Genomic DNA, 57,271 nt, shown 5'->3' with positions numbered 1-57,271 from the left:
GCGATCGCGCGCAGGGCCACCCGCACCTGCCCGGGCTGCAGCGGCGCCTCGGCGTCGGGCACCGGTTCCAGGCGCAGGTTTTCGAACGTGCCGGCGCTGCTGATGCCCAGCCGCCACGGCCCTTCGGCCGGAGGTACCAGGAGACCGTCGACCGCGCGGCTGCCCTGCACCCGCGGGTGGTGATGCGTTCCGCCGCGCACCAACACCTGCGGCTCGCCGAGCGCGAGAATGGCGGCGATCGCCCGATCGTCCAGCGGCGCATCGGTATCCACGAGGACGATCCGGCCGGGATGCTCGGTCTGCGCCGACCGTGCCAGCCCCCACACCGCGGCGCCGGCCAAGTCGGTGACGTCTTCCCCCGGCAATGCCATCGCACCGCGGGTGGCCACCACCAACACGCCGGAGTCATGCTCGGACAACCACGACTGCACGGCGGTCAGCGCCTGATGCGTGCGCTCGTGGGTCTGCGTCACCGGATCATGCTCGGCGGCAAGGGATTCGAACAACCGGTATGACGGCGTATCCCCGGCCGCGGCGGTCGCCGTCGCCGGCGACCAGTTCACCTCGAAGAGCCGGTCCGGGCCCGCACCGGACACCGCCGCGCGCAGCTGCTGCTCGCTGACCGGCCGGGCCGCCATCGCCCGCACCGACAGCACCGGCAACCCCAGACCGTCGGCGAGTTCGATGGAAACCGCCTTGGAAACCGCCTTGGCCGCCGACGTACCGGCCGGCGCGATGCGCGCGCGCACCGCTGACGCGCCCGCCGCGTGCAGCGACACACCCTCCCAGGAGAACGGCAACACGATTTCGTCTGTCCCGCCGGCGATTTGATCGCCTACCACCAGCGCGTGCATCGCCGCGTCCAGCAACGCCGGGTGCACGCCGAACCCGTTGACGCCCCCGGCGGCGTCCGGCAGCCGCACCTCGGCGAACACCTCGTCGCCGCGGACCCAGGCCGCGGTCAGGCCCTGGAACGCGGGGCCGTAGCCGTAGCCGCGCGCCGCCAGCCGTTCGTAGCCCTCGGCCGGGTCGGCCGCGACCGCCCCCGCCGGCGGCCAAACCGACAGGTCCGCCGTCGGCTCGACCGTCCCCTTGCTGAGCGTGCCCTCGGCGTGGCACATCCATCCGGAGCCCGCGTCGTGGCGCGAGAAAATCGACACGCTGCGCCGACCGCCCTCGTCCTCGGCTCCCACCACCACTTGCACGGCGACCGAGCCCGAGCCGGAGTCCTTGGCGGGCAACATCAATGGCGCCTGCAGCGTCAGTTCGTCGACCGTCGAGCAACCGACTTCGTCGCCGGCGCGGATCGCCAACTCGACGAACCCCGCGCCGGGGAATACGGCCGCACCGGACACCGCGTGATCGGCGAGCCAGCCCTGCAGGCCGGCCGACAACCGGCCGGTCAGCAGCACGCCGCCGGAGGACGGCAGCTCGACGACCGCGCTCAGCAGCGGGTGCTCGCTGGTTCCCAGACCCAAGCCCGTGGCGTCGGCCGCGACGCCCTCCCCGGACAGCCAAAACCGGCGTCGGTCAAAGGCGTAGGTCGGCAGCTCCACGAAGCTCGCCCCGTCCAGCGCGCCGCGCCAGTCGACGCTCACTCCCGCGACGAACGCCGTGGCGGCCGAGGTCAGGAACCTCTCGAGGCCGCCGTCGTCGCGGCCCAGCGTGGGCACGACGATCGCGTCACTGATTTGCGGGCTGTCGCCGGCTAAGCAGCTGTTGGCGGTGTCTTCGATCCCGGCGATCAAGGCCGGGTGCGGGCTGGATTCGATGAAGGTTCGGAATCCGTGCTCGCACGCGCTGCGCACCGCCTGGTCGAACTGGACGGTCTGCCGGATGTTGCGATACCAGTAGTCGGCGTCCAATCCCGCAGTGTCGAACCGGTTTCCGGTCACGGTCGAGAAAAACGCGGTGCGGGAGGACCGCGGCTCGATGCCGGCCAACACGTCGGCGAGCTCGCCTCGGATCGCCTCGACCTCGACCGAATGCGACGCATAGTCGACGTCGATCCGCCGGGTGCGCAGCTCCAGGTCGGCGCAGAACCCGACGAGTTCGTCCAGCGCGGCGCCGTCGCCGGACACCACGACGGCCGATCGGCCGTTGACGGCGGCGATGCTGACGCGATTTCCGTAGGGCGCCAACAGTTCCCGCGCCCGCTCGGTGCTGCACGCGATGGACAGCATGCCGCCGGGGCCGGCCAGCGACCTCAGCAGCTTGCTGCGCAACGTGACGATGCGGGCGGCGTCGGCCAGCGACAGCGCACCGGCGACATAGGCCGCAGCGATCTCGCCCTGCGAGTGCCCGATCACCGCGTCGGGACAGACGCCGACCGACTTCCACAGCTCCGCCAGCGACACCATCACCGCAAACAGCACCGGCTGCACCACGTCCACCCGGTCCAGGCCCGGCGCGTCGGGCGCGCCGCGCAGAACGTCGGTCAGCGACCAGTCGACGAACTCGGCGAAGGCCTCCTCGCACGCCTGGATCTGTTGCGCGAATAGCGGTGCGGTGTACAGCAATTCGACGCCCATGCCCAGCCACTGGGAGCCCTGGCCGGGAAAGACAAAGACGGTCTTGCCCGCCGGGGCGGCGGTTCCCCGGATCACCGATACGGGTTCGTCTGCTGCCAGCTCATCCAGCCCGGCCAGCAACCGGTCCCGGTCACCGCCGACAACCACGGCACGATGCTCGAAGTCCGACCGGCCCGCCAGCGTCCACGCCACATCGGCGGCATCGAGATCGGCATGGGCGCGCATGTGCGCCGCCAAGCGGGCGGCCTGAGATTGCAACGCCTTCGCGGACTTTGCCGACACCGCCCACGGCAGCGCCGCCGGCGCCGGGCCGGGCTCGCGTTGCGGGGCCTCGGGCACAGCCTCGACGATCACGTGCGCGTTGGTGCCGCTGATCCCGAACGACGACACGCCCGCTCGGCGCGCGCGGCTCGCCGGCCAGGGCTGGTTCTCGGTGAGCAGCGACACCGCGCCCGCGGACCAATCCACGTGCGGGCTGGGGACATCGACGTGCAGCGTCGCGGGCAGCGTCTCGTGGCGCATCGCCTGCACCATCTTGATCACCCCGGCGACGCCGGCGCCGGCCTGCGTGTGACCCATGTTCGACTTGATCGATCCCAGCCACAGCGGGGCGTCGCGGTCTTGGCCGTACGTGGCCAACAAGGCCTGAGCCTCGATCGGATCACCCAGCGTGGTCCCGGTGCCGTGACCCTCGACGACGTCCACGTCGGCGGCCGAAATCCCGGCATTGGCCAGGGCGGCACGCACCACCCGCTGCTGCGACGGCCCGTTGGGCGCGGTCAGCCCATTCGACGCGCCGTCCTGATTGACGGCCGAACCGCGCACCACCGCCAACACGGGATGCCCGAGCCGTCGCGCATCCGACAACCGCTCGACGACCAGCATGGCCCCGCCCTCGGACCAGCCGACGCCGTCGGCGGCGCCCGCGTAGGCCTTGCAGCGGCCGTCCGGCGCCAGGCCGCGGTGCCGGCTGAACTCGACGAAGACCGTGGGCGTGGCGTTGACGGTCGCGCCGCCGGCCAGGGCCAGGTCGCATTCGCCGGTTCGCAGCGACTGCACGGCCATGTGCAGGGCCACCAACGACGACGAGCACGCCGTGTCCACCGACACGGCCGGACCTTCCAGCCCGAGCACATACGACACCCGGCCGGAGGCCACGCTGGAGGTCATGCCGGTGAGCCGGTAACCCTCGATCTCCTCGGCCAACATGCCGTAGCCCTGAACGATGAGCCCGGCGAAGACGCCGGTCGCGCTGCCGCGCAGCCCACTGGGATCGATCCCGGCCCGCTCCAACGCCTCCCACGACAACTCCAGCAACATCCGGTGCTGGGGGTCCATCGCCAGCGCCTCGCTGGGCGCGATGCCGAAGAACGCGGCGTCGAAGTCCGCGACACCGTCCACGAAGCCGCCGGTGCGGGCATAGGTCTTGTGACGCGCGTCGGGATCCGGGTCGAACAACGCCGCGACGTCCCAGCCGCGATCGGTGGGAAAGTCCGTGATCACGTCGCGACCGTCCGCGACCATCCGCCACAGGTCCTCCGGGGTCTCGACCCCGCCGGGGAAGCGGCACGACATCCCGACGATGGCGATGGGCTCGCTCGACCGCTCCAGCAACGCACGGTTGGTGCGCTTCAGGCGTTCCACCTGGACCAGCGCTTTGCGCAGCGCTTCGGTCGCATGCTGGAGTTGATCCATCACTAACCTCGCCTAACCCTCACCTGGCAGGTGGGCCGTCTGGTAGCCGCCGTATGCGGCGTGTGCCGAGCGCCCCCGCCGAGTCACAGAAGTTGCTGCACGAATCGGTCTCGTGGATTTTTCGACCAGCCTCGACAACCTTCGCGCTGCTCTCCGACCCAAGAATGTCGCTCGTGAGTATGGCCAACTCCGGCAGGATTTCAAAACGTCCGATACTCCCGGCTGCCAAAAGAGGAACGGCGTCGACCTCCAAACCCGAATAGAAATGGCCTGCCGCCCATGGCGCGACTGTACTCGGCAACACATCGGTGGTGGTCAAGCCCGGTTAGACGCCCGCCCGGCGCCAACCGTCGGCGGCCCGGGCGGCCCGGATCAGCACGTCGCACAGCTCACGAAGCTCGGCCGGGGCAGCTCCCTCGTCGAGCGCCGTGGCGACGTCCTCCGCCGCGCATCGCACCTGGTAGACGCGATCCGACAGGTCGGCGGCGTCCTCGGCGGACAGCACCACCGCGTCGGCCGGCACGGCTCCCGCATCACCCCGATTCAAAGAGGCGCGTTGCTCGTAGGCGCGCTGCCGGCAGGATTGCCGGCAGTACTGGCGACGACGGCCCATCCCGGCGTCGGTCACGTCGCGACCGCACCACCGGCACGGGTGGGGGCGGGCGCGGCGGGTCACGCCTGCCGAGGATAGTCGGCCGTCGTCGGCGATCCCGTATCATTGAAGGTCGCGTCGCGTATGCCGCGTGTCGGCCTGGGAACTACGCGGGCCGTCATTACGTTTTGCTAGGCGGAAATTGCACCACAGCCCACAGGATCTAAAGGAGTAGCAGCCATGGCCGATCGCGTCCTGAGAGGCAGTCGCCTTGGAGCCGTGAGCTACGAGACCGACCGCAACCACGACCTCGCGCCGCGCCAGATCGCGCGGTACCGCACCGAGAACGGCGAGGAGTTCGAGGTTCCCTTCGCCGACGACGCCGACATCCCCGGCACCTGGCTGTGCCGCAACGGCATGGAGGGCACCCTCATCGAGGGCGACCTACCCGAGCCGAAGAAGGTCAAGCCGCCGCGCACGCACTGGGACATGCTGCTGGAGCGCCGCTCGGTCGAAGAGCTGGAAGAGCTGCTCAAGGAGCGCCTCGAGCTGATCCGGTCGCGCCGCCGCGGCTAACCGCGGTTGTCGGCGCGGATCGCGCGGGGGCGCGTCGTTCGCCCCTCGATGCCCCACCGGGTGACCTTCACCAGCGCCTCGCGGATGTTCGATCCGCTCATCTTGGAGACGCCGAGTTCGCGCTCGGTGAAAGTGATCGGCACCTCGGCGATGACGAACCCGTTGCAGACGGTGCGCCAGGTCAAGTCGATCTGGAAGCAATAGCCCTTGGAGTCCACGCCGTCCAGGCCGATCGTCTCGAGGACTTCCCGGCGGTAGGCGCGGTAGCCGGCGGTGATGTCATGCACGCCGATGCCGAGGGCGACCCGCGCGTAGGTGTTGGCCGTCCACGACAGCGCCCAGCGCCGCCACGGCCAGTTCCGCACCGCTCCGCCCTCGACGTAGCGCGAGCCGATCGCCAGATCGGCGCCGGCGTCGACCGCGTCCAGCAGCAGGTGCAGCTGTTCGGGCGCGTGGCTGCCGTCGGCGTCCATCTCGACGAGCACCGAGTAGTCCCGGCTCAGACCCCAGGCGAAACCTGCTAGGTAGGCCGCGCCCAGGCCGTCCTTGGCGGTGCGGTGCATGACGTGGACGCGGTCGGGGTCGGCCGCCGCGAGGTCGTCGGCGAGCTGGCCGGTGCCGTCGGGGCTGTTGTCATCGACGATCAGCAGGTGCACGTTCGGGCACGCCGCCTTCAACCGCCGGTGAATCACCGGGAGGTTCTCCCGCTCGTTGAACGTCGGGATGATCACCAGGACGCGCTCGCTGGGACGGTTGCCCGGGACCCGGGGCGCCGGCTGGCCGGTGGTCATGTAGCTCCTCTGTCTCGCCCGAAATCAGGTAGGCCGCCATCCTCGGGCGGATTGTCGTCATCGCCCGCGTCCGGCGCAGTGCCTTGCGCTCTCTCCGCGTCGCCCTCGTCGGGCGGGGGTCCGCCCGGGAGCGTACCGGGGTCTTCCGATCCACCGCGAGGCCTGGACCTCCGACGAATCGGACGCGCGAACCATCCATTGTGCCGTACTCCGACCAGAATGACCGCTCCGGCCGCTACGACCAAAACCCACTGCACTATCGGGCCCCACTGGGTCGCCGGCGTCAGCTTGGTCTTGAGGCGCACCTGTATGTCCAGGTAGGCGGGCTCGAAGAAGTCGGTGCGGACCAGCTCGGCGCCGTCCGGGGCGATCACCGCGCTGATCCCGGTGGTCCCGGCAACCACGACGTAGCGGTCGTGCTCCACTGCCCGGACCTTGGCGAACGCCAGCTGCTGTTCGCTCATCGTCTTGTTGAAGGTCGCGTTGTTGGCCGGCACCGCCAGCAGCTGGGCACCGTTCAGCACGGCCTTGCGCGGGGCCCGGTCGAAGATGACCTCCCAGCACGTGGACACCCCGACCGGCACCCCGGCGATGTGCACCACGCCGCTGCTACGGCCGGGCACCATGTGTCCGGCCCGGTCGGCATAGCCGGAGAGGTGCTTGAACAGCCACGGCATCGGCAGGTACTCCCCGAACGGCTGCACGATCTCCTTGTCGTGGCGGTCGGCCGGCCCGCTGACCGGGTTCCACACGATCACCGTGTTGGTGTACTGCGCGTTGTCCGGCGGGCGGCCGGGCACGTCGAGCACCGTGCCGACCAGTATCGGCGCGCCGATCGCCGCGACGGCCCGCGCGACCTGCTCGGCGGCGTCGGGGTTGGCCAGCGGGTCGATGTCCGAGGAGTCCTCCGGCCAGATGACGAACTGCGGTTGCGGGGCCAGGCCGGCGCGCACGTCCTCGGCCAGCTGCTGGGTCTCGCGGACGTGGTTGTCCAGCACCGCTCGCCGTTGCGCGTTGAAGTCCAAACCCAGCCGGGGCACGTTGCCCTGCACCACGGCGACCGTGACCGTGGGTTCGCCGCCCGCGCCCGCGCCGGCGTGCCGCACCTGCGGCCAGATGATGACGGCGGCGAACAACACCAGGCAGATGCAGACACCCGGCAGCACGACGGCCGGCGGCGGCGTGGGCTCTTTCGCGGCCGCTGCGCCGTCCGGGTGGCCGGTTTTCCACCACTTGACGATCTCCAGCGCGATCGCGGTCGCGCTGAATCCCACCAGCACGACCGCGAGGGACAGCAGCGCGACGCCGCCGAGCTGCACCAGCGGCAGCAACGGGCCCTGCGCTTGACCGAACGCGACCGCGCCCCAGGGAAACCCGCCGAACGGGAAGATCGACTTCAGCCACTCCTGGGCCGCCCACACCAGCGCGAACCAGATCGGCCAGCCCGGGAGCCGCCGCACGATGACCGCGCACAGGCCGAACAGCGCGGGAAACAGCGCGCAGACGGCCGCCAGCACCAGCCACGGAACGGCGCCCACCAGCGTGCTGATCCACGGCAATAGCGGCACATAGAGAGCCAGCCCGAACAGGAACCCGTAGCCGAGACCGCCGACCGGTGTCGTGGCCGGATGGCGCAGCACCCAGGCCAGCAGCGCGGCGGCGACGACGGCCGCCCACCACCAGTTGACGGCGGGGAAGCTGGCGAACAGCAACAAGCCACCCGCGAGGGCGAGCGCCAGCCGCGGCAGGCGGGGTCGCAGCGCGGCCCACACGCCGGGGAGCTTTGCGATCACCGCCGCGCCAAGCCCCGCCGCCCTGCCCTTTCGGGTGGATTCCGGTTCGGGTTCGGGTTCGTCGGTCGTGGCCGGTTCGATCTCGGCGGCGTCCTCGTCCCGCTCCGATTCGGCCTCGTCGCTGATCGCGTCCTGGTCGGGAGGCTGGTGGTCGCCGAACCACTCCCTAGCCATGGATGACAGCGCCTCGATGCACGGTCCGGCGGCAACGCGGCAGCGCGTCGGTGGGGCCCAGGCGCGGCAACGCGGGCACCCGGGAGCGGGGATCGGTGGACCAGCGCTGGACTGCGTCGCGGGGCGCGTGGACGTCGAGGGCCCCGGCGTCCCACACGGCGTAGGACGCGGGCGCGCCGGGCGCCAGCGTTCCCGCCAGGCCGTCGCGGGCGCCGCTCGCCCGCCAGCCGCCGCGGGTGGCGGCCGCGAACGCGGCGCGCGCCGAGACCGCGCTGCCCGGGGTGCGGTGATTGACCGCCGCCCGCACGCTCGCCCAGGGGTCGATGCCCGTGACGGGGGCGTCGGAACCGAGCGCGAGGGGCACGCCTTGGGATGCTAACAGCGCAAGGGGGTTGAGCCGGCTGCCTCGTTCGGCGCCCAGCCGCCGGGCGTACATGCCGTCGGCGCCACCCCACAGCGCGTCGAAATTGGGCTGCACGCTGGCGATGACGCCCCACGCGCCGAGTTTGGCGGCCTGCTCGGCGGTGACCATCTCCAGGTGCTCGAGGCGGTGCCCGCAGCGGGCGACGGCGGCCACCCCGAGGTCGGCGACCACCCGTTCCAACGCCGCGACCGCCGCCGAGACGGCGGCATCGCCGATGACGTGGAAACCGGCCGTCACCCCCGCCTCGGTGCACGCTCGCAGATGGGCTTCGATGGCGTCGGGGTCCAGGTAGCAGGAGCCGTGGCGGTCCGGGGCGTCGGTGTAGGGCTCGTGCAGCCAGGCGGTGCGCGACCCCAGTGCGCCGTCGACGAACAGGTCGCCGGCCAGCCCGCGGGCGCCGGTCTCGTCCCGCAGCGCCCGTGCCTCGGCGGCCGTGGTCACCGCCTGGCCCCAGTAGCCGACGATCTCGACGCCGCCGCCGACGTCACGCAGGCCCAGCCAGTCGTCGAGGCCGCCGATCTCGGGACCCGCGCATTCGTGCACCGCGACGATGCCGGCCGCGGCGACGGCCCGCAGCGCGGCCGTGCGGGCCTCGGTCAGCTGCTGAGGCGTCAGCAGGTCGCGGGCGACGGCGCGGACCAGGTGGTGCGCGTCGCCCACCAGCGGGCGCTCCGGGTCGAAGCCGGCCGCCGCGGGGAGATCCGCGACGTGACGCCGCAGCGCCGTGGAGGCCAGCGCGGAGTGGACGTCGATGCGGGTCAGGTAGGCGGGCCGGTCACCGAGGACGGCATCCAGATCGGCGGTGCTCGGCGGCGCGTTCTCCGGCCATGACGATTCGTCCCAGCCGTGGCCCCACACCGGCCGGCCCGGATGGGCGGCCGCGTGGTCGGCGACCAGCTGCAGGCACTGGGCGCGCGACTCGGCGGGTTGCAGGTTCAGGCCGCTGAGCGTCAGGCCGGTCGCGGTGAGGTGGATGTGGCTGTCCACGAACGCCGGCGCCACGAAGCCGCCGTCCAGGTCCTCGATGTCGGCGCCCGGGAACTGGCTGCGGCCGACGTCGTCGCTGCCCAGCCAGGCGATGACGTCGCCGCGGACCGCCATGGCGGTGGCGTCGGGGTGGGTTGGGCTGTGGACCCTCCCGTTGACCAGCAGCGTGATGTCGTCGGTCACAGGCCAAAACTACGTGTGGCTGTGCCTGGGGCACTCAATCCCAGCCCGGCGACGATGCGCGCCGCGCAGCGGCGGGCTGAGGAGCCGGGCAAATTAATCCCACGCGGGGTTTCCCGGATATCCGCCGCGCGCCTCGCTGGGCAGGGCCGGCGCGCGAAAGTCCCGCACGTCAACGACCTCGCCGTCGATGTAGTCGCGCTGGGTGTCGCGGGCGTCGGTTCCGAAACGCGTCGCGTCGGTGATCAGCGGCACGCGCCGCCGCAGGCCGCGCATTCCCAGCGCGGTCAGTTCCGGCCCGGCGACTTTCCGTATCGGCGGCACCAGCAGCAGCAGCCCCAGGGCGGTGGTGACCAGGCCGGGGACCAGGACCAAGGCGATGGCCAACGTGACCAGCGCCCCGTCGCTCGCCGCGGTGCGCGGCTCGGTCAGCCCGGAGCGCAATTGCCCGATTTGGCGGATCAGCTGTGATCCCGCCATCGGGGCCAGCACGACCCACCCGAGCATGAACGCGCCCAGTAGCGCCAGCAGCGTCCAGCCCCACCCGACCGACGAGACCAGCGCGATGACCGCCGCGAGCTCGACGACGGCGTAGATCAGAAACAGCCGCGACATCATGTGAGGCCAACGTGCGCGGCCCACCGGGGAGTTCCCCTGGTGGCGCCCGACACGGCTGCAGTTAGATGACGCTATGGCAACGATTCAGATCGACACCCCGGACGGATCGATTGATGCGCTGTTGAACCTTCCCCCGGGCGAGGGGCCGTGGCCAGGGGTGGTGGTGATCCACGACGCCTTCGGCTACGGCCGGGACATGCAGGCGACCAACGAGCGCATCGCCCAAGCCGGCTACCTGGCCCTGACGCCGAACCTCTACTCGCGGGGCGGCCGCGTCCGCTGCATCACCCGGGTCATGCGGGACCTGCAGACGAAGCGGGGTCGGGCCGTCGACGACATCCTGGCGGCCCGCGATCATCTCAAGGCGATGCCCGAGTGTTCCGGGCCCGTCGGCATCGCGGGCTTCTGCATGGACGGACAGTTCGCGATCGTCATGTCGCCCAAGGGTTTCGATGCCTCCGCACCGTTCTACGGCACTCCCCTGCGCCGCGACCTCGACAAGACTCTCGACGGGGCGTGCCCGATCGTGGCGAGCTTCGGCAGCCGTGACCCGCTGGGCAGGGGCGCCGCGGAAAAGTTTCGCGAGGTGACCGCCGCGAAGCAGATAACCACCGACATCAAGGAGTATCCGGGCGTCGGGCACAGCTTCGCGAACACGCTGCCCGCCCAGCCGCTGCTTCGCATCGCGGGTTTCGGCTACGACCAGGCCGCCACAGACGACGCGTGGAGCCGCGTCTTCGCCTTCTTCGGCGAGCATCTCAAAGCGGGCTGAAACACGTTGCGTCACTTCAGCTTCTGCGACAGGACGGTCGCGAACGTGTGCGTGTCGCCGGGCCAGCGCGCCGAGACGTAGCGGCCGTCGTCGACGACGAACGCGGCCCGCGGATCGGTGGCGGTGTCACGCACCACGCCCGATGACTTCAGCCACCGGTGCGGCGTTCCACTGCCGACGTCTTGGAAGTCCGACGGATCCTTAAGCGCGCGAGTAACTTCCGACTGAACGGACATATACCCGACGGGCTGACCGGGCTCCTCGGTGTAGGTCCGGTAGTAGTCGCGATCTCGCAATCGAGTCAACCGCGTGAGCCGCCAGGCCAGGCCTTCCATCGCCCACGTCAGCGCGGTGGTCTTGCGTCCGTAGAGCACCGAGCGCCCCGTGGCGGGATCGATGCTGCGGGCGGCGAGCAGCACGCCGTGACAAATCGCGGCGACGATCAGCCCTCGGGCGAAGGCGTCCACGACGAGCCGCTGCAGGATGTCGCTGTCGATGTAACTGCGCATTCCCCGGGCGCGATGGCCACCGGGCAGCAGCAGCGCGTCGATGCCGTCGAGGCCGGCTTGTGACCAGCTGACCGGGCGCTGGAATTCCGCCGAGCGCAGCATGTCCCGGTACGCCTCGCGGCCGTCCTTGTTGGCCCGCAGCATCAGCCCGACGAGCGGGAGGCTGCCGAGCACCGGCAGCGCCGACCAGATGTCCAACCCGCGGCCGGTGACCATGATGTCGTCGGCGACGCCGGGCGCACCGCGTTCGGTGGCGAACACCACCCGGTGTCCGTCGTCGGTGAGGACCCGCCAGCTGACGGCGACCTCGGTGGGGTCGAAGTCGCGGTCCGGGATCGGGATGAGGACGGTCCCCATTTGCCTTAGCTCGGCGCCACTTTCAGCTCGAGGCCGACGTTGTTGTCCATGCCGCCGCGCAGCTTGCTGAAGAAGTTGAAGACCTTGCCGACGATGCCGTACCGCTTGCCGATGGCGTCGTAGACGGCGGCGGTCTGCGACTTGTCGAGGATCGCCGCGGTGCCCTCGACCGCCTCGCTGGTCGGCCGGCCTTGCATGGTGCAGGTGGCCAACGTGACCCGCGGGGTGTTGCGGATCCGCTTGACCTTCCACGACTTTTCCTGGGTGATGACCAGCAGTCGGTCGCCGCGCTGCTCATCCAAGGCGGCCCAGACCGGCACCGGCTTGGGCCGGCCGTCCTTGGTGAAGGTGGTCAGCAGCAGGTATTGCGCCTTGGCGAGATCGGCGAATGTGGGGGTCACGGGTGTCAACTTACCGCGCGAGCAGACGCAGAGTCGCACGCGAACAGCGCTTTTTGTGCGATTCTGCGTCTGGTGGCCGGGCAGAGCCCGGCGAACACCGCTGGAGGATCAGCCCTCCAGGTCGCCCTCGGTTTCGAGCAGCGCCTGGCGCAGCCCGTCGAGGATTTCCGGCTGCGGTGCCGCCCACATGCCGCGGCCGGCGGCCTCGAGCAGCCGCTCGGCCATGCCGTGCAGCGCCCACGGGTTGGACTCGGCCATGAACTTGCGGTTTTCGGGGTCCAGCACGTAGCGCTCGGTCAGTTGCTCGTACATCCAGTCGGCCATCACCCCGGCGGTGGCGTCGTAGCCGAACAGGTAGTCCACCGTCGCCGCCATCTCGAACGCGCCCTTGTAACCGTGCCGGCGCATCGCGGCCATCCAGCGTGGATTGACCACGCGGGCGCGGAAGACCCGGGTGGTCTCCTCCGACAGGGTCCGGGTGCGGATCGCGTCGGGCCGGGTGTTGTCGCCGATGTAGGCGGCGGGCGCCTGCCCGGTCAGCGCGCGCACCGTGGCGACCATGCCGCCGTGGTACTGGAAGTAGTCGTCGGAGTCGGCGATGTCGTGCTCGCGGGTGTCGGTGTTCTTGGCGGCCACCGCGATGCGCCGGTACTGGCGGTTCATGTCGTCGGTTGCCGGGCGACCGTCCAGGCCGCGCCCGTAGGCGAACCCGCCCCACGCGGTGTACACCTGCGCGAGGTCGGCGTCGTCGCGCCAGTTGCGGCTGTCGATCAGCTGGAGCAGCCCGGCGCCGTAGGTTCCCGGCTTGGAGCCGAAAATCCTTGTGGTGGAGCGGCGTTGGTCACCGTGCTGGGCGAGGTCGGCCTGGGCGTGGGCGCGCACGTAGTTGTCCTCGTCGGGCTCGTCGAGCTCGGCGACCAATTGCACCGCGTCGTCGAGCATGGTCACGACGTGCGGGAAGGCGTCCCGGAAGAAGCCGGAGATCCGCACCGTGACGTCGATGCGCGGGCGGCCCAGCTCGGTTAGCGGAATCGGGGTCAGGCCGGTGACGCGCCGCGACGCGTCGTCCCACACCGGTCGAACGCCAAGCAGCGCAAGGACTTCGGCGATGTCGTCGCCGGCGGTGCGCATCGCCGACGTGCCCCACACCGACAGGCCGACGGATTGCGGCCATTGCCCGTGGTCGGTCCGGTACCGGGCCAGCAGCGAATCCGCCAGCGCCACACCGGCTTCCCACGCCAGCCGGGACGGCACTGCTTTCGGGTCGACCGAGTAGAAGTTGCGCCCGGTCGGCAGCACGTTGACCAGGCCGCGCAGCGGCGACCCCGACGGGCCGGAGGGAATGAACCGGCCGTCCAACGCCCTGAGCACCTGGTCGATTTCGGATGACGTGCCGGCCAGCCGGGGCACCACCTCGGTGGCCGCGAACCGTAGCACCGCCGCGACGTCGGCGTCGTCGGTCAGGCGCTCGGCGGCGGCTGGATCCCAGCCGCTGGCCTGCAGCGCCGCGACCAATTCCCGCGCGGCGGCCTCGGTTTGGTCGACCGTGACGCGCTCGTCCGTGCCGTCCTCGGCGAGGCCGAGCGCCTGCCGCAAGCCGGGAATGGCATGCTCGCCGCCGAACAGCTGGCGCGCCCGCAGGATGGCCAGCACCAGGTCGAGTTCGGCCTCCCCCGTGGGCTTTTGGCCCAGCACGTGCAGGCCGTCGCGAATCTGGACGTCCTTGATCTCGCAGAGCCACCCGTCGACGTGCAGGATCATGTCGTCGAACGCGTCCTCGGCGGGGCGTTCGGTCAGCCCCAGGTCGTGGTCCATCTTGGCGGCCCGGATCAGCGTCCAGATCTGCTGGCGGATGGCGGGCAGCTTGCCGGGATCCAGCGCCGCGACGTTTGCGTGCTCGTCGAGCAGCTGCTCCAAACGCGCGATGTCGCCGTAGGTTTCGGCGCGCGCCATCGGCGGGATGAGATGGTCGACGAGCACGGCGTGCGCCCGCCGTTTGGCCTGGGTGCCCTCGCCGGGGTCGTTGACGAGGAACGGGTAGATCAGCGGCAGGTTGCCCAGCGCGGCGTCGGATCCGCAGGCCGCCGACATGCCGAGGGTCTTGCCCGGCAGCCACTCCAGGTTGCCGTGCTTGCCGAGGTGGACTATCGCGTCGGCGTGAAATCCGGTGTCCAGCCAGCGGTACGCGGCCAGGTAGTGGTGGCTGGGCGGCAAGTCCGGGTCGTGGTAGATGGCGACCGGGTTTTCCCCGAAGCCGCGGGGCGGCTGGACCATCAGGACGAGGTTGTCCGCTTGGATGGCGGCGATGACGATCTCGCCGTCGGGGTCTGCCGTGCGGTCGACGAAGAGGTCGCCGGGCGGTGGGCCCCAGTGTTCGACCACGGCGTCGGTGAGCTCGGCGGACAGCGTGGCGAACCATTCGCGATAGTCCTTGGCGGAAACTCGAATCGGGTTGCCGGCGAGCTGCCCGTCGGTAAGCCAGTCGGGGTCCTGTCCCCCGCGTTCGATCAGCGCGTGGATCAGGGCGTCGCCGTCGTTGGCCTCGACGCCGGGCAGCTCGTCCACCTGATACCCGCGTGCGCGCATCGCGCGCAGCAGCGCGACCGCGCTGGCCGGGGTGTCGAGCCCGACCGCGTTGCCGATGCGGGCGTGTTTGGTCGGGTACGCCGAAAACACCAGGGCCACGCGCTTTTCCGCCGCCGGGACGTGCCGCAGCCGCGCGTGCCGGATGGCTAGGCCCGCGACGCGCGCGCAGCGTTCCGGGTCGGCGACGTATGAGATCAGCCCGTCGTCGTCGATCTCCTTGAACGAGAACGGGACGGTGATGATGCGCCCGTCGAACTCGGGCACCGCGACCTGGCTGGCCACGTCGAGCGGGCTCAGGCCGTCGTCGTTGTCGCGCCATTGGTCGCGGGGGCTGGTCAGGCACAGGCCCTGCAGGATCGGGATGTCCAGCGCGGCAAGGTGTTCCACGTTCCAGCTGTCGTCCTCACCGCCGGCCGCGGCCGTCGCGGGGCGCAGTCCGCCGGCCGCCAGCACGGTGACCACCATCGCGTCGGCGTCGCTGAGCCGTTGCAGCAGTTCGGGTTCGGCGGTGCGCAGCGAGGCGCAGTAGACGGGCAGCGCCCGGCCGCCGGCCTCTTCGATGGCCCGGCACAGCGATTCGATGTAGGCGGTGTTGCCGGCCAGCTGCTGCGCGCGATAGTAGAGCACCGCGATGGTGGGGCCGTCGCCGTTGGCGGCGTCCGGGCGCGCCAGCTCTCCCCAGGTCGGCGTCACCACCGGTGGGGTGAATCCGAAGCCGGTCATCAGCACGGTGTCGGAGAGGAAGGCGTGCAACTGGCGCAGGTTCTCCACGCCGCCGTGGGCCAGATAGATGTGCGCCTGCACCGCGATGCCGGCCGCCAGCGTGGACAGGCCGGTCAGTTCGGCGTCGGCGGCCTGCTCGCCGCTGACGAGCACCGTCGGGACGCCGCTGGCGATCACCGCATCGATGCCGTCCTGCCAGGCGCGATAGCCGCCGAGGATGCGGACGACCACGATGTCGGCGTTGGCCAGCAGGTCCGGCAGTTCTGTGTCCAAGAGCCGCGACGGGTTGGCCCACCGATAGTTTTTGCCGCTGGACCGGGCGCTGATCAGGTCCGTGTCGGACGTCGACAGCAGCAGGATCCTCGGCTCAGCCACCCGTCATTCGTACCGCAGCGTCGCCGCGATGCGCGCGGCGACCTCAAGCGCCGGCCCGCCCGTCGCGGGAACATAGCGATCCCCGACCGGGTCGTAGTCGGCGCCGGCGATCGAGCCGTGATCGGCCGCCAGCTCCACCAGCTCCACCGGCCAACCGGCCTGCTGCAGGTCGGCGGCGAACGCCCTGCTGGCCGCCACCGGCACCGCGTCGTCGGCGAGCCCGTGCAGCAGCGTGAACGGCGAGCGGGCGCGGTCGGGCGACAGCATGTCCGTCGGCGGGCAACCGGAGATCGGGTCCGGAGCCATGAAGGCCCCGGCCAGGCAGACCGTGTGCGCGACGGCAACGTCGAAGCGCGCCGCGTCGAGCGTCAGGCCCGCGGCGGCGGAGCCCCCCAAGGACCACCCGACCAGGACCAACGGGCCGTCGGCGCGGTCGCGGGCGAACTCCAGCGATCGCAACAGGTCCGCGCGGCCGCCGTCGTCGGCGTGGGAGTTCCAATCCGGCGCCACCACCGCGGCGCCGCGTTCGGCGAGCAGGCCGGCCAGTGGCCTAACGGCCGCGCGGGCGTCGGTCTGCATGCCGTGCCACAGCAGGATCATGGGACGCGCCGAATCGCCGAAGACATCGACCAATCGTCCGGGGGCGTACTCCACCGTCCTCACGGGCAACAGAGTGCCCACACCAGGCCCGCGCCGAACCTGCGCGAAACGGATGCGCGGAGTCGTACCGTAGGCGAATGGTCCGCGCGCGTGAAACCGACGCCTGCCCAGGTGCGCTGCAGGTGCATCAGGCGGCCGACGGCGCGCTGGTGCGGGTGCGCTTACCCGGCGGCCGGATCAGCGCCGCCCAGCTGGCAACGCTCGCGGACCTCGCGGGACGGTGCGGTTCGGGAACGCTTGAGCTGACCGCAAGGGGCAACGTGCAGCTGCGCGCGGTCACCGACGTGGCGGCCGCCGGCGAGGCGCTCGCGCAAGCCGGCTTGCTGCCGTCGCCGACGCATGAGCGGGCGCGCAACATCGTCGCGTCGCCGCTGACCGGCCGGGTGGGCGGGCTCGCCGACGTCAGTGGGTGGGTGAGCGAGCTGGACGCGGCGATTTGCGCCGAGCCCAGGCTCGCGGACTTGGGCGGCCGGTTCTGGTTCAGCGTCGATGACGGCCGCGCCGACGTGTCCGGGCTGGGCGCCGACGTCGGCGTGCACGCCCTGGACGACGGCGCCGCGCTTGTGTTGGCCGGGCGGGACACCGGCGTCCGGCTGGCCGTCGCCGACGTGGCACAGTCACTGGTCGCGCTCGCGGTGCGGTTCATCGAAGTACGCGGGAAGGCTTGGCGCGTAGGCGAATTGGCTGACGTTGCGGCGCTGTGGCCCGGCGCCGAACTCGGTGCGGCGTTTCCGGCCGTCACCAAACCCCAGGTGGGCTGGATCGGCCAGGATGATGGCCGGGTGGCGCTGGGCGCCGCGGTGCCGCTGGGCGTGCTGCCCGCCCGGGTCGCGGAATACCTGGCCGCCATCGAGGCCCCGCTGGTGGTCACGCCGTGGCGATCAGTGCTGGTCTGCGATCTCAAAGAGGAGGTGGCCGACGTCGCGCTGCGCGTGCTGGCTCCGCTGGGTTTGGTCTTCGACGAACACTCCCCCTGGCTGACCGTCAGCGCCTGCACCGGCAGCCCCGGCTGTCAGCACTCGGCGGCCGACGTGCGGGCCGACGCGGCGATGTCGTTGGAGCCGGATTCCCCGGTGCACCGGCACTTCGTCGGGTGCGAACGCGCGTGCGGCAGCCCGCCCGTCGGGCAGGTTCTGGTCGCGAGCGGACAGGGCTATCGGCTACTGCGCGACCAGCACTTAAGGTGAGCGGGTGCTCGATTACATCCGCGACGCGGCCGAGATCTATCGCCAGTCGTTCGCGGCGATCCGCGCCGAAGCCGACCTGACGCGGTTTCCCGACGACGTCGCGCGGGTGGTCGTCCGGTTGATCCACACCTGCGGCCAGATCGATGTCGCCGATCACGTCGCCTATACCGACGACGTGGTCGCGCGGGCGGGCGAAGCGCTGCGCGGCGGCGCGCCGGTGTTGTGCGATTCGTCGATGGTGGCAGCGGGGATCACTGCCGCGCGGCTGCCCGCGGGCAACGAGGTCGTGTCGCTGGTGGCCGATCCGCGCGCCCCCGAGCTGGCCGCGCGCCGGCAGACCACCCGTTCGGCGGCCGCCGTCGAACTGTGGGCGGGGCGCCTGGCCGGCGCCGTGCTCGCGATCGGCAACGCCCCCACCGCGCTGTTCCGGCTGCTGGAGCTGATCGACGAGGGCGCCTCCGCGCCGGCCGCAGTGCTCGGCGGGCCGGTCGGATTCGTCGGATCCGCGCAGTCCAAGCAGGAGCTCATCGAGCGTCCGCGGGGCATCTCGTACCTGGTGGTGCGGGGACGTCGCGGGGGCAGCGCGATGGCCGCTGCCGCCGTCAACGCGATCGCGAGCGACATCGAATGAGCGCGCGCGGCACCCTATGGGGGGTCGGGTTGGGGCCCGGCGATCCGGAGTTGGTGACGGTGAAGGCCGCCCGGGTGATCGGCGAGGCCGACGTGGTGGCCTACCACAGCGCCCGGCACGGCCGCAGCATCGCCCGCGGAATCGCCGAGCCGTATCTGCGGCCCGGGCAGATCGAGGAGCACCTGATCTACCCGGTGACCACCGAGGCGACCGACCATCCGGGCGGCTACGCCGGTGCGATCGAAGACTTTTATGCGGACTCGACGCGGCGCATCGCCGCGCACCTGGACGCCGGTCGCGACGTGGCGCTGCTCGCCGAGGGCGACCCGCTGTTCTACAGCTCCTACATGCATTTGCACACCCGGCTGACGCAGCGGTTCGACGCCGTCATCGTGCCGGGTGTGACGTCGGTGAGCGCCGCCTCGGCGGCCATCGCGACCCCGCTGGTGGCCGGCGACGAGGTGCTGTCGGTGCTGCCCGGAACCCTGCCGGTGGCCGAGCTGACCCGGCGCCTCGCCGACGCCGACGCCGCGGTGGTGCTCAAGCTGGGTCGTTCGTATCACGCTGTGCGGGAAGCGCTTTCGGCCTCCGGGCAGCTTGACGACGCGTTCTACGTCGAGCGGGCCAGCACCTCGGGACAGCGGATCCTGCCCGCCGCGGACGTCGACGAGGCCGGCGTGCCCTACTTTTCGTTGGCCATGCTCCCCGGTGGCCGCCGCGCTCAGCAGCCGTCGCGGGAAGGCAGCGTCGCGGTCGTGGGCCTGGGGCCCGGCGACCTCGACTGGATGACGCCGCAGAGCCGCCGGGAACTGGCCGCCGCGACCGATCTGATCGGCTATGCCGGCTATCTGGATCGCGTCCCGGTCCGCGACGGCCAGCGGCGCCATCCCAGCGACAACACCGACGAACCGGCGCGGGCGCAGCTGGCCTGCGCGCTGGCCGAGCAGGGGCACGCCGTCGCCGTGGTGTCGTCGGGCGACCCGGGCGTGTTCGCGATGGCGACGGCGGTGCTGGAGGAAGCCAAACAGTGGCCGGGAGTGCGGATCCGGGTCATTCCGGCGATGACGGCGGCGCAGGCCGTCGCCAGCCGGGTTGGTGCTCCGTTGGGTCATGACTACGCGGTGATCTCGTTGTCGGACCGGCTCAAACCCTGGGAGGTGATATCCGAGCGGCTGGCCGCCGCCGCGGCCGCCGATCTGGTGCTGGCCATCTACAACCCCGCATCCAAGGCACGGACCTGGCAGGTCGGCGCGATGCGCGACGTGCTGATGGAACACCGCGAACCCGGCACGCCGGTGGTTATCGGCCGTAACGTGTCGGGGCCCGACGAGGACGTCCGCGTAGTACGGCTGGCCGATCTCGACCCCGCCGACGTCGACATGCGCTGCCTGCTGATCGTCGGCTCGTCGCAAACCCAATGGCACTCAGACGATTTCGGCGACCGGGTGTTCACTCCTCGGCGTTACCCCGCCTGAATCCGGGCCCGGGCCGCCTGGGGGTCCGTCGTGCCTCGGCGGCTTGGTGGTCGGTTCCTCACCCAGAAGAAGCGAACGAACCAGACGGCGGCCTCCGAAGGGCCGGAGCATGTAGCTCGCCGGGCGTGGTCGCACGCGTTGCGGCCACCAGAACCAGCGCCCAAGGAGCGCGGCGATCGACGGCGTCATCAAGGAGCGCACAACCAGGGTGTCGAACAGCAGGCCGAGGCCAATCGTGGTGCCAGCCTGCCCGATTGAGCGCAGATCGCTGGCAGCCATCGACATCATGGTGAACGCGAACACCAATCCCGCCGCCGTGACGACACCACCGGTTCCCCCCATCGAGCGGATGATGCCAGTCCTCAGCCCTGCACCGATCTCTTCCTGGAACCGCGACACCAACAGCAGGTTGTAGTCGGATCCGACGGCCAGCAGAATGATCAACCCGAACACCGGTGCTATCCAGTTCAATTCCAGACCGAAGAGGTGTTGCCACACCAGCACCGACAGCCCGAACGCCGCACCCAGCGACAACAGCACCGTCCCGACGATCACCAGGGACGCGACCAGCGCCCGGGTGATGATCACCATGACTGCGAAAATCAGTGTCAGGGCTGCGATTCCGACGATCAGCAGGTCGTATTGGGAGCCGGCCTGGATGTCGCGGTATATCGCCGCCGTACCGGCGAGGTAGAACTTCGCACCGGTGAGCGTCGTTCCCTTCACAGCTTGATGCGCGGCGTCGAGTTCGGGCTTGACGGCCGAAATTCCCGCCGGGGTTGCCGGGTCCGCGTCGTGGGTGATGATGAAGCGCGCGGCCTCGCCGTCCGGTGAGAGGAATAGCTTCAGTCCGCGCTGAAAGTCGGGATTCTGGAAGGCTTCCGGGGGCAGGTAGAAGTAGTCACCACTCCTGGAGGCGTCGAACGCCTGACCCATCGCGCTTGCCGTATCAGTCATCTGGGTCAGTTGCGTGACGAGGCCCGAGAAGCTGCTGTGCATGGTGAGCAACGTTGCCTGCATGGACTTCGCTACCGCGATCATCGGCGGGAATTGGGACTGCATCTGGGGCAGTATCGCGTCGACGTTGTTCACGTCGTTGATCAGCGTGCGCATGTTCGAGCTGAACTTGTCCACGCCGTCGATCGCCTCGAACACCGACCTCGAAGCCCAGCAGGCCGGAATGTTGAAACAGTGTGGTTCCCAGTACAAGTAGCTGCGGAACGGCCTCGCGAAATCGTCGAAGTCCGCGAGGTGGTCCCTCATCTCGTCCAGCGTGGATTGCATGTCGCCCATGTCGCCGACCATGTGATGAGTGGTGCCGCTCATCTGCCCCAGCAACCCCTGCATGCGCTCCATCGAGCCGATCATGGCGCCGAGATCGTCACTCATTTGGAGCATGTCGGCCGTGCGGTCCTTCATGAATTGAAGGTTCTGCTGGATCGGAATCGACTGCGCGCTGATCTGGAACGGTATCGACGTGTGCTCGATCGGGCCTCCGAGCGGCCGGGTGATGCTCTGCACCATCGCGATTCCCGGTGAGCGGAATACATCTTTGGCGATCCGGTCGAGGATGATCATGTCGCCGCTGTTGCGCATGTCATGATCCGCCTCGATCATCAGGATGTCGGGATTCATTGTCGCGGCGCTGAAATGGCGCTCCGCGGCCGCATACCCAATATTCGACGGCAGATTGGCGGGTATGTAGTAGCGGTCGTTGTAGCTGATCTTCATGCTGGGCATGACGAGGATGCCGACGATGGCGATGGCCAGCGACGCCGCGAACACGGCACCGGGCCAACGCACCGTCGCGGTGCCGATGCGGCGCCACCCGCGCGTCTTGATCATCCGTCTCGGGTCGAGCAAACCGAACCGGCTGGCCACGGCCACAACGGCCGGCGCCGCGGTCATCGCTCCCGCGACGACAACAAGCAGCCCCAGGGCCGACGGGATGCCCAGCGCCTTGAAATACGACAGCCGCGCCAGGTGGAGGCAGAAGGTGGCTCCGGCGATGGTCAGCCCCGAACCCAAGATGATGTGCGAGGTGCCGCGGAACATCGTGTACCAAGCGGTTTCTCGATCCTGCCCGGCCTGGCGGGCCTCCTGGTACCGCCCGATGAGGAAGATCGCGTAATCGGTCCCCGCCGCGATCGCCAACGACGACAGCATGGCGACGACGAACGTCGAGAATCCCAGCAGCTCGTTGTTGCCAAGCAACGCGACCAATCCCCTGGCCGTGCCCATCTCGAAACCGACCATCACCAGCACCAGCAACACCGTGCTGATGGAGCGATATGCAATGAAGAGCATGATCATGATGACCACGCCCGTCACGCCCATCATCTTGAACATGCTCTTGTCCGCAGCTTCGTTCATATCCGTCGTCAGCGGTGCCGGACCCGTGACGTAGACCTTTAGCCCCTTGGGAGGCTCCGACTGGTCGACGATCTTCCGCACCGCGTCGACGGACTGGTTGCCCAGCGTGCTGCCCTGGTTGCCGGCCAGGTTGAGCTGGACGTAAGCGGCTTTGCCGTCGCGGCTTTGGACGCCGGCGGCGGTAAGCGGATCGCCCCACACGTTTTGCACGTGCTGCACGTGCTTCGGGTCGGCCTGCAGCTTCTGGACCAAGCCGTCGTAATAGCGGTGCGCCGCATCGCCGAGTTGTTGATCGCTCTCGAGGACAATCATCGCGATGCTGTCGGAGTCCGACTCGTGGAACGTTGCCCCGATGCGTTTGGCGGCGATCATCGCGGGTGCATCCTGCGGCGACATCGTGACTGCGTGCTTGCGCGCGACCGACTCGATCGGCGGCACAAGCACATTCAGAGCGACGGTCAGCAGGAGCCAGCCGATGATGATGGGCCACGCGAACCTGCGGACGAACCGCATGAACCTCGGACGGGTCTCGTTGTCGGCGTTCATGCGGCCTTCACCAGACAGGAGGTTTGTGCGTGGTGCCCGGCCGATGACCTCTCGTCCTTGACCTCGCCGTTGACGGTGATGCGGCACCCGATGTTGTCGCCGTTGCCCTGCGCCAACACGCTGGCGATCACCGCCGGCACCGTGGTGGTAACCGTGAGAGTCCACGGCAGGCTGTTGAAATCGGCCTGCTCAGGCTGGGCCTTCTTGTCGAGGTAGCTCACGCTTCCCGTCGTGTCGTTGGGCCCGTAGATCTCGTAGGTCACTCGCTTCACGTGCGACGGCTCGAGCGGTTCTGCGCTGCTGCCGGTCGCGGTGAAGATGGCATCGGAACCGAAAACGCCGCGCAGCCGGTTGACGGCGATGCCGCCGAGAATGACCGCCACCACGACGACAAGCGGCACCCAAGCCCGCTTGAGCACGGCCAACATCGGTTTTCCTTTCGTTCGTCGCCTGGTCCTACTGCGGAGTCTGAGCCTGCATTGACGCAGCCAATAGGGCCATACGGCCTGCAACCGTTAGCCCGCCACACAAGGCGGGCGTCACCGCGCAGGTCCACCGCGACCTCAGTTATACCATACCCCGTAGGGTATCCCACAATGGGATTAGAGGTCGCAATGGTGCCGCTTGATCTGCAGTCGGGAATTTGCCGCCGACTCGGTCGGTTTAACGCTTCTTCCAGACCCGTTCGTCACTGTTGAACCTTGGTGAGTAGGCGGGCCGCGCAAACAGCCTCAGCACGCCGTCGGCGCCTTCCGCGACAGCCCCGTCAGCGACATAGTTCGGTGCATGGCACGAACAACGTTGTCGCGCTGCGCTATTCGGTCGCGCCGTCGTCCCAACTGTTGGGCACCAGGGGGATGGCCGGGGCGCCGTCGCATCCGTCGTCGGCCAGTGTCATCAGCCCGGCCGGACGGCTGGCGGCGGGCATAGCGGTGGCACCGACGAATCCGAGTGGCCCGCCGCCTTGGTCCGAAGCCTCCTGATGCGGGCCCCCGTCGTCGTCAAGGTCCATGAACTCGTGGCGATGGGCGCGATCCTCGATCGTCGCGCCCCGACGGCGGCGTCTCGGCGCTCTGTCGTGCACCGTGGCGGCGGCCGCCGGCTCGTCGGCGCCCTCCGCCGCCGATTCCTCCGAGGGACGACGAGTGCGGCTGGTGGCGCTGCCGCGTGCGGACAACCCGGAAAGGCCGACGGCATAGAGGACGTCGGACAGGCTTGCGCCGATGCCCGTCGTCGCCGACGGACCGAATCCGACGCCCGGCCCGCCACCGACCGGTCCCCCGCCGATGGCGGAGGCTGGGCTCGGCGACGTGGGCCCGGGCACGGTGGCGGCGCTGCTCGCGCTGGCCGGGGCGGCGGCGGTCACTGGGGCAGGCATAGAACCGGGCGCCGACGCTGCCGCGGCGGTCGGCACGGTGGTGGCCACCGACACCGGGACCGCGATACCGGCTGCGACCGCGGCTCCCGCCGCCACACCCGCGGCGCCGGCGGCCGGAACGACGGCGGCCAGCGCCGGGGCAAGCGACACCGCCAACTGGACCGCCTGTTGACCGAACGGCCAAAAGATCATCAACGTGTGGAAGGTGGCCCAGGCAAGCGCGCTGGCCAGGGCCGGCGACATTCCGGGGATCTGCATCAGCGCCGAGGTGAGGCCGTTGGCAAATGGGACGGCGGGAATCGGCCACCCGCCGGGGTTGAGATCCTTGGACACCGGCCACGCGAAATTTTTGGTGTATTGCTGGATCAGCGCCGCGAGCTGATCCTGCCAAGAGACGCTGGCAGACCGCGCCGCCGCCGCGCTGGCCTCTCCGCCCGTCGCGACGATCTGCGGCGCCGGCGCGGCCGTCGGGATCGCCGCCAGGGCTGAGTCGGTGACGGCTTGGTAGGTGGTCATGGTTTCGGCGGCCTGCAGCCACATGCGCACATAGTCGGCTTCGTTGACCGCGATGGGGATGGTGTTGATGCCGAAGAAATTGGTCGCCAGTAGAGCCGCGTGAGTGGCGTGGTTTGCGGCGAGCTCGGCGAGCGTCGGCATGGTGGCCAGTGCGGTGGTGTAGGCGGCCGCCGCCGTTCGGTGCGAAGCCGCGGCGAGCGCGCTGCGAGCCGCGCTCTCGACTAACCAGTTCAGATACGGCGCGTGGGCGGTGACGTAGCGTTCGGCGCTGGGACCGTCCCACGTGCCCTGGACCGCGCCCAGCAGTTCAAGGAGTTCGTCTGCGGCTGCGGCGTATTCGGCGCTCAGTGACGACGACGCCTCCGCAGCGGCGAGCAGCGGCCCGGAACCCGGACCGCTGCTAAGCAATGTGGAGTGCACCTCGGGCGGAAAGGCGATCCAGATCGGGGCGGTCATCGTCGGGGGCCTTCGGGCAAGAACACGAATACCTCTTCGGTCGGCGTAGTGAGGGGAGCGCTTGTCTTTTAGTGGTCGGTTTGCCCGACGGTTTGGTTCCCGTCCCCCGCACGTGGACGCCTTTGCGCGCGAACCGAGCATGCGCAACGATGCAGGGATGCGGTGTGACGTTGCGCGTGAGGCGCTTTCTGCGCGACTGGACGGCGAGCGTCCGCAGGTGCTCGCGCAACAGGTCGATGCCCACCTGGAGTCGTGCCGCGGTTGCCGCACCTGGCTGATCGGCGCGGCGGTCCAGTCGCGACGGCTGTCCTCCATTGCGCCCGGCGAGGGGCCGGACCTGGTCGACAAGATCATGGCCAGCCTCGATCAGCAGTCCCCCGCGTATCACCGCTCGACGCGCTGGTTGCGCTCGCGCTACCGGCGCTGGGGGTTGATCGGGGTCGGCCTGTTCCAGGTCGCGATCGCGGCCGCTCAGATCAGCGGCATCAATTTCGGCATGGTGTCGAGCCACATGCACGGCGCCATGTCGGGCGAGCACCTGATGCACGAGTCCACCGCGTGGTTGCTTGCGTTGGGTCTGGCAATGATTGCCGCGGGCGTTTGGCCCGCCACCGCGATGGGGGTGGCCGCGATTACCGGTGTGTATTCCGTCGCGCTATTGAGTTATGTGGTCGTCGACGCCTTCGCCGGCGAGGTCACTGCGACCCGCATCGCAAGCCACATGCCCCTGCTGCTTGGGCTCGTGTTCGCGTTGTTGGTGGCGCGCGAGTATGTGCGGACCCGGCGTCCGCACTCCTCCGGCAATGCCGCCGACGATCCCGACTCGACGTCGGAGGCGCCAGCGGGTCGGCGACACCGCCATCTCTGGCCGATCAACCACTCGGCCTCTACGACGACCCGTCGTAGACCGGCCGCACCCGTCCAACTAAGGTGGTTGGCTATGACCGCGTCAAGCGACGACGAGGCCGTCACCGACCTCGCGTTGGCAGCCGCACGCGGAAACGAGCGAGCGCTCGAAGCTTTCATCAAAGCGACCCAGCAAGACGTTTGGCGTTTCGTCGCCTATCTTTCCGACGCGAATACCGCGGACGACCTGACGCAGGAGACGTTCCTGCGAGCGATCGGTGCGATCGAGCGGTTCTCCGGACGGTCCAGTGCCCGAACCTGGCTGCTGGCGATCGCGCGCCGCGTCGTGGCTGATCACATCCGTTACGCCCAGTCGCGGCCCCGCACCGCATCCGCCGCCGATCCCGCCCACTTCCACAGCGGCGATCGCAATAACCGAGGGTTCGAAGACCTGGTCGAGGTGACCACGATGATCGCGAACCTCACCACGGAGCAGCGGGAGGCGCTGTTGCTCACGCAGTTGCTCGGGCTGCCCTACGCCGACGCCGCGGCGGTCTGCGGGTGCCCGGTCGGCACCATTCGATCTCGCGTTGCCCGGGCCCGCGATGCGCTGCTAGCTGACGCGGAACGCGAAGACCTGACCGGTTAGCCTAGCCGCGCAACCCATTCGGCGGCCTCTTCGGTGGTGCCGACGGCTGCGACGCCGGCCGGAAGTTTCGGTCTCGCGACCATTACCACCGGAATCCCTAGCGCGGCCGCCGCGTCCAGCTTGCCGCGGGTCATGTCGCCGCCGCTGTTTTTGGTGACCAGCGCGTCGATGCGGTGTTCACGCAGCAGCGTCAATTCGTCGTCGTAGTGATACGGGCCGCGCGACAACAGCAGCTGGTGGTGACGTGGCAGCGACGCGGGGTCCGGCGTGGTGACCGCGCGGATCAGAAACCACGCGTCGCTGTCGGCGAAGGCGTTGACACCCGAACGCCCGGTGGTGAGAAAAACGCGTGAGTAGCCTTGCTTGGCAACGGTTTTCGCCGCCTCCACGTCTGATGCGACGACGATAGCGTCGCCCGGCGTCCACGCGGGGCGCGCCAGCACCAAGTGCGGTATCCGCAGTGCGGCGCATGCTTCGGCGGCGTGCGCGGTCATGGTAGCGGCGAACGGGTGGGTGGCGTCGACGACGGCGTCGATGTGTTCCTCATGCAACCAGCGTTTTAGTCCGTCGACGCCGCCGAAGCCCCCGATGCGCACCGGGCCTACCGGCAGGGCGGGATCGGGGACGCGGCCTGCCAGCGAGCTGACGATGTCGACGCGCGGGTACAGGGCGTTGGCCAGTTCGCGAGCCTCGCCGGTGCCGCCGAGCAACAGGACGCGCATCAGTGCCGGCTCCCCCGGATCCGCTCGGTGGAATATAGGTAGCTGTCGGTGAACCCCTCGGCGGCCAGGACATCGCCGACGATGATCACGGCGGTCTTGGTGATGTTGGCGTCGTGCATCTGATCGGCGATGTCGGTCAGCGTCCCGCGCAGCAGCACCTGCTGCGGCCAACTAGCGAAAGCCACGACCGCAGCGGGTGCTTCGGGCCGGTAGCCGCCTTCGAGCAGCTGTGGGACGATGGCATCGATCTGGGCGGCTGCCAGGTGCAGGACCAGGGTTCCGCCGGCTTGAGCGAGGGTTTGTAGCTTTTCGCCGGGCGGCATGGGTGTCGAGAGGGTGGCCACACGGGTCAACGTCACCGTCTGCGCCACCCCGGGGACGGTGAGTTCGCGCTTCAACGCGGCCGCGGCGGCGGCGAAAGCTGTTACCCCCGGCACGATTTCGTAGTCGATGCCCAGCGCGTCGAGTCGCCGGCACTGCTCGGCCAGCGCACTGTACAGCGACGGATCACCGGAGTGTAGCCGTGCCACATCATGGCCCGCCGCATCGGCGTCGGCCATCTCGGTGACAATCTGTTCGAGCGTAAGCGGTCCGGTGTCAATGATTTTCGCGTCTTCGGGGCAGAGCGCCAGCAGGTCTTCAGGCATGATAGAGCCGGCATAGAGGCACGTTGGGCAGCTTTCGAGGAGCCGCTGGCCGCGGACCGTGATGAGGTCGGCAGCGCCGGGTCCCGCGCCGATGAAATACACCGTCACCTGGTCACCGCCCATTGGGTGACCGGCATTTGCGGGCGCCAACCAGTGAAGCCACCAAGCGGCTCGCCCTGGTAGTGCTGAAGGCGTCGCAATTGGCCGCCATAGCGCGAATATGACTGTGCAAGAAGCGATTCTGACTCAGCTGTGACCGCGTTGGCCACCAGCCGTCCGTCTCGGGGCAGGTTGTCCAGGCAGGCGTCGAGCAGGTCGGGTTGGGTCAGGCCGCCGCCGACGAAGATGGCCGCGGGCGCTTCGGCGCCGTCGAACGCCTCCGGCGCCTCGCCGAGGACGTCGATGCCGACGCCGAAGGACGCGGCGTTGGCCGCGATATTGCGGCGGCGCAGTTCGTCGCGCTCGAACGCCACCGCGCTGCAATCCGGCCACCTCAGGCACCACTCGACACTGATACTGCCCGAGCCCGCGCCGATGTCCCACAGCCGCTCCCCCGGCCGCGGCGCGAGGGCGGCCAGCGTCGCCGCCCGGACTCCAAGTTTGGTGATCTGGCCGTCGTGGACGAACGCGTCATCGGGATACGGCGACATGCGTTCGTCGGGCAGGTAGCGGACGGCGACCAGGTTTAGGTCGTCGACGTTTTGCGGTGGGTCGTCGGCCCATTGGCGCGCGCTGCCGTCGCGGCGGCGTTCGGTTGGGGCGCCGAGGTTTTCGAGCACATTGAACTCGGAGTCACCTCGCCCATGCGCGGTCAGCAGTGCAGCCAATTCCTTCGGCGTGGCCGCGTTTTTCGACAGCACGATCGCCCGGCCGCCGCGGCGCACGGCGGTGTGCGGCGGCGCGGTCACCAGGCTGATGACCTCGGTGTCGTGGACGTTCCAGCCCATCCGCGCGCAAGCCAACGTCACCGAGGACACATGCGGCAGCACCCTGACCTTCTTGGGGCCGTACAAGCGGGTCAGAGTGCCGCCGATGCCGTGCAGGAGCGGGTCGCCACTGGCGACAACGTGGATTTCGTCGTCCACGGAAAGTGCTTGCAGGGCGGGCAGCATCGGTGACGGCCACTCCCGGCGGGGCGCGGCCACCGTTTCATCGAGCAGGTCGAGCTGCCGTCGAGATCCGTAAATGATCGTGGCCCTGTGTAATTCGGCGCGCGACGATTCCGCGAGGCCGGCCATGCCGTCGGCGCCGATACCGACAACGATGATCATCGCGGCATCCTGCGCCAAATGAACTGCGGCAGCAGCCGCATCACGAAGAACATCGGCCGCAGCGACCACGGGATCCACACGGTGCGTCGGCCCTTGGCCAGGGCCCGTGCGGTTGCGGCGGCCACTTGCTCCGGCGTGCTCGACAGCGGCGCGGGCCGCATGCCCTCGGTCATGCGTCCGATGACGAAACCCGGGCGCGCGATGAGCAACCGCACGCCGGTCCCGTGCAGCGCGTCGGCCAGGCCGCTGGCGAATCCGTCCAGGCCGGCCTTCGCCGAGCCGTAGACGTAGTTCGCGCGGCGCACGCGCACCCCGGCGACCGAGGAGAACACCACCAGCGAGCCGCGGCCGGCGGTCCGCATGACGGCCGCCAGGTGCGTGAGCATGCTGACTTCGGCGACGTAGTCGGTGTGCACGATGGCGACCGCGTGAGCGGCGTCGGTCTCGGCGCGTGCTTGGTTGCCGAGGATCCCGAAGGCCAGGACCGCGGTGCCGATGGGCCCATGCTCGGCGACGATCGAGGCGACCAGCGGTCCGTGAGAGGCCAGATCGTCGGCGTCGAATTCCGTGGTGTGCACCGCCGCGGCGCCAGCGGCTTTGAGGGTGGCGATCTGGTCGTCGAGCTGATCGGACCTGCGCGCGGCAAGCACCACCGTCGCTCCTTGCGCCAGGCGCCGCGCGAGTTCGATGCCGATCTCGCTGCGGCCGCCCAGGATTAGTACCGGACCTGCGCCCGTGTCGTCCACGGCTGCGATTATGACCTGCGCTAGCGTGGTCGGTGATGGCGAATACCACTACGCGGCTGACCGACGATGCGCTGGCCTTCCTGTCAGAACGTCACCTGGCCATGCTGACCACGCTGCGAGCCGACAATTCCCCGCATGTGGTCGCCGTCGGTTTCACCTTCGACCCCAAGACGCACATCGCGCGGGTGATCACGACCGGCGGCTCGCAGAAAGCCGTCAACGCCGACCGCGCCGGGGTGGCCGTGCTGAGTCAGGTCGACGGCGCACGGTGGCTGTCGCTGGAGGGCCGGTCGAAGGTGAACAGCGACGCCGACGCGGTTCGTGATGCCGAGCTGCGCTACGCCCAGCGCTACCGGACTCCCAGACCCAACCCGCGACGGGTGGTCATCGAGGTGCAGGTCGAGCGGGTGCTGGGGTCGTCGGATTTGCTGGACCGGGGCGAATAAAGCGGCTTTCGCGACAAACTCGCCGGTTCCCTGATAGCCAAATGGTCCACAAGCCGTTAGTTCGCACTCTGCTAGCTATCGATGCGCGAAAAGCGGTTTTCCGTCTGGATCGAAGGCCGACGCTTCAATTTCGTCTATTGTTGCCGTCACATAGAGTGCGAGCTTGGTGAGTTCTGCCTTCGCAGTAACTCTGTCAGCGCTACCTATCGCAACGGTTGAGCCGTCGGACGCGATCAAGGCAAAACGCTCGACACCTTCAAACTCGCGGGTGCCGATGCTGAATTGCGCAGACGCGTTCTCGTCCAGATCTGGAGTACGCACACGCGGCATGCCCAGGTTACTCCTAATCGACATGCAGAATCTGCCGAAAAAATACCTTTCAATGGTGTCAATCGATGGAGCACTGAGAATGAAGTGTTCGGGACCCATGCGGTCAGAATCTGTAATGAGGAACCAGTCGCCCTGGCTGCGTCCGACTAGTAGTCGAACTTCACCCAAAGACGACGAGAATATGGCCCGTCCGTCTTCGGTACAGGATCCAGGCGTCAGCGTATACCCGGCCCGCTGGGCCCATTGCTCAAGCCGCGGAGAGATCTCGATGCGGTCTGTCATTCCAACACACCAATATCCGGATCGGTTAACTCTTCAACTGTCATCGCTCTACCCTCCGAGTTCAATATCCGAACTTGTATTGATCCACCAGGTTGACCCATTCCGGGTGCCACCTCAGAGACTTCGATCCCCCACCCGTCGGGGAGAGTCTTTAACAGGTAGGAATTATAGGGGTCGACAAGGCTGTTCACATGGAGCGCCCGCGCCTCCCAAGACGCAGGTAGGCCGTCTTCCATTACTGCAAGGTACTTTCCGTTCTCTAACCCGACCCGGTCAAGCAGCCTGCCGTAATGCTTGACAAACTGATCCGCATCGGTGAAGGCGATTTTTGTGCCCGGCACGGCACCATCATTTCCAGGGAAATTCATATAATGAGAGCCGTTAGAGCTCAGCTTATTAAATCGCTCGGCGTATTCGTGCGCAGTGTACGTGCGCCCAGAGGGGTCACGGCCGAAAGGCGCCTCAGGGTCGTTGATAAGTTTCGCCACGGATGGCTTGATGTGACTTGGGTCAGCTGGGTTATCCGTAAAGTCCCAATGATCGTGCAACGGCTCGCCGTAATGCGGGTCAAGTGGTCCGTCCGGTAGTCGATGCCATCCATTGCCGGAGGGCTCATGGGAATGTATGGGATCCCGCCCACCGTCTGGGGAACCGCCATGCCCGGGCCCGGGCGAACCGTCGCCGCCTGCCGGGCGTCCGTCCGGTCCATCATGGGGCGGCCCTCCATCCGCGGGCCCGTGCGGACCGCCACCGTCGCCGGAGTGACCACCGCGCGGACCACTGTCGCCGGGCCCGTGCCAACCGCTGCTGCCCGGAAGTTCTGTCGGATGGCCTCCCGGAAGAGTGGAATGTGGCGCCGTTGAGGAGAGCGATGGTGCCGGCTGCGATGCGTGCGCGACGGCAGGCGCGGGTTCGACGGGAGCCCCACTCGGCGACACCTGCATTGGAGCCGGCGAATGATCAGCCAGTTCCGGCACATTTGCCGGAACACGTTCGCCCACCGCAGCGGGAACGGATGGCGGATGCGATGCAGGTGCGGTTGCCGGTATCGGCTCACGCGGGCTGCCGGCCGGCACTGAGGCTGGTTCATGCGGACCACCCGCCGGCGCTGGCACCGGTTCATGCGGTTGACCACCCACGGGATCGTGCGGACCACCCGGCGAAGCATGCGATGGTGCTGACGCGGTACCGGCCGGATCGCGCGGACCGCCGGCCTCGGCGGGCCTGGGCTCGGCAGTCGGTCCGTGAGGTGCACCCGGCGGCGCATCAGGCGCACGTGGCGCCGAACCGACCGGCGCGTCAACCGACTTGGGAGGCAACGCAACGGGCTGGCCGCCGACCGGAGGCTCGATCTTGGGCAGCTCTCCGGTCACGCCTTCGAGGTCTTTTGTCAGGCTGCTGCCCTTCCCGGCGATATCGGCGAGTGCACCGCGGGGACCAACGACACCCGCGAGCCCGTCCGCCGCTCTGCCGGCGGCACGCTCCGCCTGCGCAGCCGCCTCGGCGCCGCGCGCGGCCGCCCCGGCACCATCGGCCGCGGCGGCCGCTTCACCGCCTCCCGGAATGAACAGCGTCGCGACATCGAAAGCGTTTTCCCCGAGCCCCAATCCTGGGCGAGCTGTACTCCAATCATCAAGGTGCAGAACGCCTTTCAGCTGCTGCAATTGAGCTTCGCCGGCCTCCTGCGGGTTAATCAGGGCGTTGAAGATGCTTCCCTTCCAGAGGCCTTTCCCCAGTCCCGCCCAGGTCGACGCCGCACCTTGGGGATCTATGAGGAACCAGCGCGGGTCGAGGTCCGCCATGGACGTCGCCATCCCGACGGCGCCCTTCAGAACTCCCTCGTTGGCGTTGGCAAAGACGTCGAAAACCGTTGCCACCTGGTTTCCGACCGCGTCGCCCAGAAAATCTTTGAGCTCGCCGCGCACGTACTTCTCCAGCTTGACGACCAGGCCGTCGACGACCCCCAAACCCAGCTTGATCGCCTGTTCGGAGGCCCGGGCTTCCCGCCCCAAGTTGTGCAGCACGTCGTTGACGTCTTTGGCGATCTTCTTGATCTCGTCGAGCGCATCGCCTTTGACGATCAACATCAGGTCGTGCCCCAGGTCGGTCAATGACCCCAGCCGGTTCAGCAGGTCGCGGATCGCGTTCTGCGCCCGCCCCACGTCGTTGGCGAAATTGTCGAGCGCGGTCGCGATCTTCGAGGAAGCCTCGAAGATTTGCCCCATCCCGGTGGCGATGTGCGACAACGCCTCGTCGATCTTGCCGCCCTCGGGTATCTGCTGCGCGGCCAGCAGCGACTTCGAGGCGTTGAGTGCGCCCTGCATCCCAATGACCGACGTGGCGAAGCCCCGCCAACTTGCCGCGGCCGCGTGCATCCCGGCCACGTCACCGTCCGGCCACACAGAGTCCACGAACGACTGCACCACCGCCCACAGCAGCGGCGGCGGCTCCCCTTTGCCCCAGGTGCCCGGCGGGCCGGGCGCCGAGATCTTGGCCGGTTCTGCCGGGGCTTGCAGCGCGCCGTCCCCGCCACCCAGCGTGGACGCCGCCTCCGCCTTGGAATAGTTCGACGCGCCCTGCTGTATCAGGGCCCCGCTCTGCCGGCAGGCGTTGACCGCGGCAGCCGCGGCCTTCAACAGCGACTCGGCGGCGTCCTGGTACCCGAGGCCGAACACCTCGCCGGCGGCATCCATGCCGGTGTGGGCCGCAAAACCCGCCGTCAACACGGTCAGATTCGCGGCCAGACCATCACCTGCGGCAGCCACGGCGCTGCCGGCTGCGAACAGCGCCTCAGGATCAACCGCCAACGGGCCCACGCGCGAAATTCTCGCGGACGGCCCTGCGCGACGCTATTCACCCAGGTCGCAGAGCCAGAAGACTCACCTGGCGACACGCAACGTGATGCGGTGCCGCCCGGCCGGCACCGCGACGGTCGCCCCGGCCGGCTCACCGTCGAGCTGCACCGATGCGCCGTCGGGCAGCCCGCCGAGCGTGATCCGCGCGGCCTTGTCGGTGGTGACCGTGATCGTCGACGACGGCAACGCGGCCAGCCCGGCGCGCGCAACGTCGAGCGTGAGGCCCGCGACGCCGCTGAGGCGCAGCGTCAGGTACGGCAGCGCGCCGACGGGCCGGCCGACTTGCCAGTCCAGCTCGCTGTACAACCCCGGCGTCGGCTCGAAGTTCAAAAGCACGCCGCGGTGGTGGCGAATCGTGTGCGTCGGGTCCGGACGGGCATACGAGCGCGCGTCGACCTCGGCGACGGCCCCGCGCCGCGCGGTTACCGAGGGATCGGCGGTCAGCTCCGAGAGCCACCACACCTGGTGGGGCCCGATCCCCAGATCCGCGCGCACCAATTGCGGATACCACGCGAACGTGATGTGTCCCGGATCAGCTTGGCGCAGACCGGTTCCCATGTGAGCGATCGGGTCCTCGAACTTGTCCTGCAGCACCCAGGCGAGGTGATCCTCGAGCGGATACACCGTAAAACGATGGCGGTAGCCCAGCCGGTCCAGTTCGAGCACCTGCTCGGCCGCCGACGCGAACGGCACCAGTTCATCGACCAGCCCGTGTGCGATGACGTACGGCAGCCAGCGGGCATTCACCAGCAACTTCCAGGTGTCACCCTCCCGGGCGCAGGGAGAGTCCAGGTCGAGGTCGGCCGGGATGTCGACGTCGGGAAGCAGCCGCACCCCGCACGCCGGCGGCCCGGCCAGGACCACCGCCTGCGAGAAGACCTGCGGATAGCTCAGCCCGAGCTTGTAGGCCGCATACCCGCCCATCGAATAGCCGGATACGACAGTGCGATTCGGGTCCGTGCCCAGCTGTTCGGCGACCCGGGCCCACACCTCCCACATGTCGAGCTCCCCGGTGTCGAAGTACCAGGTCGACGGGCCCCGGGCCAGCGGGGTGACCACCACCGAGTCGCGGCCCTCGCACACCTCGTGCAGCAGCCGCGGGTCGATCGCGGCAAACTGGCTCTGGCCCAAGGCAAGCGAGTGCAACAAGAGCGTCAGCGGCAGCGCACGACCCGGGGTGTAGCTGGACGGCAGGCAGACCGAATACGGCTGCACGCGCCCGAGGAATTGCGGCTTGGTGCTCAAGATGTCGTCGCCCGACAAGCCCTGACCGAGTTCCACCGAGGACACGTACCAGCGGGTCGACGGGCCGGTGAGCACCGGCTGGGGCTCGGTTTCGCGGGCCGCCAGCCGGGCCCACGGCACCGTCACCGCGAACGCCGACACGTCGCCATGCGTCAAAGCCGCCGCCTGGGTCGAGTCCGACCAGAAGTTCAGGTGCGGCGGCTCCTGCTCGTTGGTGCGAAACGCGACGTTGTAGACGTTGGGCTGCCCGGGCAACGCACCGTGTTCGGCGGGCACGTCGGCGAACCCGTCCCCCGCCGCATTGGCCAGCCCGGCGGCCAGCCGGACCGTCCAGCTCCCTTCCGGTTCCACCAGCGACCGCGGGACCTGCGCAATAAACGACCGCGACTGCAAATCCACGCTGTGCTCGACCGGCGTCGCCGCCTGGGTGGTCAGGTCGATCAACGTGGCGCCGCGCCCCGACAGCAGCAGGGCCGTGTCGATGCCCGCCGAGCGCACGCCCGCCCCGGCCGGCCAGTCGGCGGCGGCCGTCCGGGCGGGGTCGGTGTCAAGAGTGAACAGCGCGACGGGCACCGAGGCGTCCAGCAGGGTGTTCCAGTCGACCCGCCACCAGGTGTGGGTGTCGGTGAGGCCGATGGCGACGCGGAAGATGTCGGCGCCGTTGCGGGCGGCCGGCCCGTCGGGGTAGACGTAGGTGCCGCGCGGCGGCGCCTGGATTTTCAGGTCCCCGACCGGGATGCCCGTCGCGCCGTGGTCGTCGTAGAGGAAGTCCGTCCAGAACACGGCGCCGCCGGCCAGCCGGCCCGCGCCGCAGGTGCGCGGAAACTCCTCTCCGAACGGCCAATTCGGCGGCACGGGCAGGCGCGGCTCGGGGCGCCGCGCGGCCGGCGGCACGCCTTCGGGCATCCCGTCGACGACGACGAGTTCGCCGGGCGGCGCGGGCGCGGGCGCCGCCGGGTGCAACACCGCGTCGGCGACGTGGCGCGCGATGCGCAGCGGTAGCAGCGTGAGGTCCAGGATCGACACGTCGCCCAACCTACGCGGCACTACCGTCATGCCAGCTAGGGCGCGGGAACCACGATCAACTCGTGCGGCCGGTTGTTGACCGCCAGGGCGCCGTCCTCGGTGACGACGACGATGTCCTCGATCCGGGCGCCCCACCGGCCAGGGAAGTAGATGCCGGGTTCGACGGAGAAGGCCATGCCCGCCGCCAACGGCAGGTCGTTGCCGGCGACGATGTACGGCTCCTCGTGCACCGACAGCCCGATGCCGTGCCCGGTGCGGTGCACGAAGAACTCCGCGAGCCCGGCCTCGGCCAGCACGTCGCGGGCGGCGGCGTCGACCTGCTCGGCGGTGACGCCCGGACGGACCGCGTCAAGCGCGGCGCGCTGGGCTCGTTCCAGCACCGAATACTGTTGGGCCACATCGGCTCTGGGCTCGCCGATGCTGTAGGTGCGGGTCGAGTCGGAGTGATAGCCCGGCTCGTAGGCGCCGCCGATGTCGACGACGACGACGTCGCCCACCTGCAATTCCCGATCCGAATAGCCGTGATGCGGGTCGGCCGCGTGCGGGCCCGAGCCGACGATGATGAAGGCCACCTCCGAATGTCCTTCGGCGACAATCGCTTCGGCGATATCCGCCGCGACGTCGGCCTCGGTGCGGCCCGGCCGCAGGAACTCCGGCACGCGGGCGTGCACCCGGTCGATGGCCGCACCGGCCTTGCGCAGCGCGTCGACCTCGCATTCCTCCTTGACCATCCGTAACTCGCGCAGCAGGTCGGTGGCCAGCACCGGCAGCACGCCCAGGACCTCGGCCAGCGGCAACAGGTGCAGCGCGGGCATGGAATCGGTGACGGCGGTCGCGGCGGGTGCGCCGCCCAACGCCTCGCTCACCAGCCGGTAGGGGTCGTCGCCGTCGACCCAATCCCGCACCGCCACGCCCAGTTCCGCAACGGCGGACTCCTTGAGGGAGGCCAGCTCCAGTCGGGGCACCACGATCGTCGCGTCGCCGGTGGCCGGCAGGACCAGCGCAGTGAGCCGCTCGAGGGTCTGCGCCCGCGAGCCGACGAGGTAACGCAGGTCGTAGCCCGGGGTGATCACCAGGCCGGCGAGCCCGGCGTCGGCGGTCGCCGCGGCCGCCGCTGCCAGCCGGCGCGCGTACACCCCCGCGTCGAATCGATGCGAGTCCATGGCAGCCAGATTAACGGCGCTGGCAGGATAGCCCGCATGCCCGAACCGCTCGTGCTCCTCGACGGCGCCAGCATGTGGTTCCGCTCGTACTTCGGCGTGCCGTCGTCGATCAAAGCGCCCGACGGCAGGCCCGTCAACGCCGTCCGCGGCTTCCTCGACTCGATGGCAGTCGTGATCAGCCAGCAGCGGCCCGGCCGGCTGGTGGTGTGCCTGGACCTGGACTGGCGGCCACAATTCCGGGTCGACCTCATCCCGTCGTACAAGGCGCACCGGGTCGCCGAGCCGGAACCGGAGGGTCAGCCCGACATCGAGGAAGTGCCCGACGACCTGACGCCGCAGATCGACATGATCATGGAGCTGCTCGACGCGTTCGGGATCCCGACGGCGGGCGCGGAGGGTTTCGAGGCCGACGACGTGCTGGGCACGCTGGCAGCGCGGGAGCGCACCGACCCCGTCGTCGTGGTCAGCGGCGACCGCGACCTGTTGCAGGTGGTCGCCGACGATCCCATCCCGGTTCGGGTGCTTTACCTGGGCCGCGGACTGACCAAGGCCACGTTGTTCGGGCCGGCCGAGGTGGCCGAGCACTACGGCGTGCCGCGGGAACGGGCCGGGCCGGCCTACGCCGAGCTCGCGCTGCTGCGCGGCGATCCGTCCGACGGCCTGCCCGGCGTCCCGGGTGTGGGCGAGAAGACGGCGGCCACACTGCTGGCCCAGCACGGTTCGCTGGACGGAATCCTGGCCGCCGCCCATGACCCAAAGTCCAAGATGGCCAAGAGTTTACGGGCGAAGCTGCTGGGCGCGACCGACTACATCGAGGCCGCCGGCAAGGTGGTGCGGGTGGCCACCGACGCGCCGGTCACGCTGTCGACACCCACCGACGCACTGCCGTTGGTCGCCGCCCATCCGCGACGCACCGCCAAGCTGGCGACCGAGCTGGGGGTCGGGTCACCGGTGGCCCGGTTGCAAAAGGCGCTCGACGGCCTGCCCGGCTGACGGCCCCTACTGGGGCCGGCCGACCTCGTAGGTGCCCTTGTTGTCCTGGAAGGTCACCGTCACGTGCTTCTTGGCGCCGTCGATGCTGACGTCACAGTCAAAGGTGGCGCCCTTCTTGACGACGGGGTCCTGGCCGTGGTTGCAGGAGACGTCCTTGACGTTCTTGGCGCCGTAGCCGTTGGTCTCGTCGGTCAGCACCTGCTGCACACCGGCCTGCGCCTTGTTGACGTCCAACTTGGTGGTGACGAAAAACCCGGGCTGCCAGAAGCCCAGCACCAGCACCACGGCGATCACCAGGAACGCGATCACGCCGACCACGCCCCCGATCAGCGCCATCGAGCGCTTCTTCGCCGGCTGTTGGTCGTAGGGGGCGTACTGCTGCGGGTATTGGCCGGGCTGACCGTACTGACCCGGCTGACCGTATTGGCCGTACTGGCCGGGCTGGCCCGGCTGCGCCGGCTGGCCGTACTGGCCCGGTTGGCCGTACGGGGCGTACTGGCCGGGCTGGGCGTATTGCTGGGGCTGTTCGCCGTACTGCGGCGGTTGGCCGTAGCCCGGCTGCTGGGGGTACTGCTGCGGGTACGCCTGCTCGGCCGGTTGCTGGTATTGCGGGTAGTCGGCGGGCGGCGTGTAGGCCGGGGCCTGCCACGTCTGCTCCTGGCCGGGCTGCTGCTGCGGCGGCTGCCAGTGCGTTGGCGCCACCTGGGTGGGCTCCGAGGACTGATCGCCGCTCTGACCGGGCGGTTGCCACTGGTGACCCGGGTCCGACCCCTGCGGTCCGCTCATTCCTTCTCCTCAGTTCCCTTGTCTCTCGCGCCATTAGCGCCATGTAACGGTAGCTCGCGCCCAGCCTACCCGGCGTCAACTGCGACGACGCCGCGCCGGACGTCATTGATGGCCCGCTTGGCGGCCGCCCGGAGCTCCGGATCGGGCGCGGCGTTGCGAACCTGGTCCAACAGGTCGAGCACCTGGCGGCACCACCGCACGAAGTCCCCCGCCGACATTCCCTGTTGGAGCGAGCCGCCGCCGGACACATCGGCGACGGCCAGTGCCGCGGCCAGGTCTCCCGTCCGGGCCCAGCGGTAGATGACGTTGACGAAGCCGTCGTCGGGTTCGCGGCTCGCGGCGATCCGGTGTGCCTGCTCGTCGGCGCGCAGCGCCATCGACAGCCGCGAGGTCTGCTGCAGCGCCTGCCGCAGCCGCTGGGTGGGCACCTCGGCGGCCAACGCGGCGCCGGCGCCGTCACCGCCGCGGGACTCGTATAGGACGGCCGAGACCACGGCCGCCAGCTCGGCCGGTTTCAAACCCGCCCACACGCCGGTGCGCAGGCATTCGGCGACCACGAGGTCGCTCTCGCTGTAGATCCGGGCCAGCAGCCGGCCGTCGTCGGTGACGTGCGGATCGGTGGCCGGGCCCTGGATGAAGCCGCGCTCGGTGAGCAGCCCGACGATCCGGTCAAACGTGCGCGCCAACGAATTGGTGGCCGCGCCGACCTTCTTCTCCAGCTGTGCGTTGTCGCGTTCGATGCGCAGGTACCGCTCGGCCTGGCGCATCTGGGGCTCGAGATTGGGGGCGCTGTGCGCGGGGTGCCGGCGCAGTTCGGTGCGCAGCGACGCCAGCTCCGGGTCGTGGAACGCGCCGTCACCGTCGCCGCGACCGCCGCGGCGCGCGGCCGGAACGGCCAGCCCGTCGGCCGCCGACCGCAGGGCCGAGGCCAGGTCGCGGCGCACCCGCGGCTGACGATGTTCAACGCGCTTGGGCAACGGCATCGAGCCGACGGGTGCCGTCGCGCCCGAATAGTCCGCCGAGGAAATCCTTCCCGCCCAACGGTTTTCGGTGAGGACGAGCGGGCGCGGGTCGGAGCTGTCGCGCGCCGACTCCAGCACCACCGCCAGCCCGCCGCGCCGGCCGTGGGTGATCGTGATGATGTCGCCCCGGCGCAGCGCGGCCAGCGCATCGCTGGCGGCCTGCCGTCGGTGCAGCCGCGATGCGCGGGACTGCGCGCGCTCCATCTCGGAGATCCGCGCACGCATCCGCGCGTATTCGAAGACCGGCGCGTCGTGTCCGCCGAGCTCGGCGGCGATCTCGTCGAGCATCCGCTGGCCGCGCTCGATGCCGCGAACCAGGCCGACCACGGAACGGTCGGCCTGATACTGGGCGAAGGATTGCTCGAGCAACTGGTGCGCCTGCTCGGGCCCCATCTGCTGCACCAGGTTGATCGTCATGTTGTACGACGGCGCGAACGAGCTGCGCAGCGGAAAGGTGCGGGTGGACGCCAGCCCGGCCACCGCGGACGGTTCGGTGGTTTCCTCGCTGGGATTCCACAGCACCACCGCGTGGCCCTCGACGTCGATGCCGCGCCGCCCGGCGCGCCCGGTCAGCTGCGTGTACTCCCCCGGTGTCAGCGGCACGTGCTGCTCGCCGTTGAACTTGACCAGCCGCTCGAGCACCACCGTGCGGGCGGGCATGTTGATGCCCAGCGCCAGCGTTTCGGTGGCGAACACCGCCTTGACCAGGCCCGCGGTGAACAACTCCTCGACCGTATGGCGGAACGCGGGCAACATCCCGGCGTGGTGGGCCGCCAACCCGCGCAGCAAGCCCTCGCGCCACTCGTAGTAGCCGAGCACCGCCAGGTCGGCGTCGGCCAGGTCCCCGCAGCGGTGCTCGATCACCTCGGCGATCTGCGCGCGCTCCTCCTCGCTGGTCAGCCGCAGCGGCGATCGCAGGCACTGCTGGACGGCGGCGTCGCAGCCGGCCCTGGAGAACACGAACGTGATCGTCGGCAGCAGGCCCTGGGAATCCAGGATGCCGATCACGTCCGGCCGCGGGGGCGGCCGGTAGAAGCGCGGGCGGGACGGTCGCGCCGAGCGGCCGCGCCGCGGCTGCCAGTCCGACATGCGGTCCGCCTCGCGGCGATGGGCGATGTGGCGCACCAGGTCCGGGTCGACGCGCGGCTTGCCGCCGGCGTCCGGCACGGCGTGCGAGTAGTCGAACAGGTCGAACAGCCGCTTGCCAACCAGCACGTGCTGCCACAGCGGAACGGGCCGGTGTTCGTCGACGACGACGGTGGTGTCGCCGCGCACGGTCTGGATCCAGCCGCCGAACTCCTCGGCGTTGCTCACCGTCGCCGAAAGGCTGACCAAGCGCACCTCGTCGGGCAGGTGCAGGATCACCTCCTCCCACACCGGGCCCCGCATCCGGTCGGCAAGGAAATGCACCTCGTCCATCACCACATACGAAAGCCCTTGCAGCGCGGGCGAATCGGCGTAGAGCATGTTGCGCAGCACTTCGGTGGTCATCACCACGACGGGCGCGTCGCCGTTCACCGACATGTCGCCCGTCAGCAGCCCGATCCGGTCGCGGCCGTAGCGCTCGCTCAGGTCGGTGTGCTTCTGGTTGCTCAGCGCCTTCAGCGGCGTGGTGTAAAAGCATTTGCCGCCCGACGCCAGCGCCAGGTGCACCGCGAATTCACCGACGACGGTCTTGCCGGCCCCGGTCGGCGCGCACACCAGCACGCCGTGGCCGCGTTCCAGCGCCTCGCACGCGCGCCGCTGAAAGTCGTCCAGCGTGAAGCTGAGTTCCGTGGCGAACCGCGCCAGCTCGGCCAGCTTGGGCAGCTCGGTCACGCCGCTGCCGGATCCCGCGAGGGTGCGCAAATGTACGTCAGCGGCGGCGTGTCGGCGTACAGACACGCACGCTCGCGCCAGGGGAGGCTAGGTGACGTCGTCATGCTGCCCGGCCGTGAAGGACGGCTCCGGTATCGGCCCCGGTATCGGCTCGGGCGGCTCGATGACCGACGCCTCGTCGTCGGGAATCGTGACCTGGGCTTCGCGCTTGGCCTTGCGCCGGTCGTGCAGTCGGGAGATCTGGATGGCGAACTCGAGCAGCACCGACAGCGCGATCCCCAGCGCCGTCATCGAGAACGGGTCCGATCCGGGCGTGAAGATGGCCGCGAAGGCGAACATGCCGAAGATCAGCCCGCGCCGCCAGGACTTGAGCCGCTCGTAGCTGAGCACACCCACCGCGTTGAGCATGACGATCAGCAGCGGGAACTCGAAGCTGACCCCGAAGACCACCAGCAGGTTGATCAGGAAGCCGAAATACCGGTCCCCGGACAGCGCGGTCACCTGCACGTCGCTGCCGACGGTCAACAGGAACCCCAGCGCCTTGGACAGCACGAAGTAGGCGAGCACGGCGCCGACGACGAACAGCACCGCGGCGGGCACCACGAACCCGACCGCGAAGCGACGCTCCTTCTGGTAGAGCCCGGGCGTGATGAACGCCCACAGCTCGTAGAGCCAGACGGGGCAGGCCAGCACCAGCCCGGCCGTCAGCCCGACCTTGAGGCGCAACATGAATTGGTCGAACGGTGCGGTGGCCAGTAGCCGGCACTGCCCGTCGGCGCTGATGCTCGCCCGCGCCGATTGCGGCAGCGAACAGTACGGGTGGCGCAGCCATTCGCCGAGGCTCTCCAGCCCGAAGATCCCGTGCGAGTACCAGAAGAACCCGAAAACCGTCGTGACCAGGATGGCGGCCAGCGAGATCAGCAGCCGGGTACGCAGCTCGGTCAGGTGGTCGACCAGCGACATCGTCGCGTCGGGGTTGGTGCGGCTGCGCCTGTTACGAGGGTTGAGCCGTTTCAGCAGGCCCGCTGTGCGCGCCGAAGCCTTGAAACCTTTCACGGTGGTCTTTGCGGTCGATCAGGGGCGCTCGGGCACCGCGGCGGCGCGGCTAGGCCGGGCGCGCTTCGGTGTGCCCCTGCTCGGTGGTCGCCGGCGGGTCGACCCGCTGCGACTGCACGGGCTGGGGGGTCTCGATGGACGGCGCCTCGGACTTGCCTTCGGTCTGCATTTCCCGCATCTCGGACTTGAAAATGCGCATCGACTTGCCCAGCGAGCGCGCGGCATCGGGGAGCTTCTTGGCACCGAACAACAGGATCACTACGACAGCGAGGATCGCCCAGTGCCACGGACTAAGACTGCCCACTTTGATTACCTCCAGACGTCCACCCGATGCTACCGCAGCAACGGTCGCGGCTATTGTGGCCGCGCCGCGACCTGGTAGGACTCCAGGGCGGCCGCGGCGGCATCCCGTACACGACGGGCCAGCGACTCCGGTTCGAGCACCCGCACCGCCGACCCGAAGCCCAGCACCAGCCGCGTCATCCAATCTTCCGAGGCGTAGGTCATGACGGCCTCGCACGAGCCGTCGGCCAGCTCAAGCACCTCGCGCATCGGGTAGTACTCGAACATCCACGAGGCCGCGGGCGCCACCCACAGCCGCGCCGACGGCAGCGACGGATCGCCGTCGAACAGCGAGGTGTCCGGCGGCGCGTGCAGCGCCGGTTCCGGCGGGGCCGCCGGCTCGCCCAGCTCGGTGGCGTCCACGATCCGGTCGAAGCGGAACAGCCGGACGCCTTCGGCTTCGCGCGACCACGCCTCCAGATAGCTGTGCCCGCCGATCAGCAGGACCCGGATGGGGTCGACGACCCGGCTGGTCAGGGTGTCGTGCGAGGCGGAGTAGTAGTCGATGGCCAGCGCGCGTTTGTACTGCACCGCCGTGCGCACGGCCGCCGCGGCGCGGCTTTCGAGGGGCGCGGGCTCGTCGACCGCCGCCACCGCCGCCGAAGCGTCGTGCCCGACGGCGCCGGCGGCGGCCTCGATCTTGGCGATCGCGCTGCGCGCGGCCTCCGGGTCGACGACGCCCGGGATGTCGGCCAGCGCCCGCAGCGCCACCAGCAGGCCGGTGGCCTCCGGCGACGTGAGCGTGAGCGGCCGGTCGATGCCAGCGGAGAACGTCACCTCGATGGTGTCTCCGGAGAACTCGAAGTCGATGAGGTCGCCCGGGTAGTAACCGGGAAGACCGCACATCCACAGCTGGTTGAGGTCCTCCTCCAGCTGCTTCTCCGACACCCCGAGGTCGGCCGCGGCCTTGGCCCGGGTGACCTTCGGGTTGGCCTGGAAATACGGGACCATGTTGAGCAGCCGAACCAATCGGGTGGACACGGGGGTCATGAGCTGTGCACCTCCGCATGCGCGCGCAGTCGCGCCAGCACCTCGTCGCGCAGCGATTGCGGCTCGAGCACGACGGCGTCGGCCCCATAGCCGGCGATGTCGCGGGCCAGCTGGTCGGCGGATCCGATGCCGAGCTCGATCACCTCGCCGTCGCGGCCGGCGAGCCGCTGCGGCCCGGTCGACCTGCCGGCGCGGCGCAGCGCGGTGGCCCGCCCGTCGGCGACCCACACCCGGGCCTGCCCGCCGGCCGGCCACTCGCTGACCGTCTGGGCCACGATCTTGCGCAGGTCGACGCCGTCGGGCACGGTGATCGCACCGGGCGGCCCGATGGGCGTGACGTCGGCCCCGATCCGGGACAGCCGGAAGGTGCGGGTGGCGTCGCGGTCGCGGTCGTGGCCGACCAGATACCAGCGGCCCTTCTCGGTGACCACGCCCCAGGGCTCGACGGTGCGCGTCGTGTAGGGCTCGGCCCGCGATGGCCGGTGCCGAAACTGCACCGCCTGACGGGAAGCGATGGCGGACAACAGGATTCCGAGCACCTCCTCCGACCCGCGCAGGCCCGGCACGCCCGCCGGGGACGCGATGGCTACCGGCGCGTCCGGGTCGACGTCCACGCCGGCGGCGCGCAGCTTGAGCAGGGCGCCCTGGGTGGCGGTGATCAGTTCGGGCGACTCCCACAGCTGCGTGGCGACGGCCACCGCGGCCGCCTCATCCGGGGTGAGGTCGACCGGCGCCAGCGCGTAGGCGTCGCGGTTGATCCGGTAGCCCTCGGTGGGATCCATGGCCGACACCCGGCCGACCTCCAGCGGGATGCCGAGGTCGCGCAATTCGTTCTTGTCGCGCTCGAACATCCGCGAAAACGCCTCGGCGCTAGGGCTGTCGGAATAGCCGGCGACGCTGGACCTGATCTTTTCGGCGGTGACAAAGCCGCGGGTGGACAGCAGGGCGATCACGAGATTAACCAGCCGCTCGACTTTCGAGGTCGCCATTTGTCCCAGGTTATTCGATGGTCCCCGCGCGGCGCTTACGCCGGCGGGCCGCGTCGCACGATTCACGGCCGCCGCACCGGTCGCGAGCCCGGGCACCGACTCTAAAAACTTGATGGCGCCCGCGCTATCACGTTCGCGATTCGACATGGGGTGCCACGACGGTGCCGATGTGACTGATGTGACTGGCCGTGAACCGACCACCCGGCTACATGCTCGCGATCAGCCGCTTGACCCGCTCGTCGACCGCCCGGAACGGGTCCTTGCACAGCACGGTGCGCTGCGCCTGGTCGTTGAGCTTCAGGTGCACCCAGTCGACGGTGAAGTCGCGGCCCGCCGCCTGGGCGGCGCTGATGAACTCGCCGCGCAGCCGCGCGCGAGTGGTCTGCGGCGGGTGGTCGACCGCCTCCGCGATGTCCTCGTCGGTGGTCACCCGGGCGGCCAGGCCCTTGCGCTGCAGCAGATCGAAGACGCCGCGGCCGCGCTTGATGTCGTGGTAGGCCAGGTCCAGCTGAGCGATCTTCGGGTCGGACAGCTCCATGTTGTAGCGGTCCTGGTAGCGCTGGAACAGCTTGCGCTTGATCACCCAGTCGATCTCGGTGTCCACCTTGGCGAAGTCCTGGCTCTCGACAGCATCGAGCTGCCGGCCCCACAGGTCGACGACCTGCTCGACCTGGGCGTTGGGCTCCCGGGTCTGCAGGTGCTCGACGGCGCGGCTGTAGTACTCGCGCTGGATGTCCAGCGCGCTGGCCTGCCGCCCACCCGCCAATCGCACCGGCCGCCGGCCCGTGACGTCGTGGCTCACCTCGCGAATCGCGCGGATGGGGTTGTCCAGCGAGAAGTCGCGGAACGGCACGCCGGCCTCGATCATCTCCAGCACCAGCGCCGCGGTGCCCACCTTGAGCATGGTGGTCGTTTCGCACATGTTGGAGTCGCCGACGATGACGTGCAGGCGCCGGTACTTCTCGGCGTCGGCGTGCGGCTCGTCGCGGGTGTTGATGATCGGGCGGCTGCGCGTGGTGGCCGAGGAGACGCCCTCCCAGATGTGCTCGGCGCGTTGGGAAAGGCAGAACGTCGCGGCCTTGGGGGTCTGCAGGACCTTGCCGGCCCCGCAGATCAGCTGGCGGGTGACCAGGAAGGGCAGCAGCACATCGGAGATCCGGGAGAACTCGCCGGCCCGCACGATCAGGTAGTTCTCGTGGCAGCCATAGGAGTTGCCCGCGGAGTCGGTGTTGTTCTTGAACAGGTAGATGTCGCCGCCGATGCCCTCGTCGGCGAGCCGCTGCTCGGCGTCCACCAGCAGGTCTTCCAGCACCCATTCGCCGGCCCGGTCGTGGGTGACCAGCTGCACCAGGCTGTCGCACTCGGCCGTGGCGTACTCGGGATGGCTCCCGACATCCAGGTAGAGGCGCGCGCCGTTTCGCAAGAAGACGTTGGAGCTGCGGCCCCACGACACCACCCGCCGGAACAGGTACCGGGCGACCTCGTCCGGAGACAGCCGGCGATGGCCGTGGAACGTGCAGGTGACACCGAACTCGGTCTCGATGCCCATAATTCGTCGCTGCACGTAATCGAGGGTACTGGTTGTCGCGCCGCAAAGGTGCAGAAGCCGCGCCCGGGGATGTTATCGGCCGGATCTATTCCGAGGACTCACCCTTCGTTTCCGACTCTTCCCCGCCGGATTTTGCGTCCTTGGACTTCGCGCCGCCCGACTTCTTCAGCAAGTTCTCCAGGGTCGGGCGATTGATCCGCTTGAACGCCCGCCGCGGCCGGTTGGCATCCAGGATGGCGACCTCGAGGCTCCCCACGTCGAGGGCGGGCTGATCGCCGTTGGAGGCCTCCGCGCTGCCCGCCCGCAGCGCCGCAACCGCGATGCCCAAAGCCTCACGCAGGTGCGCGTTTTCGGCGTAGGAGTCCTTGAGCGCGGTGACGATCGGCTCGGTGGTCCCGCCCATCACCACGAAATGCGGCTCGTCGGCGATCGAGCCGTCGTAGGTAATGCGGTACAGCTCAGGCGGTTTCGACTCGCCGTAGTGGGCGACTTCGGCGACGCACAACTCGACCTCGTAGGGCTTGGCCTGCTCGGTGAAGATGCTGCCGAGGGTCTGCGCGTAGACGTTGGCCAGCTGCCGCCCGGTCACGTCGCGGCGGTCGTAGGCGTAGCCCCGGGTGTCGGCGAACTGGATGCCGCCGCGCCGCAGATTGTCGAACTCGTTGAACTTGCCCGCGGCCGCGAAGCCGACGCGGTCGTAGAGTTCGCTGATCTTCTGCAGGGACCGCGACGGGTTTTCGGCGACGAACAGCACGCCGTCGGCGTAGGCGAGCGCCACCACGCTCTTGCCCCGGGCGATGCCCTTGCGCGCGAGCTCGCTGCGCTCGCGCATCGCCTGTTCGGGCGAGATGAAATACGGGAAGCTCACTTCTTCTTACCCCGCGGTTCGGCGTCGGGCCCGAAAGTGTCCGCCCGCGAGCGGCTTTCGATGACCTCCCGGGCCAGTTCGGCGATGCGGCTCTCCGGCACCTCGGCCGCGCCCTCGGCACCGATGGTGACCGCCGTTGGGTAGATGCCGCGGACCAGATCCGGGCCGCCGGTCGCGGAATCGTCGTCGGCGGCGTCGTAGAGCGCCTCCACGATCACCCGCAGCGCGGAATCAACGTCGGACACTTGCGAATACAGCTTCTTCATCGACGACTTCGCGAAGATCGAGCCCGATCCCACCGCCTGGTAGCCCTCTTCCTCGATGTTCCACCCGCCGGCGGCATCGAACGACACGATGCGGCCGGCGCTTTCCGGGTCCGCCGCGTGGATGTCATACCCGGCCAGCAGCGGCAGGGCGACCAGCCCCTGCATCGCCGCGGCCAGGTTGCCGCGCACCATGATCGCCAGCCGGTTGACCTTGCCGGCGAACGTGAGCGGCACGCCCTCGAGCTTCTCGTAGTGCTCGAGTTCCACGGCGTAAAGCCGGGCGAACTCGACGGCGATCGCGGCGGTCCCGGCGATGCCGGTGGCCGTGTAGTCGTCGGTGATGTACACCTTCTTCACGTCGCGCCCGGCGATCATGTTGCCCTGCGTCGAGCGCCGGTCACCCGCCATGACAACGCCACCCGGGTACTTCAACGCGACGATCGTGGTCCCGTGCGGCAGCTGGTCGCCCGCGGCAACGGTTTGCGCGCCGCCGCCAAAACTCGCCGGCAGCAGCTCCGGCGCGTGGCGGCGGAGGTGGTCAGCAAACGAGGACAGGTCTACAGCCGGATTCCCGGGAAGTGGGGAGTTAAAGGACAGTCGATCGGCGAACGGCCAGGTCACTGTCCGCCCTTTTGGACATACGCGCGGACAAAATCCTCGGCGTTTTCCTCAAGGACGTCGTCAATCTCGTCAAGCAGGTCGTCGGTGTCTTCGGCAAGCTTCTCGCGACGCTCCTGGCCCGCGGCTGTGCCGTCGGCGAAATCGTCTTCGTCGCCGCCGCCACCACCACGCTTGGTCTGCTCCTGAGCCATCGCCGCCTCCTGCTTTGTTATCGGCTCGTGTTAACCGGCGTCACACGCCCGCCGGTTCTTCTACAGTACCGGTCAACGTCGACGTTTCCCGATCCAACGCCACTTAGCTGGTCAGTTGTTCCACCAGTTCGACCGCGCTGTCCACGGAGTCCAGCAAAGCTCCGACGTGGGCCTTGCTGCCGCGCAGCGGCTCCAGCGTCGGGATGCGGACCAGCGAATCGCCGCCGAGGTCGAAAATCACCGAGTCCCAGCTGGCTGCGGCGATGTCGGCACCGAACCTGCGCAGGCATTCGCCGCGGAAGTACGCGCGCGTGTCCGTGGGCGGATTGTCGACGGCATCGAGCACCTGGTGCTCGCTCACGAGGCGCTTCATCGAACCGCGCGCGACCAGCCGGTTGTACAGCCCCTTGTCCAGCCGCACGTCGGAATACTGCAGGTCGACCAGGTGCAGCCGCGGCGCCGACCAGTTCAGGTTCTCCCGCTGCCGGAAGCCCTCGAGCAGCCGCAGCTTGGCCGGCCAGTCCAGCAGCTCGGCGCAGTCCATCGGGTCGCGCTCGAGCTTGTCCAACACGTCCGCCCACGTCTCGACGACGTCGGCCGCGCGCGGGTCGGGGTCGCGGCTGTCGACCAGCTTCGCCACCCGGTCAAGGTAAATCCGTTGCAGCGCAAGGGCGGTCAGCTCGCGACCATCGGCCAGGGCCACCGCCACCCGCAGCGACGGATCGCGGCTGATGGCGTGGACCGCGTGCACCGGCCGCGCCAACGCCAGGTCGCTCAGGTCGATCCCGTGGGCGGGGCCGTCCTCGATCAGATCGAGCACCAGCGCCGTGGTGCCCAGCTTCAAATACGTCGACGTCTCGGCCAGGTTGGCGTCGCCGATGATCACATGCAGCCGGCGATACCGGTCGGCGTCGGCGTGCGGCTCGTCGCGGGTGTTGATGATGCCGCGCTTGAGGGTGGTCTCCAGCCCGACCTCGACCTCGATGTAGTCCGAGCGCTGCGACAGCTGGAAGCCCGGCTCGTCGCCGGCGGGCCCGATGCCGACCCGGCCGGAACCGGTGACCACCTGCCGGGACACCAGAAACGGCGTCAGGCCCGCGATGATCGCCGAGAACGGCGTCTGCCGCGACATCAGGTAGTTCTCGTGGGACCCGTAGGAGGCGCCCTTGCCGTCGACGTTGTTCTTGTAGAGCTGCAGTTTCGCGGCGCCGGGCACGCTGGCGACGTGCCGCGCGGCGGCCTCCATCACCCGCTCACCGGCCTTGTCCCAGATCACCGCGTCCAGCGGATCGGTGCACTCGGGGGCGGAGTATTCCGGGTGCGCGTGGTCGACGTAGAGCCGCGCCCCGTTGGTCAGGATCATGTTGGCCGCGCCCACCTCGTCGGCGTCCACCACCGGCGGGGGCCCGGCGGAGCGGCTCAGGTCGAAGCCGCGGGCGTCGCGCAGCGGCGATTCCACCTCGTAGTCCCAGCGGGTGCGCTTGGCGCGCTGGATGCCGGCGGCGGCCGCGTAGGCCAGGACCGCCTGCGTCGAGGTCAGGATCGGGTTGGCGGTCGGGTCCGACGGCGACGAGATGCCGTACTCGACCTCCGTCCCGATAATCCTTTGCATTACTTCAAGATAGGCCGGGTGACGATGTAGACCCCGAGGCGGGGTTGCGACCGGCCGGGCGACCGACCCCGGGCCAGCGACAATGAAGCCCGAATCGGGTGCGATAAGCGCCAGCTGGCGCCGCGGTGCCGCTAGGTTTGCCCGCATGGAGCTTTCCCTTCGCCCCTCGCGCGGGACGGCGAGCGCCGCGGCCGAAAGCTGGTTCCTGAACCGGGGTTTGCCCTCGGTGCTGACGAGGCGGTCGCGGTGGCGGCGCCTTTGGCCGCGGTCGGCCCCCATGCTTGCGGCGTACGCGACGTTGCAGGCCTGCGTCCTGCCCATCTACCTGATCACCGGTGGCCGCGACGTCCACATCAGCGGGGAGCCGACGACCTCCGAGGTGATCCTGCTGACGATCATCGGGCTCGCCCTTCCGCTGATGGCTGTCGTTGGCTGGCTGGTCTCGCGGTCACACAGCGGCCGCACCCGCGCGGCGGTGTCGACGGTCGCGGTGGCCGTCGTGGCGTGCGTCGGAACCATCGTGGGCGGGCCCGCGCAACTGGCGCAGGAAGCCGTCGTGGTGGCCGCGGTGCTGGTCTTGACCGGCTGCGGCGTCGGATCGGTCGTCGGGTGGGCGGTGCGCATGATGCTGTCGCACCTGACGACGGTCGGGGCCCTGGCGGTGCGGGCGCTGCCCGTCGTGCTGCTGACCGCCTTGGTGTTCTTCAACACCTACGTCTGGCTGATGGCGGCGACGATCAGTGGGGAACGGCTGGGACTGGCAATGGCATTCCTCGTCTCGATCGCCGCGGCCTTCGTCGTCTCCGCCACCCACGATCGGGCCCGGCCGATGCTGCGGTCGACGGCAACGCTGCCCACCGACACCGCGGGGCTTGCCGACACGCCCTTCGCGGCCATGCCGGATACGCCCGACTGCGCACCGCTGAAGCGAACCGAACGCCTCAACGTCATCTTCGTGCTGGCCGCGTCGCAGCTGGCGCAGATTCTGGTGGTCGCGGTGGTCACGGCCACCATCTACCTGATCCTCGGGCTGATCGTGCTCAGCCCGTCGCTGCTCAACGAATGGACCCACACCTACACGAGCACCGCGACGGTGCTGGGATTCACGCTGCCGGTGCCGGATTCGCTGATCCACATGACGCTGTTCCTCGGCGCGTTGACGTTCATGTACATCAGCGCCCGCGCGGCCGGCGACGCCGAATACCGATCGACGTTCCTCGACCCGCTCATCGACGACTTGCACACGACCCTGATCGCGCGCAACCGCTACCGCGGCGCCGTGGCCGCACCGGCGTGTGAAGTTGACGCCGACCAGGGCAGTGATTAATTTCACAGGGTGTCTCGCCACCGCGCCGAAGAGGAAGTGGACGAACCGGTAGGCGACCTGGCCGGGAAGCGTTACGGGGAAGTGCTTCTCGTGACTCCCGGCGAGGCCGGCCCGCAGGCGTCGGTTTACAACAGCTTCCCGCTCAACGACTGTCCCGCCGAGCTGTGGTCGGCGTTGGACCCCCACGCGATCGCCGCCGAGAATGGCGCGGCCGCGGCCCTGCTCAACGGCCCCCGCTATTGGCTGATGAACTCCATCGAAAAGGAGCGACAGGGCCCGCAAGTGACCAAGAATTTCGGGGGCATCGAGATGATCCTGCAGGCCACCGTCCTGCTGTCGTCGATGAACCCCGCGCCGTTCAGCGTGAACAAGGTCAGCCGCCACACGGTTTTCGTGTTCAACGCCGGCGAAGAGGTCTACGAACTCATCGATCCCCACGGGAAACGCTGGGTCATGCAGACCTGGAGCCAGGTCACCGATCCCAACCTCAAGCGGGAAGACCTGCCCGGGCTCGCGAGCCGGCTCGAGTTGCCCGACGGGTGGAGCTACAAGCCGCGCGTGCTGACCGAGGAGTTGCGGGTGGACACCCGGACCGAGGCCGCGCAGGTGCTGCAGGACAACCTGACCAACAGCTACTCGCTGGAGACCTGACGGCCGCTTAGGCCGCCTCCGGGGCGACTAGCTGCGATTCGCCATCCAACTGCGGTGTCGCACAGCGGCTTTCCGCGCCGCTTTGGCGAGCGCGTGATCGGGCAGATGACGGCCCAGCGCATCGAGCACCGGCGCCGTCTCGGGGGCGGGATGTCGCCACATGGTCTCCAGCAGCCGCAACGGCTCGGGCACGCCGGCGAACAGGCTGCACAGCTCTTCGGGCGATTCCAACGTGCTCGAGAGCACGTCGACGAGTACCGCGACATCGACGAAGTTGCCGAGGGTTTCTGCGTCAGCGCGGTTTCGCTGCATCAACCACAGCGCGGCGTGACCCGCGACCGGAGTGTCCAACAGCTGACGAACGAAGGGTTCGGCAACCTCGATGTCGAATTTATGCAGCGCAGCGAAACCCATCATCCGACATTCGGCACGCGAAGCCGCCGCGACGGCCTCGGTGAGCATTTGCACTCGCTCGACGGCGGGACGTTCGGACTGCCAGGCTGCTAAGAGCGCGTCTTGCTGCGTTTCCGCCGCCGCCAACATGGCTTCGATCAACTCGGCGCCATCGCTGTCGGCGATGCGCTCCGCGCGGCGCAGCACGTATCCAGCGTTGTCGAGATGATCCGGCAGCAGGTGGCGGCCAAGCGCGGTCATCGTCACGGTGCCGCCGGTCCAATAACTGGGGCCAAACTCTTCCGGTAGTTCGACGCGGTCGGCCCAGCGCACCACACCAGTGCCCTCCAGAACATCGAAGATCCGGGCCAGGTCACGCTCGGTGAAGTAATCGAGGTTTTCCTCCCGCTCCGGCATGTACGGGGCGACCTGCCGCGCCACCACCGACTGAGCCCACTCGAGGAACGACTGGAAAGCTATCTCGGCGCTGTCGCTCGCAAGCAGCGGGGCAAGCCAATGGACGATCCCGTCGTCGAGCACCTCGTGCAATTCGTCGAGGAACCAGATCCGGCCCGAGTACATCAATTCCAACGGGCCCAGTTCGAGGATCGACGCGAACAGCGCGGCGGCCCGATCGACGGCCGGGCGGGCGGCCCACGCCTTCACCGGAACCAAACGACGCTGGCGCGCACGGACCGCGCCGGCCCGCTTGGCAACGTCCACAATAAAGTTCAACTGCGGCAAGTTCGCGGTCGTGTGGGTGCGCCACGTCTTGTCGCCGATCTGTGGATCCATCTCGTCGCCGGTATCCAACAACCCCACCAACGCTCGACCGTCGGCAAGTTTCAGATTCCCCTTGTCCGTCAGCTGCTTGCCATCCGGGCCTAGATAGTCGCGTAGGCCATCGACCTTGGCCAGCAACGGCGCCTCAGCCGCTACGGCCTCCACCTCCGCCAGCGGCGGCGGGACATAGATGAACGGCAACTCGTACGGTTCCCGCGCCGAGCCCGGGCCATACTTCTCCTCGATCTCGTCCAGAGCGGCCTGCAGCCTCGGGTCGTCCTCGTCGGACCAGTCCACGGCAGGAGTGGGGTTGTGCATTTCTGCGCGCACGGTCGGCTCGAGATCGGCAGCAAGCCGCCTCAATCGACCGGCCCGGTCCGGCCCGCCGACCAGGCGCCCGGTGGCCGCCATGAAGTCGAGATAGACACCGACCGCATTGCAGAGATACGCGGCACCTTTGGGGTGACCCTGAAACCGCCGCGGGCACCACTCCAGCAGGAACTCCGTGATGTCATTCGGGGCGAATTCGTCGAGAACACCGCTGGAGTGGTGATACCGCCAGTCGAGGACAACCCTGACGTCGGTGATCACCGCCGCCCGTTCCGCCGCGGGCCTATCCAACCATCCGTCGAGTTCGTCGAGCAGCGCATCACGGGCGACGCGGTAGGCGTCGTCGTCATCGAACTGGAGCCGCACCCCAGCGACGCTAGTCCGCAGGACCGACAGGCACCTACAGGTACTGGCCCAGGTTCGACTCGGTGTCGATGGCCCGCGACGCGCTCGACGACTTGCCGGTGACCAGGGTGCGGATGTAGACGATCCGCTCGCCCTTCTTGCCCGAAATCCGCGCCCAGTCATCGGGGTTGGTGGTGTTGGGCAGGTCCTCGTTCTCGGCGAACTCGTCGACGATCGAGTCGAGCAGGTGCTGAATGCGCAGGCCGGGTTGACCGGTCTCCAGCACCGACTTGATCGCGTTCTTCTTCGCCCGGTCGACGACGTTCTGGATCATCGCCCCGGAGTTGAAGTCCTTGAAGTACATGACCTCTTTGTCACCGTTGGCGTAGGTGACCTCCAGGAACCGGTTGTCGTCGATCTCGGCGTACATCCGCTCGACGACCTTCTCGATCATCGCCTTGATGCAGGCCGTGCGGTCGCCCTCGAACTCGGCGAGGTCGTCGGCGTGCAGCGGCAGCGTCTCGGTCAGGTACTTCGAGAAGATGTCTTGCGCCGCTTCGGCATCCGGGCGCTCGATCTTGATCTTCACGTCGAGGCGACCGGGCCGCAGGATCGCGGGGTCGATCATGTCCTCGCGGTTGGAGGCGCCGATAACGATGACATTCTCGAGGCCTTCCACGCCGTCGATCTCGCTGAGCAGCTGCGGCACCACCGTCGTCTCGACGTCCGAGGAGACCCCGGTGCCGCGGGTCCGGAAGATTGAATCCATCTCGTCGAAGAAGACGATCACCGGCGTGCCTTCCGAGGCCTTCTCACGGGCCCGCTGGAAGATCAGGCGGATGTGCCGCTCGGTCTCGCCGACGAACTTGTTGAGCAGCTCGGGGCCCTTGATATTGAGGAAGTACGACTTCGCCTCGCGGGCATCGTCGCCGCGCACCTCGGCCATCTTCTTGGCCAACGAGTTCGCGACCGCCTTGGCGATCAGGGTCTTACCGCAACCGGGCGGGCCGTAGAGCAACACACCCTTGGGCGGGCGCAGCGCGTACTCGCGGTACAGCTCCTTGTGCAGGAACGGCAGCTCGACCGCGTCGCGGATCTGCTCGATCTGGCGCGTCAGGCCGCCGATGTCTTGGTAGCTGACGTCGGGCACCTCTTCCAGCACCAGGTCTTCGACCTCGGCCTTGGGGATGCGCTCGAAGGCGTAACCGGCTTTGGTGTCGACCAGCAGGGAGTCACCCGGACGCAGCTTGCGCGGGCGGCTGTCGTCGTTGAGCGCGTCGGGATGGCCCTCCGGCAGGTCCTCGGCGACCAGCGGCTCGGCCAGCCACACGATGCGCTCCTCGTCGGCGTGGCCGACGACCAACGCGCGGTGACCGTCGTTCAGCACCTCGCGCAACGTGGAGATCTCGCCGACCGATTCGAACGTGCCGGCCTCGACGACGGTCAGGGCCTCGTTGAGCCGGACCGTCTGGCCCTTGCGCAGCGAACCGACCTCGATGTTGGGCGAGCACGTCAGGCGCATCTTGCGACCCGAGGTGAACACGTCGACCGTTTCGTCGTCGTGCGCCCCCAACAGAACGCCGTAGCCACTGGGCGGCTGACCCAGCCGGTCGACCTCTTCGCGCAGCGCCAACAGTTGCTGACGGGCCTCTTTGAGGGTTTCCATTAACTTTGAGTTTCGCGCCGCGAGGGAGTCGATGCGAGCCTCGAGTTGATGCACGTCGCGTGCGGATCGTGTGCCGCCTGCCGACCCGACAGCATGGTCCAGTTGCTCGCGCAGCACCGCTGCCTCACGGCGTAACTGTTCCAATTCGGCAGCATCGCCGCTGGACATGCCAGTTTCACGGGCATTGCCGAATGCTTCAGAACGCTCTGAGTCACCCATGTTGCGCTCCTTTCCCGCCCCGAAATGTGCGGTGGTACTTCAACGCTACCGGCGATTGCCGGTTGATGTGCGGAGTCAAATGCTCACGAAAAGTTAAGACTTTGGTTCCACTGGTAATCTCTGCCACGAATCTTGCCGAGCGAAAGGACAGCCGTGGCCCTAAAAGCCCTTGCCACCGGCTCCGCCGGCACCGTCTTCTCCCGGCGGGCCGGGCCCGGTGTGACTTCCATTGCACCCGTTGGCCCGACGGCGGGCCCGATCGCCTAGTCACAGAACGAACCTTATGCACCGACGCTTGACCGTTGCGCTGAGTGCCGTCGCGGCGGTGGCGGCGGTCGGGCTGGCCGGCTGCGCGCACACCGGAACCAAGGTCGTGTCGTCGTCCTCCTCGGCGGTCCCGGTGACGTCGACCCCGCTGATCGTCGCGGCTCCCCCGACCGCGCCGCTGCCCCCGCCCGACGCCCTGATCGACGTCCTGAACCGGCTCGCCGACCCGAACGTGCCGGGCGTCAACAAGGTGAACCTCGTCGAGGGCGCGACCCCCGATAGCGCGGGCACCCTGGACAAGTTCACCAACGCGCTGCGGGACAACGGTTACCTGCCGATGAGCTTCGCGGCCAACGACGTCGCCTGGTCGGACAAGAACCCGTCGCACGTGATGGCCACCGTGACCGTCAAGACCGCCCAGCCGAACAACGGCAACTTCACCTTCCCGATGGAGTTCACCCCGTTCCAAGGCGGATGGCAGCTCTCCCGCCGGACCGCGGAAATGCTGCTGGCATTGGGCAACTCGGCTACCGGGACGACGCCGCCCGCGCCCGCCCCCAGCCCGGCGCCCAGCAACACGTCGAATTCGAGCCAGCCGATCCACATCGCGGCTAGCCCGTGGGAGTCGGCGGGGGCGGGGCCGGAGGTTGGGG

At 69.0% G+C, this 57,271-nt stretch carries 43 protein-coding genes and 2 pseudogenes; 12 read left to right on the top strand and 33 right to left on the bottom strand.

All coding sequences use genetic code 11. The features are described 5' to 3' along the window. Positions 1–4,229, bottom strand: a 4,229-nt coding sequence (locus A5712_RS13100; protein WP_156766547.1) for a type I polyketide synthase, incomplete at its 3' end; no start/stop codon positions are given. A 322-nt stretch (positions 4,230–4,551) separates the two neighbouring features. Continuing rightward, on the bottom strand, positions 4,552–4,902 hold the full coding sequence (locus A5712_RS13095) for a hypothetical protein (RefSeq protein ID WP_081665453.1): 351 nt from the start codon (positions 4,900–4,902) through the stop codon (positions 4,552–4,554). A gap of 156 nt (positions 4,903–5,058) precedes the next feature. Between A5712_RS13095 and rbpA the strand changes: the two genes are divergently transcribed. After that, positions 5,059–5,394, top strand: coding sequence for an RNA polymerase-binding protein RbpA (gene rbpA, locus A5712_RS13090; protein ID WP_067015244.1), 336 nt, complete (start codon positions 5,059–5,061; stop codon positions 5,392–5,394). Here rbpA and lnt read toward each other — a convergent pair. The 3 genes and pseudogenes from lnt to A5712_RS13070 all read right to left on the bottom strand — a co-directional run bounded on the left by lnt (position 5,391) and on the right by A5712_RS13070 (position 10,361). Continuing rightward, positions 5,391–8,152: pseudogene (lnt, locus tag A5712_RS13080) on the bottom strand (apolipoprotein N-acyltransferase). The gene rbpA and the pseudogene lnt sit on opposite strands and share 4 nt — an antisense overlap. Next, positions 8,145–9,677, bottom strand: coding sequence for an amidohydrolase (locus A5712_RS13075; protein ID WP_156766549.1), 1,533 nt, complete (start codon positions 9,675–9,677; stop codon positions 8,145–8,147). The pseudogene lnt and the gene A5712_RS13075 overlap by 8 nt, the downstream one beginning before the upstream one ends. Positions 9,678–9,839: 162 nt before the next feature. Further along, positions 9,840–10,361 (bottom strand): FxsA family protein, encoded by a 522-nt coding sequence (locus A5712_RS13070; RefSeq protein WP_068105254.1) that lies wholly within the window; start codon positions 10,359–10,361, stop codon positions 9,840–9,842. Positions 10,362–10,434: 73 nt separating this feature from the next. On the opposite strand from A5712_RS13070, the gene A5712_RS13065 reads away from it, so the two are divergent. Then, entirely contained in the window at positions 10,435–11,133 is a 699-nt protein-coding gene (locus A5712_RS13065) for a dienelactone hydrolase family protein (protein WP_068105251.1), read from the top strand. Positions 11,134–11,144: 11 nt separating this feature from the next. Here A5712_RS13065 and A5712_RS13060 read toward each other — a convergent pair whose 3' ends face one another. The 4 genes from A5712_RS13060 to A5712_RS13045 all read right to left on the bottom strand — a co-directional run bounded on the left by A5712_RS13060 (position 11,145) and on the right by A5712_RS13045 (position 16,747). Next, positions 11,145–11,999, bottom strand: coding sequence for a type 1 glutamine amidotransferase domain-containing protein (locus A5712_RS13060; protein ID WP_068105249.1), 855 nt, complete (start codon positions 11,997–11,999; stop codon positions 11,145–11,147). Positions 12,000–12,004: 5 nt separating this feature from the next. Next, on the bottom strand, positions 12,005–12,400 hold the full coding sequence (locus tag A5712_RS13055; protein ID WP_068105247.1) for a PPOX class F420-dependent oxidoreductase: 396 nt from the start codon (positions 12,398–12,400) through the stop codon (positions 12,005–12,007). Positions 12,401–12,508: 108 nt separating this feature from the next. Further along, positions 12,509–16,084: a cobaltochelatase subunit CobN gene (gene cobN, locus A5712_RS13050; protein ID WP_068105245.1), complete on the bottom strand. Its 3,576-nt coding sequence runs from the start codon at positions 16,082–16,084 to the stop codon at positions 12,509–12,511. 3 nt (positions 16,085–16,087) lie between these two features. Continuing rightward, on the bottom strand, positions 16,088–16,747 hold the full coding sequence (locus A5712_RS13045) for a S9 family peptidase (protein WP_068105316.1): 660 nt from the start codon (positions 16,745–16,747) through the stop codon (positions 16,088–16,090). Between the two features lie 74 nt (positions 16,748–16,821). On the opposite strand from A5712_RS13045, the gene cobG reads away from it, so the two are divergent. Genes cobG through A5712_RS13030 form a run of 3 tightly spaced genes read left to right on the top strand, consistent with a single transcriptional unit; the run spans position 16,822 to position 20,037 of the window. Further along, entirely contained in the window at positions 16,822–17,931 is a 1,110-nt protein-coding gene (gene cobG, locus A5712_RS13040; RefSeq protein ID WP_068105244.1) for a precorrin-3B synthase, read from the top strand. A 4-nt stretch (positions 17,932–17,935) separates the two neighbouring features. Then, on the top strand, positions 17,936–18,562 hold the full coding sequence (locus A5712_RS13035) for a precorrin-8X methylmutase (RefSeq protein WP_068105242.1): 627 nt from the start codon (positions 17,936–17,938) through the stop codon (positions 18,560–18,562). Further along, complete coding sequence (locus tag A5712_RS13030; RefSeq protein WP_068105239.1) at positions 18,559–20,037, top strand: precorrin-2 C(20)-methyltransferase; 1,479 nt, start codon at positions 18,559–18,561, stop codon at positions 20,035–20,037. Before A5712_RS13035 ends, A5712_RS13030 begins: the two co-directional genes overlap by 4 nt. Here the strand turns inward: A5712_RS13030 and A5712_RS13025 are convergent. The 3 genes from A5712_RS13025 to A5712_RS13015 form a co-directional block, all read right to left on the bottom strand. Continuing rightward, complete coding sequence (locus A5712_RS13025) at positions 19,987–22,956, bottom strand: RND family transporter (RefSeq protein ID WP_231982117.1); 2,970 nt, start codon at positions 22,954–22,956, stop codon at positions 19,987–19,989. The genes A5712_RS13030 and A5712_RS13025 overlap by 51 nt on opposite strands. After that, positions 22,953–23,384 (bottom strand): MmpS family transport accessory protein, encoded by a 432-nt coding sequence (locus A5712_RS13020; protein WP_068105237.1) that lies wholly within the window; start codon positions 23,382–23,384, stop codon positions 22,953–22,955. Before A5712_RS13020 ends, A5712_RS13025 begins: the two co-directional genes overlap by 4 nt. A 386-nt stretch (positions 23,385–23,770) precedes the next feature. Continuing rightward, entirely contained in the window at positions 23,771–25,306 is a 1,536-nt protein-coding gene (locus A5712_RS13015) for a PPE family protein (RefSeq protein WP_068105235.1), read from the bottom strand. 139 nt (positions 25,307–25,445) lie between these two features. Here A5712_RS13015 and A5712_RS32350 point away from each other — a divergent pair. Both A5712_RS32350 and sigC read left to right on the top strand, forming a co-directional pair. Next, a pseudogene (locus A5712_RS32350) lies at positions 25,446–26,102 on the top strand (DUF2275 domain-containing protein); the annotation flags it as partial. 144 nt (positions 26,103–26,246) lie between these two features. After that, positions 26,247–26,801, top strand: a complete 555-nt coding sequence (sigC, locus tag A5712_RS31945; RefSeq protein ID WP_231982118.1) for an RNA polymerase sigma factor SigC — start codon at positions 26,247–26,249, stop codon at positions 26,799–26,801. Here the strand turns inward: sigC and A5712_RS13005 are convergent. The 4 genes from A5712_RS13005 to A5712_RS12990 are packed head-to-tail and all read right to left on the bottom strand — an operon-like array spanning position 26,798 to position 30,187. Then, a complete protein-coding gene (locus tag A5712_RS13005) occupies positions 26,798–27,523 on the bottom strand; it encodes a cobalt-precorrin-6A reductase (protein ID WP_068105232.1) in 726 nt (241 codons plus the stop codon). The genes sigC and A5712_RS13005 overlap by 4 nt on opposite strands. Then, positions 27,523–28,278, bottom strand: coding sequence for a precorrin-4 C(11)-methyltransferase (cobM, locus tag A5712_RS13000; RefSeq protein ID WP_068105230.1), 756 nt, complete (start codon positions 28,276–28,278; stop codon positions 27,523–27,525). Before cobM ends, A5712_RS13005 begins: the two co-directional genes overlap by 1 nt. Further along, positions 28,275–29,441, bottom strand: a complete 1,167-nt coding sequence (locus A5712_RS12995; RefSeq protein WP_068105304.1) for a bifunctional cobalt-precorrin-7 (C(5))-methyltransferase/cobalt-precorrin-6B (C(15))-methyltransferase — start codon at positions 29,439–29,441, stop codon at positions 28,275–28,277. The genes cobM and A5712_RS12995 overlap by 4 nt, the downstream gene beginning before the upstream one ends. After that, entirely contained in the window at positions 29,438–30,187 is a 750-nt protein-coding gene (locus tag A5712_RS12990) for an SDR family NAD(P)-dependent oxidoreductase (protein ID WP_068105227.1), read from the bottom strand. Before A5712_RS12990 ends, A5712_RS12995 begins: the two co-directional genes overlap by 4 nt. Before the next feature lie 35 nt (positions 30,188–30,222). Between A5712_RS12990 and A5712_RS12985 the strand changes: the two genes are divergently transcribed. Further along, positions 30,223–30,633: a F420-dependent biliverdin reductase gene (locus tag A5712_RS12985; RefSeq protein WP_066913250.1), complete on the top strand. Its 411-nt coding sequence runs from the start codon at positions 30,223–30,225 to the stop codon at positions 30,631–30,633. 75 nt (positions 30,634–30,708) lie between these two features. Here the strand turns inward: A5712_RS12985 and A5712_RS30225 are convergent, their stop codons facing one another. The 4 genes from A5712_RS30225 to A5712_RS12970 form a co-directional block, all read right to left on the bottom strand. Further along, complete coding sequence (locus A5712_RS30225) at positions 30,709–31,245, bottom strand: TNT antitoxin family protein (RefSeq protein WP_082973418.1); 537 nt, start codon at positions 31,243–31,245, stop codon at positions 30,709–30,711. Continuing rightward, positions 31,242–34,061 (bottom strand): glycohydrolase toxin TNT-related protein, encoded by a 2,820-nt coding sequence (locus A5712_RS12980; RefSeq protein WP_068105225.1) that lies wholly within the window; start codon positions 34,059–34,061, stop codon positions 31,242–31,244. The genes A5712_RS30225 and A5712_RS12980 overlap by 4 nt, the downstream gene beginning before the upstream one ends. A 63-nt stretch (positions 34,062–34,124) precedes the next feature. Next, positions 34,125–36,401, bottom strand: coding sequence for an alpha/beta hydrolase-fold protein (locus A5712_RS12975; protein ID WP_369830389.1), 2,277 nt, complete (start codon positions 36,399–36,401; stop codon positions 34,125–34,127). Positions 36,402–36,406: 5 nt separating this feature from the next. Further along, on the bottom strand, positions 36,407–37,534 hold the full coding sequence (locus A5712_RS12970; protein WP_068105223.1) for a Xaa-Pro peptidase family protein: 1,128 nt from the start codon (positions 37,532–37,534) through the stop codon (positions 36,407–36,409). A gap of 36 nt (positions 37,535–37,570) precedes the next feature. On the opposite strand from A5712_RS12970, the gene A5712_RS12965 reads away from it, so the two are divergent. After that, entirely contained in the window at positions 37,571–38,527 is a 957-nt protein-coding gene (locus A5712_RS12965; RefSeq protein WP_068105220.1) for a 5'-3' exonuclease, read from the top strand. A 6-nt stretch (positions 38,528–38,533) separates the two neighbouring features. On the opposite strand, the gene A5712_RS12960 is transcribed toward A5712_RS12965, so the two are convergent. The 11 genes from A5712_RS12960 to dop form a co-directional block, all read right to left on the bottom strand. Further along, entirely contained in the window at positions 38,534–39,313 is a 780-nt protein-coding gene (locus tag A5712_RS12960) for a DUF4333 domain-containing protein (protein ID WP_068105218.1), read from the bottom strand. A gap of 65 nt (positions 39,314–39,378) precedes the next feature. Beyond that, positions 39,379–42,144, bottom strand: a complete 2,766-nt coding sequence (locus A5712_RS12955; protein WP_068105281.1) for an RNA helicase — start codon at positions 42,142–42,144, stop codon at positions 39,379–39,381. A gap of 96 nt (positions 42,145–42,240) precedes the next feature. Continuing rightward, positions 42,241–43,209, bottom strand: coding sequence for a twin-arginine translocase subunit TatC (gene tatC, locus A5712_RS12950; protein WP_156766546.1), 969 nt, complete (start codon positions 43,207–43,209; stop codon positions 42,241–42,243). A gap of 49 nt (positions 43,210–43,258) precedes the next feature. After that, positions 43,259–43,513, bottom strand: coding sequence for a Sec-independent protein translocase subunit TatA (gene tatA, locus A5712_RS12945; RefSeq protein ID WP_068105216.1), 255 nt, complete (start codon positions 43,511–43,513; stop codon positions 43,259–43,261). A gap of 50 nt (positions 43,514–43,563) precedes the next feature. Continuing rightward, complete coding sequence (locus A5712_RS12940; RefSeq protein WP_068105214.1) at positions 43,564–44,541, bottom strand: YafY family protein; 978 nt, start codon at positions 44,539–44,541, stop codon at positions 43,564–43,566. After that, on the bottom strand, positions 44,538–45,530 hold the full coding sequence (locus tag A5712_RS12935; protein WP_068105205.1) for a YafY family protein: 993 nt from the start codon (positions 45,528–45,530) through the stop codon (positions 44,538–44,540). The genes A5712_RS12940 and A5712_RS12935 overlap by 4 nt, the downstream gene beginning before the upstream one ends. Positions 45,531–45,735: 205 nt before the next feature. Further along, positions 45,736–47,094: a Pup--protein ligase gene (gene pafA, locus A5712_RS12930; protein ID WP_156766545.1), complete on the bottom strand. Its 1,359-nt coding sequence runs from the start codon at positions 47,092–47,094 to the stop codon at positions 45,736–45,738. A 70-nt stretch (positions 47,095–47,164) separates the two neighbouring features. Next, complete coding sequence (gene prcA / locus A5712_RS12925) at positions 47,165–47,947, bottom strand: proteasome subunit alpha (RefSeq protein WP_068105200.1); 783 nt, start codon at positions 47,945–47,947, stop codon at positions 47,165–47,167. After that, positions 47,944–48,834, bottom strand: a complete 891-nt coding sequence (gene prcB, locus A5712_RS12920; RefSeq protein ID WP_068105198.1) for a proteasome subunit beta — start codon at positions 48,832–48,834, stop codon at positions 47,944–47,946. The genes prcA and prcB overlap by 4 nt, the downstream gene beginning before the upstream one ends. Next, positions 48,831–49,025 carry a ubiquitin-like protein Pup gene (locus A5712_RS12915; protein ID WP_066913345.1) on the bottom strand — a complete coding sequence of 65 codons (195 nt, stop codon included), beginning with the start codon at positions 49,023–49,025 and terminating at the stop codon, positions 48,831–48,833. The genes prcB and A5712_RS12915 overlap by 4 nt, the downstream gene beginning before the upstream one ends. Positions 49,026–49,128: 103 nt before the next feature. Next, positions 49,129–50,637, bottom strand: coding sequence for a pup deamidase/depupylase (gene dop, locus A5712_RS12910; protein WP_068105196.1), 1,509 nt, complete (start codon positions 50,635–50,637; stop codon positions 49,129–49,131). A gap of 145 nt (positions 50,638–50,782) precedes the next feature. On the opposite strand from dop, the gene A5712_RS12905 reads away from it, so the two are divergent. After that, positions 50,783–51,964: a hypothetical protein gene (locus A5712_RS12905; RefSeq protein WP_082973417.1), complete on the top strand. Its 1,182-nt coding sequence runs from the start codon at positions 50,783–50,785 to the stop codon at positions 51,962–51,964. A 36-nt stretch (positions 51,965–52,000) separates the two neighbouring features. Further along, positions 52,001–52,615, top strand: a complete 615-nt coding sequence (locus A5712_RS12900; RefSeq protein WP_156766548.1) for a hypothetical protein — start codon at positions 52,001–52,003, stop codon at positions 52,613–52,615. Positions 52,616–52,642: 27 nt separating this feature from the next. Here A5712_RS12900 and A5712_RS12895 read toward each other — a convergent pair whose 3' ends face one another. Both A5712_RS12895 and arc read right to left on the bottom strand, forming a co-directional pair. Further along, positions 52,643–54,487: a hypothetical protein gene (locus A5712_RS12895; RefSeq protein ID WP_068105193.1), complete on the bottom strand. Its 1,845-nt coding sequence runs from the start codon at positions 54,485–54,487 to the stop codon at positions 52,643–52,645. A 34-nt stretch (positions 54,488–54,521) separates the two neighbouring features. Continuing rightward, positions 54,522–56,351 (bottom strand): proteasome ATPase, encoded by a 1,830-nt coding sequence (arc, locus tag A5712_RS12890; protein WP_068105191.1) that lies wholly within the window; start codon positions 56,349–56,351, stop codon positions 54,522–54,524. Positions 56,352–56,634: 283 nt separating this feature from the next. Between arc and A5712_RS12885 the strand changes: the two genes are divergently transcribed. Further along, on the top strand, positions 56,635–57,271 hold a 637-nt coding region (locus A5712_RS12885; protein ID WP_231982116.1), incomplete at its 3' end, for a hypothetical protein.

Origin of the sequence: Mycobacterium sp. E2327 (genome assembly GCF_001672675.1) — a bacterium.
Lineage (GTDB): Bacteria > Actinomycetota > Actinomycetes > Mycobacteriales > Mycobacteriaceae > Mycobacterium.
Note: the sequence above shows the minus strand (reverse complement) of the source record. Positions and strands in the feature narration are given on the sequence as shown.

What these genes read in the sequence shown, in the direction of transcription:
- A5712_RS13020 (WP_068105237.1), bottom strand. Translation starts at nt 23,384, where the DNA reads ATGTTGGCCGTGCTCAAGCGGGCTTGGGTGCCGCTTGTCGTCGTGGTG.
- A5712_RS12915 (WP_066913345.1), bottom strand. Translation starts at nt 49,025, where the DNA reads ATGGCTCAGGAGCAGACCAAGCGTGGTGGTGGCGGCGGCGACGAAGAC.
- A5712_RS13070 (WP_068105254.1), bottom strand. Translation starts at nt 10,361, where the DNA reads ATGATGTCGCGGCTGTTTCTGATCTACGCCGTCGTCGAGCTCGCGGCG.
- arc (WP_068105191.1), bottom strand. Translation starts at nt 56,351, where the DNA reads ATGGGTGACTCAGAGCGTTCTGAAGCATTCGGCAATGCCCGTGAAACT.
- A5712_RS12995 (WP_068105304.1), bottom strand. Translation starts at nt 29,441, where the DNA reads ATGATCATCGTTGTCGGTATCGGCGCCGACGGCATGGCCGGCCTCGCG.
- A5712_RS13075 (WP_156766549.1), bottom strand. Translation starts at nt 9,677, where the DNA reads ATGGCGGTCCGCGGCGACGTCATCGCCTGGCTGGGCAGCGACGACGTC.
- A5712_RS13025 (WP_231982117.1), bottom strand. Translation starts at nt 22,956, where the DNA reads ATGAACGCCGACAACGAGACCCGTCCGAGGTTCATGCGGTTCGTCCGC.
- A5712_RS12905 (WP_082973417.1), top strand. Translation starts at nt 50,783, where the DNA reads ATGGAGCTTTCCCTTCGCCCCTCGCGCGGGACGGCGAGCGCCGCGGCC.
- A5712_RS13065 (WP_068105251.1), top strand. Translation starts at nt 10,435, where the DNA reads ATGGCAACGATTCAGATCGACACCCCGGACGGATCGATTGATGCGCTG.
- cobG (WP_068105244.1), top strand. Translation starts at nt 16,822, where the DNA reads ATGGTCCGCGCGCGTGAAACCGACGCCTGCCCAGGTGCGCTGCAGGTG.
- A5712_RS13060 (WP_068105249.1), bottom strand. Translation starts at nt 11,999, where the DNA reads ATGGGGACCGTCCTCATCCCGATCCCGGACCGCGACTTCGACCCCACC.
- A5712_RS12970 (WP_068105223.1), bottom strand. Translation starts at nt 37,534, where the DNA reads ATGGACTCGCATCGATTCGACGCGGGGGTGTACGCGCGCCGGCTGGCA.
- rbpA (WP_067015244.1), top strand. Translation starts at nt 5,059, where the DNA reads ATGGCCGATCGCGTCCTGAGAGGCAGTCGCCTTGGAGCCGTGAGCTAC.
- A5712_RS12965 (WP_068105220.1), top strand. Translation starts at nt 37,571, where the DNA reads ATGCCCGAACCGCTCGTGCTCCTCGACGGCGCCAGCATGTGGTTCCGC.
- A5712_RS12985 (WP_066913250.1), top strand. Translation starts at nt 30,223, where the DNA reads ATGGCGAATACCACTACGCGGCTGACCGACGATGCGCTGGCCTTCCTG.
- A5712_RS13015 (WP_068105235.1), bottom strand. Translation starts at nt 25,306, where the DNA reads ATGACCGCCCCGATCTGGATCGCCTTTCCGCCCGAGGTGCACTCCACA.
- A5712_RS12935 (WP_068105205.1), bottom strand. Translation starts at nt 45,530, where the DNA reads ATGGCGACCTCGAAAGTCGAGCGGCTGGTTAATCTCGTGATCGCCCTG.
- A5712_RS12975 (WP_369830389.1), bottom strand. Translation starts at nt 36,401, where the DNA reads ATGACGGTAGTGCCGCGTAGGTTGGGCGACGTGTCGATCCTGGACCTC.
- A5712_RS13030 (WP_068105239.1), top strand. Translation starts at nt 18,559, where the DNA reads ATGAGCGCGCGCGGCACCCTATGGGGGGTCGGGTTGGGGCCCGGCGAT.
- A5712_RS30225 (WP_082973418.1), bottom strand. Translation starts at nt 31,245, where the DNA reads ATGACAGACCGCATCGAGATCTCTCCGCGGCTTGAGCAATGGGCCCAG.
- A5712_RS12960 (WP_068105218.1), bottom strand. Translation starts at nt 39,313, where the DNA reads ATGAGCGGACCGCAGGGGTCGGACCCGGGTCACCAGTGGCAACCGCCC.
- sigC (WP_231982118.1), top strand. Translation starts at nt 26,247, where the DNA reads ATGACCGCGTCAAGCGACGACGAGGCCGTCACCGACCTCGCGTTGGCA.
- dop (WP_068105196.1), bottom strand. Translation starts at nt 50,637, where the DNA reads ATGCAAAGGATTATCGGGACGGAGGTCGAGTACGGCATCTCGTCGCCG.
- A5712_RS13005 (WP_068105232.1), bottom strand. Translation starts at nt 27,523, where the DNA reads ATGCGCGTCCTGTTGCTCGGCGGCACCGGCGAGGCTCGCGAACTGGCC.
- A5712_RS12940 (WP_068105214.1), bottom strand. Translation starts at nt 44,541, where the DNA reads ATGACCCCCGTGTCCACCCGATTGGTTCGGCTGCTCAACATGGTCCCG.